This is a genomic window from Streptomyces celluloflavus, from assembly GCA_000720995.1.
Lineage (GTDB): Bacteria > Actinomycetota > Actinomycetes > Streptomycetales > Streptomycetaceae > Streptomyces > Streptomyces celluloflavus.
In genome coordinates this window covers 55,757-112,768 of sequence record JOEL01000004.1, presented here as the reverse complement: position 1 = coordinate 112,768, position 57,012 = coordinate 55,757, and the positions used below count along the sequence as shown (strand labels likewise).

At 71.6% G+C, this 57,012-nt stretch carries 48 protein-coding genes, 2 pseudogenes and 1 riboswitch (2 of these 51 only partly in view); of the genes and pseudogenes, 22 read left to right on the top strand and 28 right to left on the bottom strand.

Annotated features, from left to right (window positions below; all coding sequences use genetic code 11):
* Positions 1–1,380, bottom strand: partial view of an endonuclease/exonuclease/phosphatase family protein gene (locus IH09_RS05610; RefSeq protein ID WP_052854617.1) — the 5' portion only. 480 nt of this gene lie to the left of the window's left edge; 1,380 of the gene's 1,860 nt are visible here — the first part of the coding sequence; the start codon lies at positions 1,378–1,380; the stop codon falls past the left edge of the window.
* A 239-nt stretch (positions 1,381–1,619) separates the two neighbouring features.
* Here IH09_RS05610 and IH09_RS05605 point away from each other — a divergent pair, with 239 nt between their 5' ends.
* Entirely contained in the window at positions 1,620–3,116 is a 1,497-nt protein-coding gene (locus IH09_RS05605) for a hypothetical protein (RefSeq protein WP_052854615.1), read from the top strand.
* A 141-nt stretch (positions 3,117–3,257) separates the two neighbouring features.
* Here the strand turns inward: IH09_RS05605 and IH09_RS05600 are convergent, their stop codons facing one another.
* Positions 3,258–4,172, bottom strand: a complete 915-nt coding sequence (locus IH09_RS05600) for a class I SAM-dependent methyltransferase (RefSeq protein WP_052854613.1) — start codon at positions 4,170–4,172, stop codon at positions 3,258–3,260.
* A gap of 132 nt (positions 4,173–4,304) precedes the next feature.
* Between IH09_RS05600 and IH09_RS05595 the strand changes: the two genes are divergently transcribed.
* Positions 4,305–5,321 carry an MsnO8 family LLM class oxidoreductase gene (locus IH09_RS05595; protein ID WP_052854611.1) on the top strand — a complete coding sequence of 339 codons (1,017 nt, stop codon included), beginning with the start codon at positions 4,305–4,307 and terminating at the stop codon, positions 5,319–5,321.
* Between the two features lie 175 nt (positions 5,322–5,496).
* On the opposite strand, the gene IH09_RS05590 is transcribed toward IH09_RS05595, so the two are convergent.
* From IH09_RS05590 to IH09_RS05580, 3 genes are all read right to left on the bottom strand, one after another.
* A complete protein-coding gene (locus IH09_RS05590; protein ID WP_052854609.1) occupies positions 5,497–6,738 on the bottom strand; it encodes a TerD family protein in 1,242 nt (413 codons plus the stop codon).
* Positions 6,739–6,884: 146 nt separating this feature from the next.
* On the bottom strand, positions 6,885–7,151 hold the full coding sequence (locus IH09_RS05585) for a GlsB/YeaQ/YmgE family stress response membrane protein (protein ID WP_052854607.1): 267 nt from the start codon (positions 7,149–7,151) through the stop codon (positions 6,885–6,887).
* A gap of 359 nt (positions 7,152–7,510) precedes the next feature.
* Complete coding sequence (locus IH09_RS05580) at positions 7,511–8,320, bottom strand: NAD-dependent epimerase/dehydratase family protein (protein ID WP_052854606.1); 810 nt, start codon at positions 8,318–8,320, stop codon at positions 7,511–7,513.
* Between the two features lie 236 nt (positions 8,321–8,556).
* Here IH09_RS05580 and IH09_RS05575 point away from each other — a divergent pair, with 236 nt between their 5' ends.
* From IH09_RS05575 to IH09_RS05565, 3 genes are all read left to right on the top strand, one after another.
* Positions 8,557–9,507: a 5-dehydro-4-deoxyglucarate dehydratase gene (locus IH09_RS05575; protein WP_318279394.1), complete on the top strand. Its 951-nt coding sequence runs from the start codon at positions 8,557–8,559 to the stop codon at positions 9,505–9,507.
* A complete protein-coding gene (locus tag IH09_RS05570) occupies positions 9,507–10,715 on the top strand; it encodes an alpha-galactosidase (protein ID WP_052854602.1) in 1,209 nt (402 codons plus the stop codon). The genes IH09_RS05575 and IH09_RS05570 overlap by 1 nt, the downstream gene beginning before the upstream one ends.
* 232 nt (positions 10,716–10,947) lie before the next feature.
* Positions 10,948–11,853 (top strand): DUF7916 family protein, encoded by a 906-nt coding sequence (locus tag IH09_RS05565; RefSeq protein WP_052854600.1) that lies wholly within the window; start codon positions 10,948–10,950, stop codon positions 11,851–11,853.
* Positions 11,854–11,952: 99 nt separating this feature from the next.
* On the opposite strand, the gene IH09_RS05560 is transcribed toward IH09_RS05565, so the two are convergent.
* On the bottom strand, positions 11,953–12,723 hold the full coding sequence (locus tag IH09_RS05560; protein WP_052854598.1) for an IclR family transcriptional regulator: 771 nt from the start codon (positions 12,721–12,723) through the stop codon (positions 11,953–11,955).
* 95 nt (positions 12,724–12,818) lie between these two features.
* On the opposite strand from IH09_RS05560, the gene IH09_RS05555 reads away from it, so the two are divergent.
* Positions 12,819–14,402 (top strand): aldehyde dehydrogenase (NADP(+)), encoded by a 1,584-nt coding sequence (locus tag IH09_RS05555; RefSeq protein ID WP_110952087.1) that lies wholly within the window; start codon positions 12,819–12,821, stop codon positions 14,400–14,402.
* A gap of 11 nt (positions 14,403–14,413) precedes the next feature.
* Positions 14,414–14,923, top strand: coding sequence for a GNAT family N-acetyltransferase (locus tag IH09_RS05550; RefSeq protein ID WP_094795481.1), 510 nt, complete (start codon positions 14,414–14,416; stop codon positions 14,921–14,923).
* 139 nt (positions 14,924–15,062) lie between these two features.
* Here IH09_RS05550 and IH09_RS05545 read toward each other — a convergent pair whose 3' ends face one another.
* Together IH09_RS05545 and IH09_RS05540 are read right to left on the bottom strand one after the other, a co-directional pair.
* Positions 15,063–15,410 carry a hypothetical protein gene (locus IH09_RS05545; protein ID WP_052854594.1) on the bottom strand — a complete coding sequence of 116 codons (348 nt, stop codon included), beginning with the start codon at positions 15,408–15,410 and terminating at the stop codon, positions 15,063–15,065.
* Positions 15,411–15,437: 27 nt separating this feature from the next.
* Positions 15,438–16,346: a radical SAM protein gene (locus tag IH09_RS05540; RefSeq protein ID WP_094795482.1), complete on the bottom strand. Its 909-nt coding sequence runs from the start codon at positions 16,344–16,346 to the stop codon at positions 15,438–15,440.
* Between the two features lie 537 nt (positions 16,347–16,883).
* Between IH09_RS05540 and IH09_RS05535 the strand changes: the two genes are divergently transcribed.
* On the top strand, positions 16,884–17,990 hold the full coding sequence (locus tag IH09_RS05535; RefSeq protein WP_094795483.1) for a helix-turn-helix domain-containing protein: 1,107 nt from the start codon (positions 16,884–16,886) through the stop codon (positions 17,988–17,990).
* A 713-nt stretch (positions 17,991–18,703) separates the two neighbouring features.
* Here the strand turns inward: IH09_RS05535 and IH09_RS05530 are convergent.
* Together IH09_RS05530 and IH09_RS05525 are read right to left on the bottom strand one after the other, a co-directional pair.
* Entirely contained in the window at positions 18,704–19,534 is an 831-nt protein-coding gene (locus IH09_RS05530; protein ID WP_052854588.1) for a protein kinase domain-containing protein, read from the bottom strand.
* A gap of 169 nt (positions 19,535–19,703) precedes the next feature.
* Positions 19,704–20,138 (bottom strand): annotated as a pseudogene (locus IH09_RS05525) (hypothetical protein); the annotation flags it as partial.
* Positions 20,139–21,246: 1,108 nt separating this feature from the next.
* Between IH09_RS05525 and IH09_RS05520 the strand changes: the two are divergent.
* Both IH09_RS05520 and IH09_RS05515 read left to right on the top strand, forming a co-directional pair.
* Positions 21,247–22,062, top strand: coding sequence for a helix-turn-helix domain-containing protein (locus tag IH09_RS05520; RefSeq protein ID WP_110952086.1), 816 nt, complete (start codon positions 21,247–21,249; stop codon positions 22,060–22,062).
* Positions 22,059–22,274, top strand: a complete 216-nt coding sequence (locus IH09_RS05515) for a DUF397 domain-containing protein (RefSeq protein WP_052854586.1) — start codon at positions 22,059–22,061, stop codon at positions 22,272–22,274. Before IH09_RS05520 ends, IH09_RS05515 begins: the two co-directional genes overlap by 4 nt.
* A gap of 138 nt (positions 22,275–22,412) precedes the next feature.
* Here IH09_RS05515 and IH09_RS05510 read toward each other — a convergent pair whose 3' ends face one another.
* The 4 genes from IH09_RS05510 to IH09_RS36635 all read right to left on the bottom strand — a co-directional run bounded on the left by IH09_RS05510 (position 22,413) and on the right by IH09_RS36635 (position 27,630).
* Positions 22,413–22,910 (bottom strand): phage terminase small subunit P27 family, encoded by a 498-nt coding sequence (locus IH09_RS05510; protein ID WP_110952085.1) that lies wholly within the window; start codon positions 22,908–22,910, stop codon positions 22,413–22,415.
* Positions 22,911–23,470: 560 nt separating this feature from the next.
* Positions 23,471–24,391 carry a phage major capsid protein gene (locus IH09_RS05505; protein ID WP_275126371.1) on the bottom strand — a complete coding sequence of 307 codons (921 nt, stop codon included), beginning with the start codon at positions 24,389–24,391 and terminating at the stop codon, positions 23,471–23,473.
* A complete protein-coding gene (locus IH09_RS05500) occupies positions 24,358–24,801 on the bottom strand; it encodes a hypothetical protein (protein ID WP_052854580.1) in 444 nt (147 codons plus the stop codon). Before IH09_RS05500 ends, IH09_RS05505 begins: the two co-directional genes overlap by 34 nt.
* A gap of 1,119 nt (positions 24,802–25,920) precedes the next feature.
* Positions 25,921–27,630, bottom strand: a complete 1,710-nt coding sequence (locus tag IH09_RS36635; protein WP_190233210.1) for a recombinase family protein — start codon at positions 27,628–27,630, stop codon at positions 25,921–25,923.
* Between the two features lie 290 nt (positions 27,631–27,920).
* Between IH09_RS36635 and IH09_RS05495 the strand changes: the two genes are divergently transcribed.
* The 3 genes from IH09_RS05495 to IH09_RS05485 all read left to right on the top strand — a co-directional run bounded on the left by IH09_RS05495 (position 27,921) and on the right by IH09_RS05485 (position 32,111).
* The gene (locus IH09_RS05495; RefSeq protein ID WP_052854578.1) at positions 27,921–28,616 is read left to right on the top strand and encodes a DsbA family oxidoreductase; all 696 of its coding nucleotides are present in this window, start codon (positions 27,921–27,923) and stop codon (positions 28,614–28,616) included.
* Between the two features lie 130 nt (positions 28,617–28,746).
* Positions 28,747–29,838 (top strand): aminotransferase class V-fold PLP-dependent enzyme, encoded by a 1,092-nt coding sequence (locus IH09_RS05490; RefSeq protein WP_094795694.1) that lies wholly within the window; start codon positions 28,747–28,749, stop codon positions 29,836–29,838.
* Between the two features lie 365 nt (positions 29,839–30,203).
* Entirely contained in the window at positions 30,204–32,111 is a 1,908-nt protein-coding gene (locus tag IH09_RS05485; RefSeq protein WP_052854573.1) for an SMI1/KNR4 family protein, read from the top strand.
* Positions 32,112–32,308: 197 nt separating this feature from the next.
* On the opposite strand, the gene IH09_RS05480 is transcribed toward IH09_RS05485, so the two are convergent.
* From IH09_RS05480 to ectA, 5 genes are all read right to left on the bottom strand, one after another.
* A complete protein-coding gene (locus IH09_RS05480; RefSeq protein ID WP_052854570.1) occupies positions 32,309–33,628 on the bottom strand; it encodes an alpha/beta fold hydrolase in 1,320 nt (439 codons plus the stop codon).
* 172 nt (positions 33,629–33,800) lie between these two features.
* A complete protein-coding gene (thpD, locus tag IH09_RS05475; RefSeq protein WP_052854567.1) occupies positions 33,801–34,700 on the bottom strand; it encodes an ectoine hydroxylase in 900 nt (299 codons plus the stop codon).
* 91 nt (positions 34,701–34,791) lie between these two features.
* On the bottom strand, positions 34,792–35,196 hold the full coding sequence (locus IH09_RS05470) for an ectoine synthase (RefSeq protein WP_052854565.1): 405 nt from the start codon (positions 35,194–35,196) through the stop codon (positions 34,792–34,794).
* A 102-nt stretch (positions 35,197–35,298) separates the two neighbouring features.
* On the bottom strand, positions 35,299–36,567 hold the full coding sequence (gene ectB / locus IH09_RS05465; RefSeq protein ID WP_052854563.1) for a diaminobutyrate--2-oxoglutarate transaminase: 1,269 nt from the start codon (positions 36,565–36,567) through the stop codon (positions 35,299–35,301).
* 151 nt (positions 36,568–36,718) lie between these two features.
* Positions 36,719–37,285, bottom strand: a complete 567-nt coding sequence (gene ectA, locus IH09_RS05460) for a diaminobutyrate acetyltransferase (RefSeq protein WP_190233209.1) — start codon at positions 37,283–37,285, stop codon at positions 36,719–36,721.
* Positions 37,286–37,828: 543 nt separating this feature from the next.
* On the opposite strand from ectA, the gene IH09_RS05455 reads away from it, so the two are divergent.
* Positions 37,829–38,920 carry an amidohydrolase family protein gene (locus tag IH09_RS05455; RefSeq protein ID WP_172451327.1) on the top strand — a complete coding sequence of 364 codons (1,092 nt, stop codon included), beginning with the start codon at positions 37,829–37,831 and terminating at the stop codon, positions 38,918–38,920.
* Positions 38,921–39,084: 164 nt separating this feature from the next.
* Here the strand turns inward: IH09_RS05455 and IH09_RS05450 are convergent, their stop codons facing one another.
* Together IH09_RS05450 and IH09_RS05445 are read right to left on the bottom strand one after the other, a co-directional pair.
* Positions 39,085–40,101, bottom strand: a complete 1,017-nt coding sequence (locus IH09_RS05450; RefSeq protein ID WP_052854559.1) for a bile acid:sodium symporter family protein — start codon at positions 40,099–40,101, stop codon at positions 39,085–39,087.
* Positions 40,102–40,168: 67 nt separating this feature from the next.
* A complete protein-coding gene (locus IH09_RS05445) occupies positions 40,169–40,549 on the bottom strand; it encodes an ArsR/SmtB family transcription factor (protein ID WP_094795488.1) in 381 nt (126 codons plus the stop codon).
* Between the two features lie 240 nt (positions 40,550–40,789).
* Between IH09_RS05445 and IH09_RS05440 the strand changes: the two genes are divergently transcribed.
* From IH09_RS05440 to IH09_RS05430, 3 genes are all read left to right on the top strand, one after another.
* Complete coding sequence (locus IH09_RS05440; RefSeq protein ID WP_110952082.1) at positions 40,790–41,215, top strand: hypothetical protein; 426 nt, start codon at positions 40,790–40,792, stop codon at positions 41,213–41,215.
* Positions 41,216–41,263: 48 nt separating this feature from the next.
* Positions 41,264–42,010, top strand: a complete 747-nt coding sequence (locus IH09_RS05435) for an SDR family NAD(P)-dependent oxidoreductase (protein WP_052854557.1) — start codon at positions 41,264–41,266, stop codon at positions 42,008–42,010.
* A gap of 284 nt (positions 42,011–42,294) precedes the next feature.
* Complete coding sequence (locus IH09_RS05430; RefSeq protein ID WP_240151080.1) at positions 42,295–43,335, top strand: SCO1860 family LAETG-anchored protein; 1,041 nt, start codon at positions 42,295–42,297, stop codon at positions 43,333–43,335.
* A gap of 203 nt (positions 43,336–43,538) precedes the next feature.
* Here the strand turns inward: IH09_RS05430 and IH09_RS40555 are convergent.
* Positions 43,539–43,973 (bottom strand): annotated as a pseudogene (locus tag IH09_RS40555) (protein-L-isoaspartate(D-aspartate) O-methyltransferase); the annotation flags it as partial.
* 695 nt (positions 43,974–44,668) lie between these two features.
* Between IH09_RS40555 and IH09_RS05425 the strand changes: the two are divergent.
* Together IH09_RS05425 and IH09_RS05420 are read left to right on the top strand one after the other, a co-directional pair.
* Complete coding sequence (locus IH09_RS05425) at positions 44,669–45,505, top strand: helix-turn-helix domain-containing protein (protein ID WP_052854556.1); 837 nt, start codon at positions 44,669–44,671, stop codon at positions 45,503–45,505.
* The gene (locus tag IH09_RS05420) at positions 45,502–45,708 is read left to right on the top strand and encodes a DUF397 domain-containing protein (RefSeq protein ID WP_052854555.1); all 207 of its coding nucleotides are present in this window, start codon (positions 45,502–45,504) and stop codon (positions 45,706–45,708) included. The genes IH09_RS05425 and IH09_RS05420 overlap by 4 nt, the downstream gene beginning before the upstream one ends.
* Before the next feature lie 114 nt (positions 45,709–45,822).
* Here the strand turns inward: IH09_RS05420 and cobC are convergent, their stop codons facing one another.
* Positions 45,823–47,463 carry an Rv2231c family pyridoxal phosphate-dependent protein CobC gene (gene cobC, locus IH09_RS05415; RefSeq protein ID WP_110952080.1) on the bottom strand — a complete coding sequence of 547 codons (1,641 nt, stop codon included), beginning with the start codon at positions 47,461–47,463 and terminating at the stop codon, positions 45,823–45,825.
* Between the two features lie 195 nt (positions 47,464–47,658).
* Between cobC and IH09_RS05410 the strand changes: the two genes are divergently transcribed.
* Positions 47,659–48,384, top strand: a complete 726-nt coding sequence (locus IH09_RS05410) for a ZIP family metal transporter (RefSeq protein WP_052854554.1) — start codon at positions 47,659–47,661, stop codon at positions 48,382–48,384.
* A gap of 80 nt (positions 48,385–48,464) precedes the next feature.
* Here IH09_RS05410 and IH09_RS05405 read toward each other — a convergent pair whose 3' ends face one another.
* The 5 genes from IH09_RS05405 to IH09_RS05385 are packed head-to-tail and all read right to left on the bottom strand — an operon-like array spanning position 48,465 to position 55,547.
* On the bottom strand, positions 48,465–49,901 hold the full coding sequence (locus IH09_RS05405) for a cobyrinate a,c-diamide synthase (protein ID WP_052854553.1): 1,437 nt from the start codon (positions 49,899–49,901) through the stop codon (positions 48,465–48,467).
* Positions 49,902–49,908: 7 nt separating this feature from the next.
* The gene (cobO, locus tag IH09_RS05400; RefSeq protein WP_052854552.1) at positions 49,909–50,505 is read right to left on the bottom strand and encodes a cob(I)yrinic acid a,c-diamide adenosyltransferase; all 597 of its coding nucleotides are present in this window, start codon (positions 50,503–50,505) and stop codon (positions 49,909–49,911) included.
* Positions 50,505–52,703, bottom strand: coding sequence for a putative cobaltochelatase (locus IH09_RS05395; protein WP_110952079.1), 2,199 nt, complete (start codon positions 52,701–52,703; stop codon positions 50,505–50,507). The genes cobO and IH09_RS05395 overlap by 1 nt, the downstream gene beginning before the upstream one ends.
* Entirely contained in the window at positions 52,703–54,496 is a 1,794-nt protein-coding gene (locus IH09_RS05390) for a cobyric acid synthase (protein WP_318279392.1), read from the bottom strand. Before IH09_RS05390 ends, IH09_RS05395 begins: the two co-directional genes overlap by 1 nt.
* Before the next feature lie 10 nt (positions 54,497–54,506).
* Positions 54,507–55,547 (bottom strand): cobalamin biosynthesis protein, encoded by a 1,041-nt coding sequence (locus tag IH09_RS05385; RefSeq protein ID WP_052854551.1) that lies wholly within the window; start codon positions 55,545–55,547, stop codon positions 54,507–54,509.
* Positions 55,548–55,677: 130 nt separating this feature from the next.
* A riboswitch (cobalamin riboswitch) is annotated at positions 55,678–55,831 on the bottom strand.
* Between the two features lie 205 nt (positions 55,832–56,036).
* On the opposite strand from IH09_RS05385, the gene IH09_RS05380 reads away from it, so the two are divergent.
* Together IH09_RS05380 and IH09_RS05375 are read left to right on the top strand one after the other, a co-directional pair.
* A complete protein-coding gene (locus tag IH09_RS05380) occupies positions 56,037–56,489 on the top strand; it encodes a hypothetical protein (protein WP_052854550.1) in 453 nt (150 codons plus the stop codon).
* 5 nt (positions 56,490–56,494) lie between these two features.
* Positions 56,495–57,012 carry the start of a vWA domain-containing protein gene (locus IH09_RS05375; protein ID WP_052854549.1) on the top strand. It continues 2,158 nt past the right edge of the window, so only the first 518 of its 2,676 coding nucleotides appear in the window; it begins with the start codon at positions 56,495–56,497; the stop codon falls past the right edge of the window.

Here is a 57,012-nt window from a genome sequence, read left to right as displayed (position 1 = left end):
GCTGTCGCGCCACGCCGGATCATCGGGCGCGATCCGGCCCGGGGACGCGGAGAGGGTGGCCTTGCCGTGGTCGGCGAGCACCCGCACCGGCGTGGTGGCGTCGCCGCCCGCGATGTCCTTGAACGCGACCCGCTCCGGGTTGAAGAGGAACGCGACCCGGATGTTGCCGCCCGGCTGGCCGCCGTCCTGGCCGTCCACCGGGTCGATCTGCCGCCACTCGTACGCCGGGCCGCCGGCCGCCTTGACGGCGTCGGTGAGCTTCCTGAGGGTGACCCCGGCGGTGACGACGCCGTCATCCGTGGGGCCGTCGTCGTCCTGGACCTCCTCCAGGGCCACCACATCGGGGGCCGCCAGCCGCCGCACCAGCGCCGACGCCAGCCGGTCGAACTTGGCCTGCGGGGTCTTGGGGGAGAGGTTCTCGACGTTGTACGTGGCCACCGCCAGCTCGTCGGCCCGCTGCTTGCGGGTGGTCTCGGGGGCCGGGCCGCGGCCGGTGACGGTGCCCAGCTGGGTGGCCTGAATCGTGTAGCCGCCGTAGTTGTCGTAGTCCAGCGGCCCGGTGGTGGTGCCGGTCAGCCGCTGGCCGACATCTGCCACCGGGAACGGCTGCGGGTCGGTGGTGCCGGACCCCGCGGCCGGCGGGGTCAGCGACGTCACCTTGATCCGGCCCGGGTTGGGGTCCCCGTACGAGCTGTAGAGCGTGCCGCCGCGGGCCGTGCGGTGATGGTCCGGCTGTGCGGTGACCCACAGTTCGCGGTGGGTGTTGGTCGGGCCGACGACCGGGGCGTCGGTGACCGAGACGCGCATACCCTCCAGGGACTCGAAGCGGTCCAGCGCGTACGAGCGGGGGCGCAGCGGCAGCGACTCGATGCTCCCGCCGCCCGCCGAGGGGGCGTAACGGGCCGGTATCGAGGCCGCGTTGAGCTTGACGGGGGCCGGCAGCGGGAGGCCGGAGGCCAGCACGTCCCAGTCGGCGCCGGTGAGCTCGGTGACGGACTGGAGGCCGGCGTCCTTGCCGCCCGGGTAGTACTCGGTGACCTTCCCGGTGACCGTGACCGAGTCCCCGACCGCGACGTCCGGCGTCTCCTTGCCGGTGAAGACGAAGATGGCCTCGCTGGTCGCCGGGTCGTCGTCCGGGTGCGGGTCCTGCACCCAGAAGCCGCGCGCCGAGCCGGACGCCCGGATCGCGGTGACGATGCCGGGCACCCCCGTGACGCGCTCCCCGGCGAGCGGGGAGATACGGGTGGTGCCCTGGATGTCATGGATGCGGACGCCCGAAGCGGCGGCGGGCTGCGGGGCGCCGAGCAGTCCGGTGGCGAGAGCGGCGCAGGTCACCGCGGTGACGGCGACGGGGCTGCGGAGCGGACGACGGGACGGCATGAATGCCTCCGGGGGAGAGGGCGGGGCGAGGAGCGGACGGGAGGTCTGCGGAAAGAGCCGTGCGCGGCGCGGAATGGCGCTTTCTACGCGCGTCAATCTCTTGTGTGGCCACGGGAGTTGTCAAGGTGCGCCGGGCGACCGGAGAGGGGCGGGCGGGTGAACCGCCCGGGACGCGGAGAATTCCGTCTACGCTTGGGCGTCGCACGAGTCCGTAGTCCGTTCGAGGAGCTGAGCCCCAGATGTCCGCAGACCGTCCGACCCTGCCGCCGGTGCGGCTGCACTCCGAAGCGGAGCTGGCCCGGGACGCGCTCGCCGCGCCGCTGATGGCACGGGCCGCGAAGCTCGCCCGCTGGGCCGAGCACGGCGTCCCGGTCGGCGTCGGCGGCGAGATCCTCCAGGAATCGCTGGGCGCCGCCACCGAGCACCTCGGCCTGGCCGCCGACGAGGACGGCCCCGGGTACGCCGCCGAGGCGTGGCAGCTGGCGGTGGACACCGGCCTGGTGGAGATCGAGGAGAGCGCCGACGCGGACGCCACGGCGGACGCCGGACCCCTGGACGACGCCTCGGTCGGCACCGCCACCCCCGGCGAGGAGCTCGCCCTGCTCACCTCCGGCTCCCCGCGGGACATCCTCGACATCTGGCTCGGCGGCATGGAGACCGTGCTCGCCGACGCGGTCGCCCCCGACCTCTCCGACATCGCCGACCAGCTCGCCGACGGCGGCGAACTGGACCTGGACGCGATCGACTGGAACCCGGAGGAGGAGGCCGAGCTGCTGGACGGCATCCTCGGCAACCTCTACCTGCTCACGGCCCTGAACGAGAGCCCCGACCAGGACGTTCCGCTGCCCGCGCTGGCCGCGTCGATGATCGTGCCGGACGATATGGACGAGCCCACCGACGACATCCTCGAAGAGGTCTCCGAGGCGATGATGCGCCTGGACGACCAGTTCCGGCTGCTGGAGCCGATCGGCCTGGTCGCCTATACCCCCGTCGACGAGGCGCTCATCGAGGAGCTGGACGAGGACGGCGAGACGGTACGCGCCGCCGAGCCGCTGGACGGCGAGGACGTCTCCCGCTACGGCCTGGTCCGCCTCACCCCGCTCGGCATCTACGCGGTACGCGCCCGGATGCAGGACGCGGGCGTGTACGCCCCGGCCGTCGGCGACCTCGCGGACAAGGGCGCCGACGTCCTCCTGGAGGCGCTGCCCGACTACCCCGAGGCGCTCGCCCAGGCCGAGTCCGAGCAGTGGCTGGCGGCCCGTACGCCCGTGGACGCCGCCCGGGACCTGCTCGCGGCCGCCCGGGGCGACGACGCGCACGCCCCGCTGCGCCGGCTCGCCGCCCAGCAGGCGCTGTCCCTGGTCGCCCGGGACGCCGAGCCCGCGCTGCGCGAGGTGCTGGACGACCGGCAGCTCGGCGGTCTGGCCCGGGTCTGGCTCGCCGAGCGCGCCGTGCCCGGTATCCCCGAGCCCTCCCAGGACATGATCTTCTGGCTGACGGTGGACACCATCGCGGCACAGCTGGACACCGAGGACGAGGAGGCGACGGCCGAGCTGCACGAGCTGGTACGGAGCCTCACGGACCAGCACAGCGGGTTCTTCGAGACCGCCTGGCGGGTGGACCACCCGGCCACCGCCGACGTCCTGGAGGCCATGGGCCGGCTGCACCCGGACAAGAAGGCCGCCAAGGAGGCCCGTAAGGCCGCCTTCAAGGCGCGCTCCCGGCAGGCGAGCTGATCGCGGGCCGCCCGGCGCGGCCGACGGCGGGGTGACACCCGGCGCGGGAGCGGCAGGGCAGCGCGGTCCGGCGGGCGGTGCGGGCAGATGGCGCGCACCGCCCGCCGCGCTGTGCCGAGGCGGCGGGCGCGGCGGCCGGGATCACCGGCCGCGGGCGGCGCCGGCCGTGATGACGTAGTAGTCCAGCAGACCCGATGTGTACGCCGTCAGAAACCGGCGTGGCCACTCGTCGCGGAACCGCGGCTGCTGGGCCATATAGCGGTCGTAGCCCGCCCAGACGCCGTCCCCGATCGCCGTCACCCGGACGTCCCGCAGTCCGGCCCCGGTGAGCGTCGCGGCGGCGTCGTCGATCACATGCGGGACGTCCAGACCGTCGGCATACGTGGGCAGCAGCTCGGGCAGGGCGCGGGCGGCGGCACGGTCGCGGGCGAAGAACGTCGTCAGCGTCAGCCGGCCGTCCGGGCGCAGCAGCCGCGCCGCCTCCCGGGCGAAACCGGCCAGTTCGCGGAAGTGCTGGGCGGCCTCGACCGAGTAGAGGAAGTCGGTGCCGCCGTCCGGCAGCGGGACGCGGTCGGCCGTACCGCGGACGAAGTCCAGCCGGACCGGGGCGGGGCCGGGGGACGGCGTGCGGCCGTCGGGCGCCGGTTCGCCGGTTGGCGGCCCGAGCAGCGCCGCGTTGGCATGCCGGGCGCGGGCGATCTGGTCCGGGTGGGCGTCCAGGCCGGTGACCGACCCGAAGTCGAACTCGCGCAGCGCCAGCGCACAGCCCAGCCCCCGGCCGCAGCCGACCTCCAGCGCGGTGCGCCCCGCCGGGCGGTCGAAGGTGCCGAGTACCAGACGGTAGAGATCCTGCTCGCTGCGGACGCGGTCGGCCTCGGTCAGCGGCCGGTCCGCCGTCCCGGGCAGCCCCGCCCAGTAGCCGAAGTTGATGAAGCCGCCGGCGAACACGGGGACGGTGCTGAGGTCGGACTCGCCGTACGCCTCCGCGACGGGTGGGGGGAGGTCCGGGGGGTCCTGGTGGCCGGGGGCGCCGGCCGGGGACGGTCGCTGCGTCATCACACGCTCCTCGTGCGTGCCGTGGGGCGGCCTGCCGCGGGGTGTCCGGCGGCGGGTGCCCGCGGTGGGGTGGCCCGGTGGACGGGCGGGGGACGGGTGGAATCCTGGGCGCGCGCGGACGTTGAAGCTGAGGTGAGCTCGACGATACGGACGACACGATTCTCGATCCTGGACCGCTCCCGCACCAGAGCGGGGCATCCGGAGGGGGCCGCGCTGCGCGACACGGTGGCCCTGGCCCGGCGCGCGGAACAGCTCGGCTACCACCGCTTCTGGGTGTCCGAGCACCACAGCGTGCCCGGCGTCGCCGGCTCCGCGCCCACCGTGCTCGCCGCGGCGGTGGCCGCGGCGACGTCCACGATCCGGGTCGGCACCGGTGGGGTGATGCTGCCCAACCACCGGCCGCTGGTGGTCGCAGAGCAGTTCGGGGTGCTGGAGTCGCTCTTCCCCGGCCGGATCGACATGGGGCTCGGCCGGTCGGTGGGGTTCACCGACGGTATCCGCCGGGCACTGGGCACCGAGAAGGACGCCGTCGGGGACTTCGGCGACCGGCTCACCGAGCTGCTGGGCTACTTCACGGGCACGCAGACGGCCCATCCGCAGGTGCACGCCCGGCCCGCCGAGGGGCTGCGGGTGCCCGCCTTCGTCCTGGCCACCGGCGCGGGCGCGCAGCTCGCCGCGGCGGCGGGGCTGGCCCTGGTCATCGGTGATCTGCGCGGCCGGGACCGGATGCTCGACGCGATCGACGGCTACCGCGCGGCGTTCCGGCCCTCGGCGTTCCGGGACCGGCCGTATGTCGTCGTCTCCGGGACGGTCGCGGTGGCCGGGACGACCGAGGAGGCGCGGCGGCTGCTGGTGCCGGAGGCCCGGTCGCTGGCGTACTCCCGTACCCACGGGGTCTTCCCGGCGCTGCGGCCCGCCGGGGCGGGGGAGGAGATGTCCGCCCGGGAGCGGGGGTTCTACGAGGAGGCGCTGCGCGGCCATGTCCACGGCACGGAGGACGAGGTGGGCGCGGCCCTCGACGCCCTGATCGCACGCAGCGGGGCGGACGAGGTGCTGGTGACCACCAGTACCTACGACCGGGCGGCGCTGGTGGAGTCGTACGAGCGGCTGGCCCGGGTGGTGGGGCTCGGGGCGGACGGGGGCCGCTGAGCGCCGTGCCCGCTGCGGGGGAAGCCTGATCGGAGGGCGGGCCGCCGCTGTCCCGGGGCCTCTGCCCCGGTCGTCCGGTGCCGCCCCGGCTCCGGCGGTACGCCCCCTCCCGGGCCGTGCGGGTGACCGCGGGCCGGCGGGGGAGGAGCGGCGGAGCCGGTGGGCGGCGGCCGGTTCAGAGCGCCTGGGCCGCCGGCTTGATCATGCCGCGGACCGTGCGCGAGTCGACGAATTCGCCCATGGCCGTCATCTCCCACTCGCCGGAGAACTGCCGGATGAGCTTGGCCATCATCACGCCCGTGCGCTTCTCCGAGCCGGTGAGGTCGAAGCGGACCAGCTCTTCGCCGGTCCGGGCGTCCGTCAGCCGGCAGTACGCCTTGGCGACCTCGGAGAACTTCTGGCCGGAGAAGGAGTTCACCGTGAAGACCAGTCCGGTCACCTCCGGCGGCAGTCCGCCGAGGTGAACGGTGATGACCTCGTCGTCGCCCGCGCCGTCGCCGGTGAGGTTGTCACCGGAGTGCTGGATGGCGCCGTTGAGGATCGACAGCTTGCCGAAGAAGCAGTTGTCGACCTTCTTGCGGTCCGGGCCGTAGGCGATGACGGAGGCGTCCAGGTCGATGCTCTTGCCGCGGTACGCGGGCTCCCAGCCGAGGCCCATCTTGACGGAGGTGAGCAGCGGCTGACCGTTCTTGACCAGCGACACCGTCTGGTTCTTCTGGAGGCTGACCCGGCCCTTGTCCAGATTGATCCGGCCGGCGCCCGGCGCGGGCGGGGCGGGCGGGGCCGGGGATGCGGCGGGCTGCGGCGGGGCGATCGGCGCGGGGGCTCCGGTGGGCGGTCCCCACTGGTCCGCGGGCGCCGCGGCGGGGGGTGCCGGAGGGGCCTGCGGTGCGGCGGGTGCGGGCGCCGCGGCAGGTGCGGCGGGCTCTTCGACGCTGACACCGAAGTCCGTGGCGATACCGGCGAGGCCGTCGGCGTACCCCTGCCCGACGGCGCGGACCTTCCAGACGCCGTTGCGGCGGTAGAGCTCGACGACCACCAGCGCGGTCTCCGCGCCGAGCCGCGGCGGGGTGAAGGAGGCGAGGACGCCGCCGCTGTCGGCGTCGCGGACCGTGCCGGTCGGTTCGGTGCCGGCGAACGTCGCACCGGCCGCGTCCAGGCTCGCGGTGACGACGACCTTCTCGATACCGGCGGGGACCGCGGCGGTGTCCACCGTGATGGTGTCGCCCCCGTCGCCGGCCGCGGCGGTGTGCGTCACCCCGGGGCCGTGGGGCTGGTTGTAGAAGACGAAGTCGTCGTCGGAGCGCACCTTGCCGTCGGCGGTGAGCAGCAGTCCCGACACGTCCAGCCGCACGGGGGCGGTGACATCCACCGCCACCCGCGCGGCGGTGAGCGGGAGGTTCGAGCCAGGAGTCATAGCGGTCATGTCAGCAGTAACGCGCGGTTCGCCTTTGCGGTTCCATTACCCGCGCCCCTCAGCGTGTCCCTTGTCGCGTTCCTGATACGCGTTCTTGACCCGGGTCCCTGCCCGGACAAGGGGACCGTCCTGCGTGGCCGCCGCGGTCAGCGGCGGGAGTTGCCGAACAGCAGCCGGTAGGCGATCAACAGGACCAGGGCCCCGGCGACCGCGGCGATCCACATCGACGGATCGTAGAAGTCCCGGGGGATCGGGCGGTGCAGGATCTTGGTGGAGAGCCAGCCGCCGATGAACGAACCGACGATGCCGATGAGTGTGGTGCCGACGATCCCGCCCGGGTCGCGCCCGGGCAGCAGGACCTTGGCGATGATGCCCGCGATCAGGCCCAGTACGAGCCAGCTGACGATGCCCATGATGCGTTTCCTCGTTCCCGCGTGGTGATGCGCTCCGCCGTACCGCGCCGTGCGCCGTTGCCGCGCGGTCCCGCGGCGGAACTGTGTTCCCAGACAAGGACGCGAGGGAGCGGTGGCAAGTTCCGTGCGGTGGCGGATCGGGCATGCGAGCGAGCGGCGATCCCCCGCCGCGTGGCCGTCCGCCCGCGGCGGGGGTGGCCCGGGTGACCGGACCTGGTCCGGGTACGGAGACCGGGCGGGCCGTGCCGGGCGGCCCGGGAGGTGTACCGCACCCCGGCCGCCGCCGGGCAGGCCACGGACGGCCTGTGACGGGCGGGCGGCGAGGGGCGGGGGAGCGCGGGGCGGGCGGCGGCCCCCGGTCAGTACGGCCAGCGGGGCGGATCGGTGCAGAACGCGCCCCCGAGGTGGGCGTGTTCGGGGTTGTCCGGGTCGAGTTCGCCCTGGGCGGCGATGAGTTCGGCGGCGTACGGCTCGGAGTCGTCCTGAGGTGTGTAGCCGAGCGCGCGGGCGGTCGTCAGGTCCCACCACAGACGGGTGTTGGCGGACGAGGCGTAGGCGACGGTATGGCCGACTCCCTCGGCGGTGAGCGCCGCGTGCAGCAGCCGTGCGCAGTCCGCCGGGCTCATCCAGATCGACAGCATCCGGACGGTCGTCGGCCGGGGGAAGCAGGAGCCGATGCGCAGCGAGACGGTCTCGATGCCGTGCAGGTCCCAGTAGAGCGAGGCGAGATCCTCGCCGAACCCCTTGGAGAGGCCGTAATAGGTGTCGGGGCGGCGCGGTGTGCCGATACCGATCGCGCCGGAGCCGTCCGCGGGGCGCGGGGTGAAGCCGACGGCGTGGTTGGAGGAGGCGAAGACGATCCGGCGTACGCCTTCTTCGCGCGCCGCCTCGTAGAGGTGGTAAGTGCCCTCGATGTTGGCCCGCAGGATCTGCTCGAACGGCGCTTCCAGGGAGATGCCCGCGAAATGGATGATCGCGTCGACGCCGCGTACCGCCTCGCGCACCGCCGCCCGGTCCGCCAGATCGGCGGTGATCGCCTCCGGTTCCCCGTCGACGGGCCGCTGGTCGAAGAGGCGCAGCCGGTATCCGTAGGGCGGCAACAGCTCGCGCATCAGGGTGCCGAGCCCGCCGGCGGCGCCGGTGAGCAGGACGGTGCGGGGTGCGGTCATGGGCGGGTACTCCTCGGGCTGAGCTGCGAGGCCGTATGCGCGGACGGCATTCAGAGATGTGGACACGGTAGGGAGCGGTATCGCGGCCGGTCAAGACAGTGGACGGACTCGTCAAATCCGCTTGCGGGGCGGTCGTTTCGGACCCTTGACCGGCGCGGGAGGGCTGTTCTAGCGTGGCCGCGTTCAGAGATATGGACACTGATCAGAGACATGCACATGCATGCCAGGGAGAGCCCGTGACCTCAGACTCGCCGCTCGCCGCTCGCCTCGACGGACTGCTGTTCTTCCCCGTGACCGCGTACACACCGGACGGCGCCGTGGACCTGGCGGCCTTCCGCGCCCATGTGCGCGGCGGCATCGACGCGGGCGCGGCCGCCGTGTTCGCCTGCTGCGGCACCGGCGAATTCCACGCGCTCACCCCCGAGGAGTTCGCCGACTGCGTCGCCGCCGCCGTCGAGGAGACCGCGGGCCGGGTCCCGGTGATCGCCGGCGCGGGGTACGGCACCGCGCTCGCCCTCCGGTTCGCCCGCCTCGCCCATGAAGCGGGCGCCGACGGGCTGCTCGCCATGCCGCCCTACCTCGTCGCCGCCGGCCAGCGAGGACTGCTGCGGCACTACACCGCACTCGCCGCCGCCACCCCCCTCCCCGTCATCGTCTACCAGCGCGACAACGCCGTCTTCACACCGGCCACCGTCGTCGCGCTGGCCAGGACCCCGGGCATCATCGGCCTCAAGGACGGGCTGGGCGACCTCGACCTGCTCCAGCGCATCATCAGCGCCGTCCGCACCGAGGCCGCCGACGCGGACTTCCTCTACTTCAACGGCCTGCCCACCGCCGAACTCACCGGCCCCGCCTACTTCGGCCTGGGCGTCCGCCGCTACTCCTCCGCCGTCTTCGCCTTCGCCCCCGAGATCGCCCTCGCCTTCCACCGGGCGCTGACCACCGGCGACCAGGACACCGTCGCCCGGCTGCTGGACGGCTTCTACCGGCCGCTGGTCGAACTGCGCAACCGGGGCCGCGGCTATGCCGTATCGCTGGTCAAGGCGGGGGTGCGGCTGCGCGGCACGGACGTCGGCGAGGTCCGGCCGCCGCTGAGCGAACCGGACCCGGCGCATGTCGAGGAGCTCGCCGCGCTGATCGACCGCGGACTCGCGCTGGTCGCGGGCGCACCGGGGCCCCGCGCCTGATGCGTACCGCCGCCTTCCTCTATCCGTGGGACGTCGTCGGCGACCCGGACGCCGCCCGGCGCATCGCCGGTCTCGGCGTGCAGCAGGTCACGCTGGCCTCGTCCTACCACTCGACCCGCGCCCTCACCCCCCGCCACCCCCGCCACCGCATCGTCACCGCCCGGCACGCCGCCGTCCTCTACCCGCCGGACCCCACCCGCTGGGCGGGCCGGGCGCTGCGGCCGTACCCGCAGGACTGGGTGCCCGGTGCGGACCCCTTCGGCGAGGCCGCGCGGGCGCTGGCCGACGCCGGTCTGGAGGTGCACACCTGGGTCGTGCTGGCCCACAACTCCCGTATGGGCGCGGAGCATCCGGCCACCGCCGTCCACAACGCCTACGGTGACCCGTACCCCTGGGCGCCGTGCATCGCCCGCCCCGAGGTGCGCGACTACCTCGTCACCCTCGCCGCCGAGGCGGCCGTGCGGCCCGGCGCCCGCGGCGCCGAGCTGGAGTCCTGCGGCTGGTACGGACTGGCCCATCCGCACGCCCACGACAAGACCGGCCAGCTGCCGCTCTCCGGCGCCGCGCAGTATTTGATGTCGCTCTGCTTCTGCCCGGTCTGCTCGGCCGGGTACACCGGACTCGGCGTGCCCGCGGCGGAGTTGCGGGGCGCGGTGGTACGGGCCCTGGAACCGGTGTGGGCGGGCGCCCCGGCCGCGCCGGCCGACCGGGCGGGCGAGCGGGCGGAGATCGGGGCGCTGCTCGGCGCCGACCTCGCCGGGGTGGCGCACGCCTGGCGCGAGGGGGCCGCGCGCACCCTTCAGCGCGCGGCCGTACGCGCCGTACGGGACGCCGCCGCGGGGGAGTTCCGGGTGCTGCTGCACGCCGACCCCGCCGCGCACCGCTGCGGCGCCAACGCCGGTGTGGACCCGGCGGACGTCCTCGCGCACGCCGACGGTGTGGTCGTCCCGTGCACCGGCGACGACGCGGTCCGTGCGGACGCGCTCGGGCCGTTCGCGGACCGGCCGGCCGGCACCACCGTCGCCGCCAACCTCACCGTCGTCTCCGGGATGGGCGGCCGCCCCGGCGCCCTCGCCGCCGACGCCGCGCACGCCGTCTCGCTGGGCGCCGGTGAACTGCGGCTCTACCACGCGGGGCTGGCGAGCGACCGCGACCTGGCGGCCGTACGGACCGCCCTTGGCGTCCTCGTCGAGCGCTCCGGGGGCTGACGGCCGCCCGCCGCGCACCCGGCGGCCGTCCCCGGAAACGACCCGGCCGTCCGCCCCCGCGCGCGGTGCCCGTAGGCCTGTCGGTGGTGCGCAGCCGGCCGCCGCCGGTTCACGATGGGGCGGACAGGACCACGGAGGCCGGCACCGGCATCGGCACCGAGCGCGCCGGCCACGTCCGGAGTGCCGGTACCGGCCGGCGCGCCGGTACGGACAAGAGCTGGGAAGGTACGCCATGACAGAGCGCATCCTCGACCTCGACCGCGAGGAACTGGCCCGCCTGCGCGGCCGGGAGCTGACCGCGGCGGTGGCCGCCGCCGAGGGCCGCACGATGATCGCCGAGGTGTTCGCCGAGCGCGCCGCGCTCTCCCCGCACACCGACGGCCGCGGGGTGCACAACATCGAGCTGGTCGCCGCCTTCGGCGCGGACATCGTCGTGCTCAACCTCATCGAACGGGCCTGGGACGGCGAACGGCTGCGGCTGCCGGGGCTGGGCACCTTCACCAGCTTCACCGACCTCGCCGCGTACGTCGGCCGGCCGATCGGCGTCAACCTCGAACCGGGCGACGTACCGGAGATCCGCCGAGCCCGCCCCGAGCACGCCAAACGGCTGATCGGCATGGGGGCCGCGCTGCTCTGCCTGACGGCCAACCCCGGTACCGGCGGCAGCTATGAGGGCCTGGCCCGCGTCACCGACGAACTGCGCGCGGGGCTGGGCGACGATGTGGCGCTGTGGTCGGGCAAGATGCACCACGCGGGCCATCCGGAGCGGCTGACCGCGCGGCGGCTGACCGCCCTGGTGGAGGCCGGCGCCGACGGCGTCGTCCTGCCGCTGCCCGGCACCATGCCCGGCGTCACCAGGGAACTGGCCGCCGAGGCGGTCGCCGCGGTGCAGGACGCGGGCGCCGTCGTGATGGGCACGATCGGCACCAGCCAGGAGGGCGCGCACGCCGACGTGGTGCCCCAACTCGCCCTGAACGCCAAGGAGATCGGCGTGGACGCGCACCATTTCGGGGACGCCTACCTGCCCGGTCTCTGCGACCCGGAGCTGCTCTACGCCTACTCCGTCGCGATCCGCGGCCGGCGCCACACCTGGAACCGGATGGCGCTCGGCGGCCGCGGTACGCGCGTCCCGGTGTGACGGCATCCGGGGGCGCCCCCGGCCCGCATCCCGTCCGACGCCGGTCCGCATCTACCGCGGGTCGCCGCGGTGCGGACCGGCCGATGGCCCGGCCGTGCCTCAGAGCCGCCGGGTGGCCAGCGTCAGCCGGTCGCGGGCGTCGAACAGCGCGTCCTTGATCAGCTGCTCGTGCGCCGGGGTCAGCCGGGCCACCGGTACCGAGCAGCTGATCGCGTCCCGCGCCGGGGTGCGGTACGGAATCGCCACGCCGAAGCAGCGCAGGCCCAGCGTGTTCTCCTCGCGGTCCACCGCGTAGCCCTGCTCGCGCACCGTGTGCAGCTCCTCGATCAGCTGCTCGCGGTCGGTGCGGGTGTGCTCGGTCAGGGCCGGGAGGGTGGCCGGCAGCATGGCCCGGACCTGGTCGTCGGTGTACGTGGCGAGCAGCGCCTTGCCCAGCGACGTCGAGTGCGCGGGCAGCCGGCGGCCGACCCGGGTGAACGGCCGCAGATAGTGCTGCGACTGACGGGTGGCGAGATAGACGACATTGACGCCGTCCAGCCGCGCGAGGTGGATGGTCTCCGTGGTGTCGTCCGAGAGCCGGTCCAGCGTCGGCCGGGCCGCGGCCACCACCTCGTCACCGTCGATGTACGAGGTGCCGACCAGCAGGGCGCGGACGCCTATGCCGTAACGGGTGCCGGTGGCGTCGGTCTCGACCCAGCCCAGGTCGACGAGGGTGCGCAGCAGCATGTAGAGACTGGACTTGGGGTAACCGACGGCCTCCTGGACGGAGGCCAGGCTGTGCATACCGGGGCGGCCCGCGAAGTACTCCAGCAACTCCACCGTCCGTACCGCGGACTTGACCTGCGATCCACCGGTATCGGCAGCTGACATCGGCCTTGACCCCTCTGTTCGGACAGCCATAGAGTCCCAGAGGCCCGGATATTCACCATGTGGGACGGCGTTCAGCATATAGAACGCCACCCGGGATGCGGCAAGAGTTCGCTCAGGAGGAACGCACGGTGGCAACAGCGGCAGCAGCACCAGTCTGGAGCGTCGACCCCCGCAACGGGAAGCGCCGTGAACAGGTCGCGGTGGAGGCCATGGCGGCGGAGGTGGACGCCGCGGTGCGCGCCGCGCACGCCGCCCGCGCCCCGCTCGCCGACCGGGGCCTGCGCGCCGCCTTCCTGCACCGCGCGGCCGACCTGCTCGACGAGGCGGGCGAGCAGGTCATCGAGGCCGCCGACGCCGAGACCGCGCTCGGCCCCGGCCGGCTCACCGGCGAACTGGCCCGCACCACCTACCAGCTGCGGGCCTTCGCGGACATCGTGGCGGAGGGCGAGTTCCTCGGCGTACTGATCGACCACGCCGACCCCGCCCTCACCCCGCCCCGCCCCGACCTGCGCCGCTACAAGATCCCGCTGGGCGTCGTCGCGGTCTACGCCGCCAGCAACTTCCCGCTCGCCTTCTCCGTACCCGGCGGTGACACCGCCAGCGCGCTGGCGGCCGGCTGCCCGGTCGTCGTCAAGGCGCACCCCGACCACCCCGCCACCTCCGAACTGTGCGCCGCCCTGCTGCGCCGCGCCGCCGCCGACACCGGGCTGCCCGAGGGCGTGCTGGGGCTGGTGCACGGCTTCCGGTCCGGCCTCGATCTGGTGGGCCACCCGCTGATCACCGCCGCCGGATTCACCGGCTCGGTGCGCGGCGGCCGCGCCCTCTACGACGCCGCCGCGGCCCGCCCGCACCCCATCCCCTTCCACGGCGAACTGGGCAGCCTCAACCCCGTCGTGATCACCGAGGCGGCGGCCGGCGAGCGCGCGGAGCAGATCGGCGCCGGACTGGCCGGATCGATGACCCTCGGCGTCGGCCAGTTCTGCGTCAAGCCCGGCCTCGTCCTGGCGCCCGAGGGCGAGAGGGGCGACCGGCTGCTGACGTCGCTCACCGCCGCGGTCAGCGACACCGAGGCGGGTGTGCTGCTGGACCGCCGGATGCGGGACGCCTTCCTCGACGGCGTCCGCACCCGCGCCCAACTCCCCGGCGTCCAGGCACCGGTGACCCCCGGTGCGGGCGGCGAGCACACCGTCAGCGCGGGGTTCCTCACCGTCCCCGCCGCCCGCCTCGCCACCGAAGGGCCGCACGACATCCTCCTGGAGGAGTGCTTCGGCCCGGTGACCGTCCTGGCCCGCTACGCCGACGAGGCCGAGATCACCGCCGTCCTCGCCCGGCTCCCCGGCAACCTCACCGCGACGCTGCACCTCGGCGAGGCGGAGAGCGCCGGCAGCGACGACGAGGGCCGTGGCGCCCGGCTGCTCGCCGGTCTCACCCCGCTCGCCGGCCGCGTCGTCGTCAACAACTGGCCCACCGGCGTCGCGGTCGCGCCCGCCCAGCACCACGGCGGCCCCTACCCGGCCACCACCTCCACCGCCACCTCCGTCGGCGCCACCGCCATCGAACGCTGGCTGCGCCCGGTCGCCTACCAGGACACCCCGCCCGCGCTGCTGCCGCCCGAACTGCGCGAGGAGAACCCGCTCGGCCTGCCGCGCCGGGTCAACGGCCGCCCCGCGGGCGCGTAGGAGGCCGGCCCGTGCACCGGGACCCCGACGCACCCGCCCCCCGGATACGCGCCGCGACCGCCGCGGATCTGGCGGCCATCGTCACCCTGCACACCCGCGCCCGCGCCGCGTACGCCCGCGCCCGGGTGCCCGACGCGCCCTTCGACACCCCGGCCGAACACGCCCGCGGCCACACCCTCTGGGACCGTGTCCTGGACCGCGAGGACACCCCCGTACTCTGCGCCGAACGCGACGGCACCGTCATCGGCGCCGCCGCGTACCGCCGCCGCGCCGACCCGGACACCGTCACCCTGCACCAACTGCATGTCGACCCCGCCCACTGGGGAACGGGCGTCGGCCGCGCCCTGCACACCGCCTGCCTGCACGCCTGGCGCACGGCCGGCTGCTCCCGGGCCGCCCTGGACGTCCTCTGGCACAACCGCCGCGCCCGCACCTTTTACGCTCGGCTCGGCTGGCAGCCGGATCCGGCCCGCCGGCCTGCGCCCGATGCGACTCATCTGGCGTTGATGCTCACTTTGTGACCGTTTGGCGCGTGCTGCTGTCGCCCGCCGCGTGCCGGTCCGCTGTCGCAGGGCGGGGCGGGCTACCGAGGTAGGCGGGAATGGCAACGGAGCGCCGGCCGCACGTCACAGAGGCAGCGCACGGACGGGGCCGCTCCGGTCAGCGCGTCGGGTGCACCGAGGGGGCCTGGGCTCGTAGCTCCGCCAGTCGCCGTCGGTACAGCGGTCCGGCGACGTGAGCCGCCCGTGCCTCGGACGGGGCCGCATCCTCGATGAGGTGGTGCGCAACGGCCTTGAGATGCGCCGACCACGCCAAGACGTGCTGCTGAGCACTCCGTCCGCATTCCTGCGGCTCATCAGGAAGGCAGAGTGGCAGCGGCGGACCGATCTTGTTTGCCGCGTGCCGGATGTACCCGGCGATGACGGCCCACTGCTCTTCGGTCCGCTGTGCTGCGTCGGCGGTGCCTTCTGCTACCCACCGGCCGAAGTCGTCCCCGTGATCGTCCATTGGCGCGCTCCTGCGGATCTCAGAGTGTCAAACGGGTGCGCCGATCGTAGCCGTGGTCGCCACACCGCCCGCCTCCCTCGGGTCGCAATGACCCACCGACGGGACACACGGCCCGCACGGCCCGCACATGGGGAGGAACTGCGGAGGCGTGCACGACTGTGCGCCCTCCCCGTGCACCGCCGAAATCCCGGCTGATACCTCGGCCATCCGCGTCCCGCCCCAGATGTCGGCGAGCGGCGTGTCCAGCACGTTGCCGAGGGTCAGGGAACGCCCGAGCACGCACGGCCACACCTCCCCGGCCGGACCGATCGCGCACTTCTCGTGGGCGCAGTGCCCGCACAGGTCTCCGAGGGCCGGCGACGCGCCCTTGCTCGCCCGCCCGAATGCCCGCGTCCGGTCGCCGCTGACTTGTCCCACACCGAGGGCGGCAAGGTCCCTTGCCGCCTCTTGGACGCGTTGACCCTCCCGTACCGCAACGACACCGCCACGCAGCGGGATATCCAGGCTGAGCGCCTTTTCCACGTTCGCCCGGGTTCGTCGGTGAGACCCCCGGAGCCTGGTCACCCGGTCGTGTTCCTGCGCGCTGTCGGAGTAGTACGACGTTGCGAGTTTGACCTCGCAGTCCGTGAAGGTCTCCCACAGCTCATCCCGAATGTGGGTCATGTTGGAGAACACCTCGATGGAGAGCCCCGTTCCGTGGGCGTGCGTGATCAGTTCACGCAGGTGCGGGTACAGCGTCGGCTCCCCGCCGATGAACTGCACATCAAGCGCGCCCACGTCCGCGAGTTGCTCGATGACGAGCTTCCAGTCCTGCACGGTCATGTCCCCGTGCGTTCCCTTGGGAGACGAGTCCGCATAGCAGTGGTCGCAGAACTCGTTACAGAGTCCCGTCACCTCCAACCATGCAAATTTCAGTCGGTTTTGGGCAGTGCTCATCGTGAGACTCCTTACGACTGGTGGTTTGAGGTTCCCCGCCCTTGCCGGGATTCCGAATTGCATGGGGAACGAGATCCGGCTACGTCCGGCAGGGGCGGAGTTCATGGGTGGCCGGCTGCGGCCCTCTCCGTTGGTGTCACCGTCGGCGTAGGTCCTTGTTGCAGCCGTGGGTTTCCGGACCTTGGCACTCAGTCCTTCAGCGGGCAGTCCTGGCGGGGTGCGTAGTCAGGACAACGCGGGCTTTCGCACTGGCACTTTGGCCACCCGAGCCCGTCGCCGGGGGCGACGTCCGCCCCTTCCGTTCCGGGATCGGATTTACGTACCAGGAGCATGTCGCCGACCCCGTGCGCTCCAGATGGACGGGAGAGGAACCGCCGGGCTTCGCTGCTGGTCATGGCTTGTCCTCTTCGCCGACGTTATGTCCCGGTGATGGTCCCGCCCGCAAAGGGAGCGGATTAGTGGCATCCGTAGGGGCAAGTGGTCTTCTGGGAGCCGCACTTGGCTGTCCAGTGGCAGGGATAGGGGCAAGATGGATCCATGGCCGTAGGGGAACTGATCAAAGACCTTCGCATGGCACGCAGCTGGTCGCAGGGACGGCTGGCGTCGGAGATCAACGATGCCTTTGGAACAAACCTTGACCGGGAGTACGTCAGCCGGTGGGAGCGTTCGAAGGTGACACCGGGGCCGTATTACCTCCGATGCCTCTCGGCTGTCCTCGACGTACCCCTAGCCGTTCTGGAAGGTGAAGTGAAGCGCCGTACGTTCATCAGCGATGTTGCAGCGACCGCCATAGCCCCTGTGGTGGCCTCTGACCTGCTCGGCGTGGGGTTCTCTGCCCGCCTTGCCGGCGGGCCTTCTGTGGATGACTGGGAGGGCAAGCTGGCTACGTACGGAACCGAGTACATGAGTCTCGGCGCTGCCGACATTCAGCGTCGGGTATCCGGTGAGCTGGTCGTGGTCCAGCAGCAGTTGGAGAACCCTCGGCTGTGGTCCGTGGCGTCCCGGCTCATGACCTTGTACGCGAAGACGTTTCCCGGATCGGACGGGGCCAAGGCGGTCAGCTGGTACCGGCTCGCGGCTGAGGCCGTCGACCGATCCGGTGACGATCAGGCCCGCGTATGGGTACGGGGCCGCGCGGCCATCGCCCTCGGGTACGAGGGGGCCTCACTCGGCGTCGCCGACGTGCTGGCCGATCAGGCAATGGCCATCAGCGACAAGCCGTCGCTGGGGCTCCTCAACGCGATATACGGCAAGGCGCATGCCGCCGCATTGCGAGGAGACCGGGTGACGGCTCTCCAGCTCGCAGAGCGGGGGCAACGGGTGTTCGACAAGGTGGGTTCCTATGAGCAGACCAGCGACTACGCCGTGCCATGGTGGCGGCTGAATGTCTTCCGCTCGCTACTGCTCGCCAGGCTCGGGGATGAACGGAGAGCCGTCGAGGCGCAGGAAGCCGCGCGGCGGGAACTGCCCGTGACACTTCCCCGCTTCGCGACTCATCTTGAGATGCACCGTGGGTTGATGCTGGCCCGGTCAGGAGACAGGGGCGGGGGCGTCGCGTACGCACGCGCGGCGATGGAGGAGCTACCTCCGGAAAAGCACTCGTTGACGCTTCGGTTGCTGATGGAGGAGGTAGAGGCGTCCTAGTGCGACGAAAGGGCCCCGTACCCATCCGGCGAAGCGCCGCACGTGCGGCCCGAACTGCACCTGCTGCTGCCAGCAGGGCGGCTCTTGTCAGTGCGGTGGTGGTGTAGCTGGCGGAACACCGAGCGTCGTTCCGCCTCGGACGGTTCATCCACCGTCCGAGGCAGTGTCATGCGGCAGCCCCGAACTCTGCAGCGGTCTTGAGGCCGTGGCACCCGCGGCACAGCACCAGAGCGTTCCCGTCCACGCAGTCCATGCCTTCCACGACTCAGGCGACTCGCGGCCCCCGGATCCGGGTGAGTGCAGTGTGATCAGGCCATCGCGTTCCGTGGTCGTCGGTCCGTCGAAGAGGACCACCTCCTGAGTCTGCGGTGTTGTGCGTTCATTCCTCCGTTTACACAGGTCAGGCGTGGTATGGCCCCGTCAGCCCACAAGCGCCACCGGTGCCGCACGGGCAAGGCCCGCTTCAGAGCCGGGCCTGCCGTGCCCGCGCCGTGATGTGGCCGGAATAGAGCGGTCTCCCGCGTGGTTGCACAGGGGCACATTCACCCCGAGGAAAGTCAGCTCATGCGCGTCGAAATCTGGTCGGACATCGCTTGCCCGTGAACCAACGGAGCCATAGGTTACCGCGAGGCCCTGACCAGCGTCTATGCGGCCCGTCCGGGACAGTACAGAGCCCCGCCCGGATGGGGTCCAGGCGGGGCCGCTTCGGGGGCTCAGCGGGCGTGGCCCAGCTCTTCGCAGATCTCCGCGCCGGTCGGCCGGTCGGCCGGGTCGCGACTCATCATCTGCTCAATGATCTTGCCGAGGGTGCCCGGTACGTTGATGGGCCGGTGTGGCTTGTCCACGATGGCTTGTCGCTGGTCTTTCCGGTCGGCGTCGTCCGGGTAGGAGACGTGCCTCCACCCGGTGGCGGAGATGAACCAGGATGCACCCAGCGCGTAAACGTCGGCTTCCTTCGTCGGCACTGCGGTGCCGCTCTCCAGGATGCTCCGCGAGATCTCCGGCGCTTCGTAGTGGACTAGGCAGCCTCGATATCGGAAGTCGTAGATCTTCGGGACTTCTCCGCCCTGTGCTAGCGCCAAGTCGATCAGGAAGGTTCCGGTAGGCCCGATGACGAAGTGATTGGGCTGCACGTCGCCGTGTACCCAACCGCCTTCATGTAGATGGGTGAGCGCAACGGCGCATGAACGCGCTTCGTCAAGGTTGGGCGTTGAGGGCTCTGCCGCCTGCCGGTGGGGCTCCCACAGGTTGTAGAGGGATTCGCCGTCGCGCCATGGCTGCGCGCTCCACGTGCCCTCTTCCCACTCTCCGAACTGAACCTCATCAGGGATTAGTTGGCGAAGGATGACGGCCTCTCGGGCGGGGGCCCATGCTGTCCATCCGTGCGCTTGGGTGGGGTAGCCGAGCTTGACAGCGAAACGGCCGGCGCGACTCTGTACATCCCAGACGGTGGAGCCGCGCCGGTTGACGACGAGTCGCTTGCTCAGCGGCGTTACGGCGCTTTGAACGTGGGTGGGGAGGTCATATGGCCCTTGTCCGGACATCGTTGAATCCTCTCATCGGAAGGGGCCGATCCCCCGTTTGAGAGGATCGGCCCCACAGGTCGGGTGAGACTACTGGCGGTTAGCTGTTGTAGTCGCGGCCGTCGTCGCTGTCGCCGGTCGGGGGGTTGCCGCCCCCGCCGTCGTCTTCGTCCTTGCCACCGCCGAAGGCTCCGTACGGGCGTCCGCAGTCCGCGTCGCACTGAGCGGCGTTTTCCCCGTTCACGGTCCACAGTTCATCGATGACCATGAAGCGCGCGGCCTTCATGGCGTGTGCCGAAGCTGTCACTGCTTCGAGGGTGCGCCCTCCACCGCCTGGCCGGGGGTTGTGGTGCAGGAACCGGCCCGCGTGTTCCTGGCAGAACTCCGCGTATTCCTTGGTGTGCAGAATGAGCGCGTGAACGCCGAAGTCCACGTCATCCGACGGGACCATGCCCACCGTGGCCGTTGCGGCCGTGGCGACGAATGCAACCGCCTGGTCGGCGATGCGCTCCGCCCGCTCCGTGGGCTGCCCGTTGTGGGTGACCACGAAGTGAACCAAGCTGTCGAACAGTTCCGGGCTAACCAGCCCCCGGCCCGTGCTTAGGTCGTTCGCTACTACTGTCATGCGTGCTTCTCTCTTCTGAGTGGTGCACTGCATTTGCTGACCCGTTCGGTTGCCGCTGCCCTTGGAGACAGCCGGACGAATCCGTTTCAGGCGCAGGGAACGCGCCTATTCCTAGGTCGGTATCGCCACGTCCCTATCGTCGCGCACGGCTCAGCCTCCTTCTGCTGGTTCGGTCGGGTGGGCCCGCCCCAATCTGCAAGGGCCGCTCATAGATCGGGACGGGGGTGGTGCCCGCCCCTGCCCGGGGTGACCTTCGTCCGTGGGGGACGGATTGAGGCTTCTCATCCGGACAGGGGCGGAGTCTCATAGGCGGCCGGATACGGCCAGGGCGATCACGCCGAAGCAGGACAGGAAGACCACAGAAACGAACGCGGGCCATCCAAACCGGCCGATCACCCGCACCGTCCGCGTCGGAGGCTTCGGCGGTGCGGCGTGGCGGCGGGGGCCGGGCGGTACGCAGACCACGCCCGATTCCGTGTCCAGCGCCCCGCCGTACGGCGTCCACCAGCCCTCGGGACTGCCCTCGTACGGAGTGCCCGCGAAAGGATCAGTGGGAGGCTGGGGCGGTTCTGTGGCGGACCCCTGCACCGTCACAGCAGCCGCCCCAGGGGACCGAGACGACGCCGGCTCTCACAGTCCTCACGAACACGCGCCCGCAGCCTCGCAAGGGCGGGACTGTCCGTGGCGTAAACCGGCGTGCTGCACGTCAGCCCGTCCCGGACCGTGTCCGCGCGGTAGGGACAGTCAGGCCGGGGGCAGTCGCACGGCGGCCACGTCAAGGCGTCCGGGCTCATGTCGTCCCCCGCCGGTCCGTGGCGCGCTGGTGGGGGTGCTGATCAACCATCTCGTTGAAGCTCTGAACTCCCCGCTCGTCGCCCCGCGTCCACGCGGCGGCCCGGCCCTGTACGGCCGCGTAGCAGATGCGGCAGCCGTCCACGGGGGCAGGCCCGACTAACGGCCGTCTGTTCGGTAGTTCGGTCGCCATAGCTGTGCCTTTCGTGTCTCGCGGCCCCGTTGCGCCTGACCTCCCAAGAGTCGGCACTTGGGCGTACGCTGACCAGGTCTAAATCCATGCCAACGGACTCGGCATATCCGGGAGTTGAAACAGATGGTCGAAGGAGTCAGCCAGGAGAGTGGCGCCAAGGACGGGGCTTCGTACTTCGGCGAAGAGGTCAAGGCGCTCAGGAAGTCCATGGGCCTTTCACAAGGCGAGTTCGCCACCGAACTCCGCTACAACCAAGGGCAGGTGTCCAAGGTCGAGAACGGCAGCGTGATGGCATCCGAGTCATTCGCCAAAGCCATGGACCGCGTCGCCGGTACGCCTGGGGTCTACCTTCGGCTGCGGAACAAGCTGGCCCGGCGGGGCATTCCGGATTGGTTCGCGCCGTACGTTGCGTTGGAGAAGAAGGCGGCGGTGGTGAAGATGTTCCACCCCACGCTTCTTCCGGGGCTTGTGCAGATCCATCCGTACGCCGAAGAAGTGTTGCGGGCCGGTCGGCCAACGAACTTCGCAGACCTGATCCGCGTGCGAATGGAGCGGCAGGAGATCTTGACGCGTGACGAAGATCCGGCGCGGCTCTGGTTGATCCTCAACGAGTCCGCCCTACGGAACCCGGTGGGTAGCGCAGAGATCATGCGCGCTCAGCTCCACCACATCCACGAGCTTGCCGAGACACCCAGGCATCGCGTCCAGATCATCCCCGGGAGCAAGGTCAACAATTTGGTAGTCAGCCCCTTTGGGTTGCTCACCCTCACGGATGGGCCGGACGTAGCGCACGTGGACGGCTTCCCGCGCGGCTTCGTGCTGTCCGAACCTGCCGACGTTGCCCAAGCCCAGGATGCCTATGATCTGTTGGTGGCCATGGCCGCGCCGCCGGACGAGACGGCGGAGCTGATCAACTGCATTGTTAAGGACTGCTCATGACCAATGCCGACTTCCCCGACTGGACCAGCTCCAGCTACAGCCAGAGCAACGGCGGTGAGTGCATCGAGTGGGCACCGGCCACTGCCGCCGCAACGGGCATCGTCCCCGTCCGTGACTCCAAGGATCCGCACGGCCCCGTGCTCGCGATCGCCCCGGCCGCCTGGTCCGCGTTTGTCTCTGCTGTCCAGTGCGACAGGCTTACCACTGTGTAAGCCCAGCGAGACAGAGGGGCTCCCGCGCACTTCTCCCACTGGGTGACGGGGCTAGCCGTCGCTGGAACGCAGAAAGCCCCCACGCCCGCAGTCCCGGAATCTCGGGGAGACGGGCGCGGGGGTTCTGTGGTGAGGCGGTCAGTCCCACACGTCCGAGCCGTCATCCTCGGGCTCCGGCGCTGTGATCGCTGTTCGGGCGCTCGGCGAGAGACCCAACTCCCGGATGTATCGCGCGAGTTGGCTGCGATACTGCCCCGCGATGGTCGCGGCTCCGTTCTTCACCGTCCCGCGCTCGGCGGTCACGATCAATCCGCGCTCGGACAGGTCTCGCTCGGCCTGGTCGATGCGGGCGACGCACACGCACAGGTCTTTCACAGTGGTGTGGTCCACTTCGCCGATCCCGGCGGCGACTTCCAGAATGGGGACGATGCGCCGCCATTCCTCGGACGCGACTTCCCGGCATCGGATGTTCGCTGGTTCAACAGCAGGATCGGGCGAGGGCGGGAAAACTCCCGTCCAGTCTGGTTCGGTGAGGATCGCGCGGGGCACGATCACGCCCTCTTTGATGGCTGCCTTTGAAGGGTTCCCTTCGCGTGCCTGCTGAACGGCTGACTTGGGCCTGTATCTGTCGGCCATGCAACCTCACTTCCTTGTATGGGGTGCCGGTCGCGGGTACCAAAAACACCCGCAGCTCCGGCGAGAGTCTTTTGCCTCCCGCCCGCGCCCCTTTTCAGGAGGAGAGGAGCGCCCGCCTGGTCCGCTAATCAGAATGGTGGTGCTTTCGGTGCCTTTTCGGCCGCCCATCCTCCTGGTTGATGCTTTGCTGTCTCTCTGCTGTGGCAGCGTGCACACAATGCGCGCAGACACTTGAACGAATCAGGATCGCTCACACCTTGAGATATGAGGTCCCGTCGGCTGTGCGGAAAATGGTCAGCTACTTTCGCCTCGCGACCGCACAGCACACACCACGGATTGACGTATAGGAATGCGCTGCGGATACGTGGCCAGAGAGGACCGTACGAACTGCCTCCACGTGTTACGCGTTGCCTGTTCGCTTGCTTCTCATGTGCAGCACAGCGCCCGCCATTGGTGAGTTCGGGACATCCAGGGACAGAGCACGGGGTGCGGGGCTTACGGGGCATAGGGGGTCTCCCAACAGGGCCGGGGGCTCATCGCTAACCCCCGGCCCGTCCTGGCTACTTGGCAGCGTTCTGAATACGGACGTGCGCGGCTTCAATGGGGAAGCCGAAGCCGACACGCATAGTGCCTTTAACAGCCACACGGTCACTGGTGAAGTAAACGGACTTATCAACATCCAGCCGAGTACCACTGCGCACGATCGTCAGCAGATCATCACGACTGACGCCGTACACAATGTCCGGCTGAACAAAGGGCGTCACATATACCGGGCGCCCGAGGACCTGCCGCCGCCCCGCCATCGTCATATCCGTATTGAGGAGACTGCGGTTCGAGTTGGCCTGATCCTTGAGCTTGGCGATATCGAGTGCAGTCGCAGCGGTCATTACCCATGCCGTGATATTTCCGCCGGCTGCTTCTGAGATGGAAACAGCCTCTTCGAACGGATCGAGATTCGCGTAGACAACCGGGGCGTCCACCTTGGAAATCCCCTTGAGCGAACCGAGCCCGGCGGGGTTCGGGTCGGTCAGCGCATTCAGGAATGCGTTATCAACGCTGTTCGATATCTGCCGGGCAATGGAGCGGCCAACCTGTTCCCCAGCGGACGGGGAACTGTCCTCCGCCATTTCCCGGCTGATGACTGTCAGACCGGCGAACTTGGAAGGCTTGATCTTGTTCTCGTCGAACTTCACATCAGAGGGTGTGATCTCGGCTCCTTCGGCGACGGCACCCACTGTCACGTCCCCTGCGAGGATCGGAATGCGGTAGACGGAACTTGCCGTGTTGACCACCGTGCCGAGCTTCATGGCCAGGGACAGTTCCTTGACGGGCTTTTCGACCAGCGCTCCGTACTCGTCGGGCAGGATGCCCTGCGTGCCGGGCGTGTTGGTGTAAATGGACATGTTTTCTCTTCTCTTCGGTGTGTCGGACTGGTCGGTTCGGCGTGTTAGCCCTGATGTCCGCGCAGTGCGGTGTTCCAGTCGGGCGTGTCGCTATTGGTGCTGCTGCGCGGCCCGCCGCCCACATCACCCCAACCGGTCGGGCGGACGGCAAGGTTGGGGCGGGACTTCAGCAGCGCATCGATCGCGGCGGTGACTCTTTCGGCGTCAACGTCACCGTTCTCGCCGAGCAGATCGGCAACCTGATGCTTTCCGAGGTCGAAAAGGTCAGAGGGAACGTCGAGGCGCTGCCGGGCCTGGTGCTCGATCTCGCGCAACACCATCGTGTCGATGCGCTTCTGTGCCGCCTCCAAACGGCTGTGCGCCTCCTCTAGGGCCTGATGGTGATCGTCGGGGGTGATCTGCTCGTCTTCGGCCGCGGGGCTCTCAGCGGGCGTGGCGGCAGTTTTGTTGTGCTCGTCCTGGTCGTGAATGTTCTCGGTGGTGTCCATGAGTCGTGGCCACCCCGCTGGCTGGTCGGGGTGGCGTCTCCTTTCGGAAGTGGTTTCGGGCATGAAAAAGCCCCCTGTGACATATCGGGGGCGGAACTGGTACTGCTATGCGGCCTGTTGGGCTACGCGCTTCCGGTAGTCAGCCTGCTTGCAGCGCCGCGAGCAGAACCTTCTAGGACGGCCTCTGCCGATCCATCCGGCAGGCTTGGAGCAATGAGCGCACCGGGCCTCTTTACGGGCCTCCTGGGTGAGCCAGGCGGCTTCCTCCAAGTCGTCCTGCATGGCCTGGCATTCGGTCCCTGCTTCGTCCGCGTAGTTGCAGAACTTCTGTCGGTGGTGCAGCGGCTCGAAAAGTTCCCCGCACAGCGCGCACGGCTTCATGGGGACGTGAGCCGGCCGGTTGCGGGCACGATGTGCTGCCTGACGGCAGGCGGGGGAGCAGTAGCGCTCCTGTCGGCCTGTCAGGTACTCACCGCAGCGTTCGCAGCGGTCGAGTTGGTCAGCGGCGGAGTAGTAGCCCATGCGGTCACCTCCTCCGACGAAGACGAATGATGATGACGTGTCACGGTGCCTCCTTCTTTCTTAGTTTTCTTATTTCTTTCTGTTTTTTGTTACGCGTCAAAAAAATTAGTAACTCGTCACTCTTCACCTCGTTCCTCTCGCTGCCTGGCGCTGCGGGCGGCCCGGTCCCGGCAGGATCGGGAGCAGAACCGAGGAGGGCGTCCACGGCCCGCGTAGGGCACGGAGTGCGGGCAGTTGGGCCCCGCACACCGAGGGGCCCCGGACAGTGCTTCAGCGGCCCGCAGGCAGGCGCCTATGAGTTGGTGTGTCCTCGGGGCCTGTTCGTCACCGCCGCAGACGAGTGCCCATGCTGCGGATTCTGCTTCTTTGAGCATGTTCACCAGGGCTATGTAGTGCGGGTTATTCATGTTCCCTCTCCGTTGTTTCACGTCGAAACGCTCGCAGAAATCGGCGGATGTGCCTTCCGTGATCGGGGCATCACGTCGTTAGTGCTGGGCGTGTACTCGTATATGTGCTGCATTAATGCGGTCCTGCATTTCTGGGCATGGAGAAGCCCCGGTAGCGTTAAGCTTTCCGGGGCTTCCACGGCGTTGTGGGCTACGCAGCTAGATGAGCGCGCCTCTTCTCCTCGACGTGGGCGAATGCTTTGTCTAGGGGTGACTCGTCAGTGTTCTTTTCTATCCAGTCGATTTTCATGCGCCTTTCGAGCGGTGTGCGATCACCACGCCCCTTTGGTGGACTCAGCACGATCTTTCTCATTGCTGCCCGGAGTAGTGCCCGCTGGCCACTAGGTCCCGCGTTTTGCCAAAGCAGGGCCAAAGGCTCCGGGTGAACCAGTGTGGTCAGGTCGGCACTCTTCGAAAGTTCCTTCAGTTCGGATTTCATGGCGGTTATCTGATCCGCAAGCTCGCGGCGCAGGGAGTCGTAGAGGGTTTCGTCCATTCCGCCGCCGATGAAGAATTCTTTCTGCAACTTGAGTTCTCGTGACGCTGCGCTTTCGAGTGCGGCCGTTACTTCCTGCTTACGCTTTTCCTTGGCGGGGTCCTTGTAGTCGAGCCACTTACGTGCGATTGCGTGGATGACGTCAGACTCCGGCGAGAGGCTGAGTATGTGGTGTTCCCACATACCTGCTATCTCCTTATCGATCCTGGCGCGGTCGGTTGACATTCCTTGGCATGACGACACGCCTTGACGCTGTCGAGCTTGGCAACGGTAGTTGATCCCGCCATTTTCCATTGGGCCTTTACAGCGTCCGCACCGGAGAATATCCGTGAGGATGGTTACGATCTCGCGCTTTCCCCGTGAGCGGTCGCCAATGGTCGTGCCCGGATGGGCGCGATCGGCAAGGATGCGTGCGATCTTCACGTGCTCTGAGAACGAAATGACACCCTCACCCAGAGAGATTGGGTGTCCCTTCTTGTCGAGTAGTGGCGTGCCGCCACGGTGGTACTTGTCGAGTTCGTTTCCGTGCTCGTCTCGCATCTTTTCCCGGTTGGCGACCAAGCCGGCCCATGTCACGGAATGCGACAGGCTGATGATCCCTGTGTCTGTCCATTTGCGCCCGTGGCGCGTACGCAGTCCCTCGCTATTGAGCTTGTTGGCTATCCAGGCTGGGGTCATGCGGTTCAGCAGGTAGACAGCAATGCGACGCGCCGTCGGGTACTCCTTTGGATTACGGGCGAGTTTGCCGGAACCTTTCGGTGAATAGAGGCCGTACGGCGCTACCCCACCTGTCCACTTACCCTCTGCCTTGTTCGCGGTGATGCTCAGCTGTGCGAACTGTGAGATATCTGCGACTTGCTCCCGCGCTTGCTCAGAAAGAATCGCAAGGATCATCCGTGACTTTGACGAATCAATCCGCTCGGCCGTGACGCAGATCCGTGCCTTTCGCGTGTCGAACTCATCCAGCAGTAGTCCAACCTGCCCCATTCCTCGGCGGGAAAGGCGACTGGTCTTGAAGACATAAAGCGTTTTGGAGAGCCCTGTCATCACTGCACCTGTGGCCTTTTCGAACTCCTCGCGCCGCACGCTCGCCTTGCTCGCGCTGCGCTGTTCGAACCACAGATGGCGAATTCTTATGTTTTCGCTGCGGGCGTGGCCACACATTTCCCGAACTTGCTGCCGCAGGGAGGTGAGGGTGTCCTTCTTCTTGCTACGACGTAGGTACATCTCTGCCAAGTCGAAGGGGTCACCAGTAGCAGGCTCCCAGAGCCTCAATTCCTGCAACTCGTCATCTTCGAATCCGAGCGAGCGCAGCGTGGTGAGATCGTCGCGTTCCATGGCCATCCGTTCGCCGAAGGTGACCACCTCCTGATTCTGCGGCGTCGTGTGGGTTGCCCCTGGTAGGGACCGGGGGTGGTAGGGACCGGGGGATTCCCCCCTGGTCATGGAGGGAGGGCGGAGGTTTCCCGCCCCACTGAGTCGTGGAGAGCGGGAAGTTCCTTCCTCTACTCCCTGTAGGGAGCGGAGGTCGCTCCCGGACTCATGTGGGGGAGCGGACCTTGCCCCGGACCTATGTGGGGAGCGGACCTTGCCCCCTACTCTTTTGTAAGGACCAAGACATTCCCGTGCACACGTTTCCGCAGGTCAGACGTGGTATGGCTCCGTTAGTCCACGGGTGCCCCTGGTGCTACATAGGCAAGGCCCGCTTCGAAGCGGGGCTGGCCGCGTTCGCGCACCGTGATGCGGTCGAGGTGGTGCACCGCTCGTTCGAGCTGGACGCGGACGCGCCGGCCGCCACCGACATACCGATTCTGGACATGCTCGCCACGAAGTACGGCGTGACCCGTGAGCAGGCCGAGGCCATGGAGGCCAAGGTTGCCGAGGCGGCGGCCGGTGAGGGGCTCGGCTACCGCTCCGACCGGATCCACGGCAACACCTTCGACCTGCACCGGCTGCTGCACCTGGCCAAGGAGCACGGCGTGCAGGACGCGCTGCTCCAAGCCTTCTACCGGGCCAACTTCGCCGAGGCCCGGCCGCTGGGCGACGCCGCCGTTCTCGGTGAGATCGCCACCGGCGCGGGACTGCCCGCCGACGCCGTCGCGCGGGTGCTGGCCGACCCGGACGCGTACGCGGACGCGGTACGGGCCGACGAGCGCGAGGCCGCGCAGCTGGGCGCGGGCGGGGTGCCGTTCTTCGTCATCGACCGGCGCTACGGCATCTCCGGCGGCCAGCCCGCCGACGTCTTCCGCCAGGCGCTGGAGCGCGCCCACGCGGAGGGCGTCGTCCAGATCCTGCCGACCGGCGACGCCGAGGTCTGCGGGGACGACGGCTGCGCCGTACCCGGGAAGTGACCGTGCCCGGGAAGTGACCGCGGGCCGGCCCGCCCGCATCCGCTCCGACCGGAGCGGATGCGGAAGGCTTGCGGGCCGGCCGGGCGGAGATGTCATGGACGGGGCACCGCGCGTCGAGCAGAGTGGGGGCATGCAGCGACGCGCGCCACTGGGCGGGGCGGAATTCGCGCCCGAGACGACCTATCTGAACTCCGCTTCCAGCGGACTGCTCCCGATGCGCACCAGGACCGCACTGCACGCGGCGGTCGACGAGTCCGCCTCCTACGGCACCATGGGCCGCGACTACTTCGGCCCGGCCGCGGCCTCCCGGGCCGCCTTCGCCCGGCTGCTGGACATCCCCGCGGAGCGCGTCGCCGTCGGCAGCTCCGTCGCGGTGCAGTCCGCGTTCGTCGCCGGCACGCTCCCGCCGGGCGCCGAAGTGCTGGTTCCCGAGGGCGATTTCAGCTCTCTGGTCAATCCGTTCGCCGCGCACCCCGGCGTCCAGCTGCGTACCGTGCCGCTGGCGGAGCTCGCCGGGGCGGTCCGGCCGGACACCGCGCTCGTCGCCTTCAGCGCAGTGCAGTCGCTGGACGGTGCGATCGCGGACCTGGCGGCGGTCCGGGCCGCGGCGCGGGCGCACGGCGCGCGCACCTACCTCGACATCACCCAGGCCGCGGGCTGGCTGCCGCTGCGCGCGGACGACTTCGACTTCGTCGTCTGCGGGGCCTTCAAATGGCTGCTGTGCCCGCGCGGCACCACCTTCATGGCGTTCGGCGGGAACGGGACCGGCGGCGGCCACGGGGACCGGGACGCCGCCGGGGCGTGGCCGGCCGCGCTGCACGCGGGCTGGGTGGCGGGCGAGGAGCCGGGTGAGTCCAGCTACGGTCCGGTCCTGCGGCCGGCCACCACCGCCCGGCGCTTCGACGAGCCGCACGCCCACTACTCCTACCTCGGCGCCGCGCAGTCCCTGGCGCTCTTCGAGGAACTCGGCGTCACCACCGTCCACGCCCACAACACCGCGCTGGCCGACCACTACCGCGCCGGCCTCACCGCCCGCGGTCTCACCCCGCGCCCGGCGCCCGGCTCGGCGATCGTCTCCACCCCCGGGCTCGCGGACGCGGAGCGACGGCTGACCGAGGCGGGCGTACGGATCTCGGTGCGCGGCGGACTGCTCCGGGCGTCGTTCCATCTCTACAACTCCACCGCGGACGTGGAGCGGCTGCTGGCACTGCTCGACGGCTGACTTCCGTGCGGCGTCCGGTGGGGCGGGCTCTCCTCGCCCCACTGGACGGCTGCCCCAAGGGAGTCGGCCGGCGCGGACTGCGCCGGGAATCCCCGCCCCGGTGTGTCGTGCATCTGAAGGCTGCGCTGCTGGGTGCGGGTGACCAGCGGGACGAACTGTGAGTCTTCACGGCGTGCGGCGAGATGGTGTAGACCCCACCTTCCGTTTTCCTTGCCAGGGGCCGCACCACTTGTGGCCTTTGGCCCGACCGTTCAGGTGTCGTGGGGCGCGAGAACGTCGTCGGGTCGGCCTGAGAAGTATCGGCGGCAGCCCATGCCGCCAGGCATCACAGGGCAGTGTCAGTGGTGGGTGGCAGCATCGGACGCATGACGAATGCGACACCGTACGACTGGCGGCCGTTCCTGCTCAGATGGAGTGAGGAGTGGTCAGATTCCCTGCCCGATGACGAGTCGCGGAGTGCGGAGGATGAAGCCGCCCGGCGGGATCGGTGGTTGGGGTTCCCGCCCGCATCCGAGGAGCGGATCGCAGCGATGGAGGAGCGCCTCGGCCGACGAATGCCTCCGTCGTACCGGGAGTTCCTCAAGGTCAGCGACGGGTGGCGGCACGCCGGCGGGTTCGTCTGGCTGTTGGCGGGGAGCACGGACGCGCGCTGGCACAACAACGAGTCCGAGCTCGCGGAAATTTTCGAGGAGCACCTGGACGACGACGCCGGACCCGACGAGCGGCGGGATGCGGATATCTGGCGGCGCGGGCTCCAGCTCGACGTCGAGTCCGACATCACCCACGTCCTCTTGGATCCCGAGGACGTGGACGAGGATGGTGAGTGGGCCGTGTACATATGGGCGAGCTGGCGGGCCGAACCACCCGAGCGGTACGCGAACTTCGTCGAGTTCATGCGGGACATGCACCGGGAGTTCCACAGCCTGAGGGCACGCTCGGCCGACGGGGAGCCGGAGTTCGCCAACGACACGACGCGAGAGCTGGACGCCCTGGTGGAGCAGTCCCGGCTGGAGGTGCTGCGCGGCAATTGGGAACGGGCCGGGCACGCGTTGGACGAGGCGAAGGGGTACGGCAGACCGCGGGCCGCCGGGTTGGGTGACCAGATACGCCGCCTGCTCGGACAGACCTACGCGGTGTACTTCGAGGGCGTGGTGACCGACCCGCGGTACGCGCCCGAGCTGCTGCCGGCGCTGGTCGCCGAGCACGCGGCGAACTCGTACAGGGACGACTCCACGCTGATGTTCAGCCTGCGGGGAGCTGGTGACGACGTGGTGTCGCTGGCCTACGCGACGCTGGAGCAGATACGCAACGGCACGTACCGGTACACGGCGGCCGGACCGTTCGGGGAAGCGGTCGAACGGGCACGGGAGCTGGCTCGGTGGGGCAACACCGACGGGGCATGGCGAACGCTGATGGACGCTCTGCCGGTATGGCAGCCGCTGGGCCCCGACCACCTGGCGCCGCTGGGATGGGTGGCCGACCCCGTGCTCGGACCCCTGCTGACCCCGGAACGGGGCCGCGAACTGCTGTCCACCCCCAGAGGCGGGCAGACGGGCGAGGCACCGAGCCCGCCGGCCGGCCTCGACCCGGACAATCTGGCGTGGCTCGCGGACCCGGACCCTCACGGCAACCTCACGTCCTACCGGTTCGTCCTGGTCGAAGGTGTGAAGCCGGAGGATCTTCCCGGACGCCTCGCGGACGGTGACGAGGCAACGATGGACGATCCCATGACTCCCGATGAAGCGCGCCACCGATTGCTCCGCGGAAAGAGGGAGTTCTCGTCCTACGACGACAAGGCCCTCATGGCGGTCGGCCGGGCCGGCACTTGTTGGAGCTTCGCCTTCGACAGCGACCCTGCGCATTTCGACCCGCGGCGGTTCGTCTCCCCGGCCGCGGCCGCCAGCGCGGGCACCCGCGCGGTGGTCGTGTGGAGCGGCCTGAGGACCTGGCGCGGGGAACCGTTCTTCCACCTTTCCGTGGCTCAGGACGGTGTCGAGCAGTACGCCTTCACGTATGCGGACGGAGAGATACGCCGGACCGGGGAGATACCACGGGCACTGGACCCGGACCGGTTCTTCGGCTCCCGGGAGGAGGGCACCGAGGCGGAACGGCCGCTACTGGAGGCCGTGACCGGCGAGTTCGGTGTCCACCTGCCGCGCCACGCGATCACGCACGGACGGCTGCACACGTTCACCACCCGCTCATGGACGCGGCCGTCGGGAAACGGGGAGGCGTACACCGTGGTCACCATGAACTGGGATGCCGAGCGCTGACCGGCAAAGCCCCGTGCCGAGCGGGAACGGAGAAGCCGGATACGCAGAACCCGAGAACGAAGAATCCGACTGAAGCCCGGCGCTTGCGGCGAGCCCCGACGAGTCCCGACAAGCGGGCAGCCGCCCGGACCGGCCCCCGGGCGGGGCGCGACCGGCGCCCCGCCCCACCCCCGCACCTCAGACGCCCCCGCGCCCCCTCACAGCTCCCCGCGTACCGTTCTGATCAGCCGGTCGAGTACCGCGCCGTCGCTCACGCGGAGTCCGTCGTGCTCCCACTCGTTGGTCACCCACGTCCGCAGTCCGCGGATGCGCTCCGCGGTTCGCAGGGAGTGGGTGGTGTCGACGTACATATCGTCGAAGTAGACCGCGGCGGCGGCCGGTACCTCGTTGGCGGCCAGTCGTTCGGTGTCGTACAGGTCGGGCCAGTCCGTCCGCTCGGCCAGCGCCTGTGCGGTCTCCTTCAGGGGGCGCAGCGCCGGGTCGGTGTCGAAGAGCCAGGGGTACATCATCTCGCCGGTGAAATACAGCGGTCCGTCGCCGGCCAGCGCGGTGTCCACATCGAAGGCGGCGTCCGTTTCGAGGCCGTCCCGCACCCGTTGCGCCGCCCAGCCGGTCGGGCCCGGGTCCACCGACCGCTGTCCGTAGATCGTCTCGTGCAGCAGCGCGAAGAGCGGGGTGGTGGCGTGCGAGAGATGTCCCTGGACGGCGTGCAGGAACGCGTCGGCGAGTTCGGGGCCCGCGGGGCCGGTCACCCATGCCTCGTTGATCAGGTGGTGCAGGGTGGGCGAGCCGTTGCCGCTGCCCAGCATCAGGCCCAGCGCCTGGAACGCCTCGGCCGTCAGCAGTCCGCCGCCCGGCAGCCGTACCTCGTGGGCGCGCAGATGTGCCGCGATCCGGCGGACGGCCGGTACGTCCTCGGGGAAGCGGGCGTAGTGCGCGGCGTTCTTCCGGGCGACCCGCGGGTACGCCGCCCGGTAGACGTCCGCCGCGCTCGCGTCCGTCCCCGGCAGCCCGCCCGTCACATACGCCTCGCGCAGCCCCTCGGGCGCCTGCGAGAGATAGGTGACGGTGCAGAAACCGCCGAAGCTCTGGCCCAGCACGCTCCACGGGGTGTCGTCGCCGGCCAGCCGGCGGCGGAACGTCTCGGCGTCCCGCACGATCGCGTCGGCGCGGAAGTGCGCCAGATACGCGGCCTGTTCGCCGGGGCCGCCGCGCAGCGGGAGTGTCTGCCGGTTGGCGGGCGTCGAGCGGCCGGTGCCGCGCTGGTCCAGCAGCAGGACGCGGTAGTCGTCCAGCACCCGGGACAGCCAGGATTCGCGCCCGAGCGGCCGCGGCGCCGGGCAGCCGGGGCCGCCCTGCAAGTACACCAGCCACGGCAGTTCCGCCCGTTCGCGCCCGGCGGCCACCACCTCGCGGCCGTACACCTCGATCCGCTCACCGCCCGGTTCGTCGTGGTCCAGGGGCACTTCCAGTACGTGGTCGGTCAGCACGACCCCGGGCAGCCGCTGCACACTCATGACGTCTCTCCTCGCCTTCGCTCCACCGCGCGGCACACCGGCCGCCCGGCCCGGTGCCCACCGCGGCGGGTCCGGACCCCTGGTCAGGCGTCAGGCTAACGACGCGGACCGCCGCCCCGGGCCTCGGGGCGGCGGTCCGTACCGTCGACCTGGTGCGGCAGCGGCGAGCGGGCTACCGCACCGGCGTGAAGTCGCGGGCGCCGATGTACTCCGGGCGCCGGATCGGCGCCGCGAACGGCTCCACCGCGGTGTTCTCCACGCTGTTGAAGACGAGGAACACATTGCTGCGCGGGTACGGCGTGATGTTGTCGCCGGAACCGTGCATGGCGTTGCAGTCGAACCAGGTCGCCGAGCCGGCCCGGCCGGTGAACAGGCGGATGCCGTGCCGGTCCGCCATCTTCGTCAGCGTCTCGTCCGACGGGATGCCCGCGTCCTGCATCTGGAGGGATCTCTTGTAGTTGTCCTTCGGCGTCTCGCCCGCGCACCCCACGAAGTCGTGGTGGGAACCGGGCATGATCATCAGGCCGCCGTTGGTGTCGAGGTTCTCGGTCAGCGCGATGGAGACGGACACGGTGCGCATCCGCGCCAGACCGTCCTCCGCGTGCCAGGTCTCGAAGTCCGAGTGCCAGTAGAAACCGGAGGCGCCGAACCCGGGCTTCACATTGATCCGCGACTGGTGGATGTAGACGTCCGAGCCGAGGATCTGCCGGGCGCGGCCGGCCACCCGCGGATCGCGGACCAGCCCGGCGAACACCTCGCTGATCCGGTGCACTTCGAAGACGGACCGTACGCTCCCCGTCTTCGGCTCGATGATCGAACGCGGGTCGGCGCGCGTCGCCGGGTCCAGCACGAGCCGGTCCAGTTCGGCGCGGTAGACCGCGACTTCGTCCGCCGTCAGCAGGTCACCGACGGCGCAGAAGCCGTCGCGGGCGAAGTCGCTCAGCTCGGTCGGCCGGAAGGGGCCGGCCGAGCCGGGCGGTGACCACACCACCGGGTCCTCCCGCGGGGTGATCGTCTCGGTGGCCCCACGGGACGGGTAGCGGTCGGCGGTGCGCTCGGGTGCGGTGGTCATATGGGCCTTCCTCTCCTCTCGTACATGCTCTCGGCCAGGTATCCGGGGTGTGTCCTCCTCGGCCGCCGCACGGGGCGGGCGGCAATGCGCCTCAGACCGTTTCGGGTTCGGTGAGCAACGGGTAGACGCCGTTCTCGTCGTGGTCCTCGCGGCCGGTGACCGGGGGGTTGAAGACACAGACGCAGCGGAAGTCGGTCTTGGGCCGCATGGTGTGCTTCTCATGGCCGTTGAGCAGGTACATCGTGCCCGGCGAGATCCAGTGCTTCTCGCCGGTCTCGTCGTTGGTGAGCTCGGCCTCGCCCTCCACGCACAGGACGGCCTCGATGTGGTTCGCGTACCACATCGAGGTCTCGGTTCCCGCGTACAGGATGGTCTCGTGCAGCGAGAAGCCGACGCGCTCCTTGGCGAGCACGATGCGCTTGCTCTCCCAGGTGCCGGAGGCGGCCCTGACGTGGCGGTCGGTGCCTTCGATGTCCTTGAAGGATCGGACGATCACGGTGAGTCGGTGCCTTTCTGTGGAACGGCTGTACGGGACGGGTGCGGTGGGCGCGTGCGGTGAACGGGGCGGCCGGCCGGGGGTGCCGGGTGGCCGGGTCCGTCAGACGCAGTCGCGGACCGCGCGGGCGAGGGTGCGAAGGCCCTCGTCCAGTTCCTCGGGGGTGGTCGTCAGCGCGGGCAGCAGCTTGACGACCTCGCTCTCCGGGCCGGAGGTCTCGATGAGCAGACCCAGCTCGAAGGCGCGCTTGGCGATCGTGTTGGCGCGGCTCTTGTCCACGCACTCCAGGCCCCACACCAGTCCGCGGCCGCGGTACTCGGAGATGGCGTCCGGGTGCTCCTCGACGATGGCCTTCAGATGGGACTCGACGATCTCGCCGCGGGCGAGCGTCTGCTTCTCCATCTGGCCGTCGGCCCAGTACGCGTCCAGCGTGGCGGCGGCGGTGACGAAGGCCGGGTTGTTGCCGCGGAAGGTGCCGTTGTGCTCGCCCGGCTCCCATACGTCCAGCTCGGGCTTGAAGAGGGTGAGCGCGAGCGGCAGACCGTAGCCGCTGATGGACTTCGAGACGGTGACGATGTCCGGCACGATGCCCGCCTCCTCGAAGGAGAAGAACGCGCCGGTGCGGCCGCAGCCCATCTGGATGTCGTCCACGATCAGCAGCATGTCGCGGCGCTCGCACAGCGCGGCGAGGGCGCGCAGCCATTCGGCGCGGGCGACGTTGATGCCGCCCTCGCCCTGGACGGTCTCGACGATCACCGCGGCGGGCTGGTTCAGACCCGAACCCTGGTCCTCCAGCAGCCGCTCGAACCAGAGGAAGTCCGGGATCTGGCCGTCGAGGTAGTTGTCGAACGGCATCGGGGTGCCGTGCACCAGCGGGATACCGGCGCCGGCCCGTTTGAAGGCGTTGCCGGTGACGGCCAGCGAGCCCAGCGACATGCCGTGGAAGGCGTTGGTGAAGGACACGATCGACTCGCGGCCCTTGACCTTGCGGGCCAGTTTCAGCGCGGCCTCGACGGCGTTGGTGCCCGTCGGGCCCGGGAACATGACCTTGTAGGGCAGGTCGCGCGGCCGCAGGATGATGTTCTGGAAGGACTCCAGGAACGCCCGCTTGGCCGTGGTCGACATGTCCAGGCCGTGGGTGATGCCGTCCCGCTCGATGTAGTCGATCAGGGCGCGCTTGAGGACCGGGTTGTTGTGGCCGTAGTTGAGCGATCCGGCCCCGGCGAAGAAGTCGAGGTAGACGTGGCCGTCCTCGTCGAAAATCCGGCTGCCCTGCGCGCGGTCGAAGACGGTCGGCCAGCCGCGGCAGTAGCTGCGTACCTCCGACTCCACGGTCTCGAAGACGCTCAGATCGGGCTGGGTGATGGTCACAGCATGCTCCTGGGAGATGAAGTGGCGAACGGAGTGGAAGTCTGCGGGGCGGGCGGCCGGATGCGGCGCTCTCACGGGGCGCGCCCTTCCCGTGCGGCGGACGCGGGACCCGAACGGCCTACCCGGGGCGGCCGCGCGCCCGGTCCGGCCGTCAGTGCCCGGGGCCGGGCGGAAGGGCGAACGGCCCGATGAGGTGCAGCACCTCCGGCTCGTGGCCCTGCCCGGGGAAGAGCTCCGCGTCGAAGAGCACCTCGCGCCTGAGCGGTACGCCGTGGCGCTCGGCGAACGACGCGAACAGCCGGTTGGAGGCGTCGTTGTGGGGGGTGACGGTGGTCTCGACGCGGCGGACGCCCCAGTCGCGTACGGCGCGGGCGGTCAGTCCGTCCAGCAGCGCGGCCGCCAGCCCCCGGCCGCGGTGCGCGTCGTCGACGGCGACCTGCCACACGACGAGGGTCTCCGGGTGCTCGGGGCGGCGGTAGCCGGTGACGAAGGCGGCCGGTTCGCCCGCCGCGTCGCGTGCCACGACGGAGGTGGCGGCGAAGTCGCGACACCACAGCAGGTAGCTGTAGGAGGAGTTGAGGTCCAGGGTCCGGGAATCGCGGGCGATGCGCCAGATTGCGGCTCCGTCCGCCACCCGAGGGGTGTCGAACTTGAAGCCCTCAGGCAATTCCCTGAAATCGGTACGGGCGCCTGCATGGTCTGCTTGTGCGGCGGTCATGGAAATTAAATTTACCCAGGGAAAAAGGAAATTGCATCGCGGGCAGAGGTTACGCAAGTCGTGTTGCTGTGTTATCGCGCGGGTGCGCCCGAGCGCGCGTTGTGGCTGCAAGATGTACGGTTTTGACCAGGAGGTTCGGGGTGAAACGGGCGCGCTGTGGGGTCGGTCACAGGTCCGTAACACCCGGGGAAGCCATCCGAATTACGGTGCCGGAGGCTAGCGGAATCTTAGCGTTTGAGCTGCGGAAAAGCGGGCAGGAGAATACGGGGAGCTGCGCTTCTGAAGAATTGTGAATTTGCCTGCGGAAGGTGCCGTGGAAGCGCATCGCAAGGCGCTTCGGAAGGTCCCCCGAAAGGCGTGCGAGAAGTTGCGCGGAAAGGAATGGCGGGGAACGGGAGAGCAAAGCGGCGCCGACGCCCGGGCGGGGCGGGAAATCGGCCACGGAACGGGCCCGCGGAAATGCGCGGGAGCCCGCCGCGGAGCCCGCCGGACGGCCGGGTCCACCTCCGGTGGCGCGCCGCATAGGGTGCGTCCATGATGGCGATGAGTGACGGTGCGGTGCTGCACCTCAAGGGGAGGGTCCTCGTCGGCCCGGAGGATGTGCGCGACGAACTCTGGGTCGTCGGCGGCCGGGTGACGTACGACCGGCCGGTCGCGGCGCGGGAGGTCACGACCGTCCAGGGGTGGGTGCTGCCGGGCCTGGTGGACGCCCACTGCCATGTGGGGCTGGACGCCGACGGACCGGTGGACGACCCCACCAGCGAGAAGCAGGCGTTGACCGAACGCGACGCGGGCGCGCTGCTGCTGCGCGACGCCGGATCGCCCTCCGACACCCGCTGGATCGACGACCGTGAGGATCTGCCGCGGATCATCCGCGCGGGCCGGCACATCGCCCGCACCCGCCGCTACATCCGCAACTACGCCCATGAGATCGAGCCGGCGGACCTCGTCGCCTATGTCGCCCAGGAGGCCCGGCGGGGCGACGGCTGGGTCAAGCTCGTGGGGGACTGGATCGACCGCTCGACCGGCGACCTGGAGGCGTGCTGGCCGCGCGGCGCCGTCGCGGCGGCCATCGCCGAGGCGCACCGCCTCGGCGCCCGGGTGACCGCCCACTGCTTTGCCGAGGACACCCTCGCACCGCTCGTCGAGGCCGGTATCGACTGCATCGAGCACGCCACCGGCCTCACCGAGGAGACCATCCCGCTGTTCGCCGAGCGCGGTGTCGCCATCGTCCCCACGCTCGTCAACATCGCGACCTTCCCGCAGCTCGCGTCGGGCGGCGAGGCGAAGTTCCCGCGCTGGGCGGACCATATGCGACGGCTGCACGAGCGCCGCTACGACACCGTGCGGGCGGCATACGACGCGGGCGTGCCCGTCTTCGCCGGTACGGACGCGGGCGGCTCGCTCGCGCACGGTCTGGTCGCCCAGGAGGTCGCCGAGCTGCGGAAGGCCGGTCTGCCGGCCGTCGCCGCGCTCTCCGCGACGACCTGGGGCGCCCGGGACTGGCTGGGCCGGCCGGGCCTGACCGAGGGCGCCCCCGCCGACCTGGTGGTCTACGAGGCCGATCCGCGCCAGGACGTACGGGTGCTGGCCGCACCCCGCCGGGTGGTGCTGCGCGGGCGGGTGATCGGCTGAGGGGCCGGTGGCGGGGCGGGCCCGTGGCGGCTGGCCCGGTGGCGGTTCATCCAGTGGCCGGACCGGCGCGGCGCTCGGACCGGTGACCGCCGGTCCGGCCACCGGGCTTCGTCCTGCCGCGCCCCGCTCGCTCCGTCCCGCCCGCCCCGTGGCGACCCGCGGTGCTACCTGGTGCGGCGCTCGGTGCGGGCCATCCAGGCCGCGACCACCGCGCCCGAGACGTTGTGCCAGACGGAGAAGACCGCCGCGGGCAGCGCCGCCGCCGGACTGAAGTGCGCGGTGGCCAGCGACGCGGCCAGGCCGGAGTTCTGCATGCCGACCTCGAAGGCCATCGCCCGGCTCGCGGGGCGGCCCAGCCGGGCCAGCTTCCCCGCCCCGTAACCGAGCGCCAGCCCGAGCCCGTTGTGCAGCACCACCGCGAGCAGCACCAGCGCCGCCGCGTCCTTGATCAGCGCGGCGCTGCCCGCGACCACGGCCAGCACGATGGCCGCGATGGTCACGGCGGAGAGCCACGGCAGGGCGCCGAGCACCTTGTCCACGTAGCGGCCCGCGACGACCCGGACCAGCAGCCCGGCCGCGACCGGCAGCAGCACCGTCTTGAGGATGTCGGTCACCATGACCCCGGCGTCCACGTCCAGGAACTGCCCGGCGAGCAGCAGCGTCAGCGGGGGAGTGATGAGCGGGGCGAGCACCGTGGAGACGGTGGCGACGGAGACCGAGAGCGCGACATCGCCGCGGGCCAGGAACGTGACGACGTTGGACGCGGTGCCGCTGGGCGCGCAGCCGACGAGGATCACCCCCGCCGCGAGCTGCGGCGGCAGATGCAGCACGGTCGCGATCAGCCAGCCCAGCCCCGGCATGATCACGTAATGCGCGACCAGGCCCAGGCCCACCGCCCAGGGCCGCTTGGCGACCGCGGTGAAGTCCGGCAGGGTCAGCGTCAGCCCCATCGAGAACATCACCACGCCGAGCAGCCACGGCACCGCGGGCGCCCAGCCGGTGAAGTGCGCGGGCCACAGCAGCCCGATCGCGCCGGCGGCGATCACCAGCAGCGGGAAGACCGTTACCGCCCGGCGCGCCGCCCGGTCGGAGGCGGGCAGGTCGCCCGGGGGTGCGGGCCGCGCCGGTGTCGCGGGGCCGGTGGCCGGATCCGGTCTCTGGTTCGTCTGCTCGGTTGACACGGCGGCACCTTATCCGTCATGTCCGTGTACGAGACAACGGATTCCGGATCGTGGACACCGTCCGGCGTCAGCGCCGCGCCTCGGCGTCCGCCGCGGACGCCCGCAGCAGCGCGTCGAGCAGCCCGGGGAAGCGCTCTTCCAGGTCCGCCCGGCGCAGCGAGATATAGCGTTCCCGGCCGATCTTGCGGGTGTGTGTCCAGCCGGCGGTCCGCAGGATCCGGAAGTGGTACGAGCCGGTGGCCCGGGTGACCGGCAGTTCGATGTCGCCGCAGCCCGCCTCGCCGTCCGCGGCGAGCCGCCGGACGATCCGCTGGCGCAGCGGATCGCTGAACGCCTGGAGGAGGCCGCCGAGGCAGAGTTCGGCGGTGGCCGGCTGGTCGGCGTCGGCCGGCGGGGAGGACTCGGGCGGCACGGCGGCGAGGGCGGCCGGGCCGGTGACGGAGGGCATGTTTAGAAGACTCTCTAACTGAGTGGTAGTGTCCGCGGAGCGTCGATACTTCGACGTTCCTCTAATTGTTGTCCCGGCGCAACCGGCACCCGGTGCGCAACCGGAACCCCGCGCGGCCGGTGCCGCGGCGCCCGGTGCCGGCGCCCGGTCCGACGGTGTCCCGATACCCACCTCCTGGCACGTCCCGATGCCGTCCGGCATCTGCGGATATCCGCCGGCCTACTCTCCACGAGGTTGTACATGTCCCGTGCTTCCCATGCTCCCGCCCCCGTCCCCGCCGACACCCCGGCCCCGGGGGCAGGTACTCCAGCCTCGGGCGAGGCCCCGCTGCGCACGCTCTTCTGCATCGGCGTGACGCAGGAGTTCTTCAACGCGGACGACGCGACCCGCGCCGACGTGGCCGCCGCCATCACGCCCGCCTTCGACCGGCTCGCCGAGCGCTTCGGGGTACGGGTGCTCGGCACGCTGGACGACGATCAGCTGATGGTCGGCGCGGCCACCGGCTGGCCGTGGACCTCCTACATTCTCGCCGACGTCCCCGACCTGGCGACCGTCTCCGAGATCTGCGGCATCGTCCGCGCCACCGAGACCGGCACCGGGCGGCTCTGGCGCTATCTGCGCATCGAGGCCCGCGTCGGTCGCCCGCTGTTCTTCGGCACCGCCTGACCGGCCGCCGCCCCGCCCTCCGTCCACCACTCCCGAAGGACCCGCCTCATGCTCGACACCGGTCTCGCCGGCCGCACCGTACTGATCACCGGCAGTGCCCAGGGGCTCGGCGCCGCCCTCGTCCGCGCCTTCCACGCCGAGGGCGCGTACATCGCGGCGCTGGACATCGACGACGCGGCCAACCGCGCACTGGCCACCGGCCTCGACCCCGACGGGGAGCGCGTCCTGCCGGTCCGCGCCGATCTGCGCGATCCCGGTGCGATCGACGCCGCCTACGCGACCGTCCGCGCCTGGCGCCCGGTCGACGTCCTGGTCAACAACGCGGCCCGGCCGCTGGCCAAGACGCTGTGGGAGATCACACCCGAGGAGTGGGACGAGGTGTTCGCGGTCAATCTGCGCGCCGTCTTCCTCCTCACCCGGGCCGTCGCCGCGGATATGCGCGAGCGCGGTTTCGGCCGCATCGTCAACATGGCCTCCCTCGCCGGCCAGACGCCCCGGCCGACCGGTGCCGCGTACGGCACCTCCAAGGCCGGGCTGATCTCGCTGACCCGCGTCTTCGCCGCCGAACTGGCCGCGCACGGCGTCACGGTGAACGCCGTCGCCCCCGCGATGATCGATACGCCGATGGTCCGCTCCGTCGGCCCGGACGCCCTCGCGGAGCTCGTCGCGCAGGTGCCGCTCGGGCGGATCGCCACCCCCGAGGAGGTCGCCCGGGTCGCCGTCTTCCTCGCCTCTCAGGAGACGTTCGCCACCGGCGCCACCTACGACGTCAACGGCGGCACCCTGATGCGGTGACGGGGCGGGCGCGGTACCGGGTGGCAGGGTCTTACAGGGCCTTGTAGGGCGGTGCGGCTGGGACGTGGGTGATGTGCCGTGTCGCGGGATTCGAATATGGGCGCGGAAACCACCCTTTGGGATGAACTCACCTCACGTGGCTGCCCGTTCACCCTCAGTGCGTACAGGATGTGCGGGTCGAGGTCGTCGGCACGCGTGATGTCCCCCATTGGCGCGGCCGGCGGCTCCACTTCTCTTGTGGGGGTTCCACACACGTGTTCACCAGTTCCATCAGCTCCTTCGGCATGCCCGGACGCCGGACGGCCGGTCCCGCCGCCCTGCCGCCGGTCCGCCGTCCCGCCCGTCGGCTCGCCGCGGCCTTCGCCGCCACCGCGCTCGCGGCCGGCCCCGCCCTGCTGCTCGGCGCCGCGCCCGCACAGGCCACCGGCCACGACACGGTCGACGGCACGTCCGGCGCGGTCGTGCTCCGCACCGGCCTGGACATCGGGCTGCTCAACAAGTCGGTCCACGTCCCGCTGCACGTCGCCCTGAACGAGGTGCACGCACCGGCCTCCGCCGACAAGACCGCGCTCACCGTCAACCTGGACGGCATCGACGGCGGCAAGCCGTTCAGTGTGCTGCACGCCGACGCGGCCGCCGCGCGCGCCGTCGCCGACCGGCACAAGACCGAGGGGTACGCCCACGTGGTGCACGCCAAGGTCCAGCTCCCCGGCCTGGGCCTGCCCCTGGCCGAGGTCCAGCAGGTCACGGCCAAGGCGGTGTGCGAGGCGGGGCAGCAGCCGCGGGCCGAGTCGGAGGTGCTGGGCAGCGTCGTCGTCCTGGGCAAGAAGGTCACGCTCGCCGCGGGCGGCACGACCGACGTCAAGGTGCCCGGGGTCGGCGACGTACGGCTCGACCTGTCGAAGAAGAGCGTCACGTCCCACGGCGCCGCGGCCACCGCACTCGACCTCAATGTCGCCATCAACCCGCTGAAGCTCAATGTCGCGGAGATCAGCGGACGGGTGACCCTCGTCCAGGCCACCTGCACCGCACCGCACACCAAGGCGCCCGGGAACAACGGAACCGGTGGCACCTCCGGCGGGAGCGACGGCGGCACGTCCGGTGGCACCTCCGGGGGGAGCGACGCCGGGACGTCCGGCGGCAAGGGCACCCAGGTGAACACCCCGTCCGGCACCCGTCCGGGGACCCAGAACCTCGCCGAGACCGGCGCCGGTTCGACCACCCCGTATCTCGTCGGCGGCGCGGCCGTGCTGCTCGCCGCGGGCGCCGGAGCCGTCGGCTTCGCACGCCACCGCAGGAACGCCGCGCAGGGCGACCGCGGCTGACGGACCCGTACCCCGGACCGGCGCTGTGGGGGCGCCGGACACGGGTACGGCCCGCGGCACACCGGGCGGAACCGGAAACGGCCCGCCCGGTGCGCCGCACCCCTCGCCGGGGCCCTGCCGGAGCGTGGTCCGGTGGAGCCCCGGCGAGGTCCCTGATGACGCACCGTGGCCGGACGGGGCGTCGGGTCCACGTCCACGCTGGTCACGTTCTCGTCCCCGAAGCGGCGGGCGAACAGACCGGCGGAGTAGCCGGAGCCCGTCCCCACGTCCAACACCTTGTGGCCGGGCTTGACGTCGAGCCGATGCGCCATGGACACGATGAGCCCCGGCAGGGTGGACGACGACGTGGGATCACCCTTGCCGCGCTCGCCCGGGACGGCGTGGTCGGCGTGTGTGGGACCGACGCGGGTCACCAGCGTTTCGTCGGTGTACGCGGCGCGCAGCCGCTCGGGGGAGTCCTCGGCGAGGTCTACCAACTCCCATTCCCGGGCCGGGCTGTTGGGGATGCGCCGCCACCAGCGTGGGACCAGCAGGTGACGGGGGGTGCTGCGCACGGCGTCATGCCATGCGGGGGCGCCGGCGGTCACCTCGTCGGCGAGTGCTTCGGCTGCTCCGGTCCATGTGGGCGCTTCGGTCATGCGGGGAATGTGGACCACGCCCGACGCCTGATCCAGCGCCCCGCCGTACGGCGTCCACCACCCCTCGGGGCTGCCCTCGTACGGAGTGCCGGCGAAGGGATCGGCGGGAGGCTCGGGCGGTTCCGTGGTGGGCCCGTGTGCCGTCACAGCTTTCGCCCCAGGGGGCCGAGGCGGCGCCGGCTCTCGCAGTCCGCACGGACGCGCTCGCGCAGCTCGGCAAGGGCCGGGCTGTCGCGGTCAACCGCCCGATTCGGCGGTTCGCCGTAGCTCTCGGCGTCGCGGGTGTCACCTCGTGTCCACGCTGCGGCCCGGTCCCGAAGGGCTGCGTAGCAGATGCGGCAGCCGTCCACGGGGGCAGGCTCAACGCCCGAGGCGCGCACTGGCGGGGACTCGCGCTCATTCATCGGTCAGCAGCCTTCGTAGTCCGGCCTCAACACCCTTGAGTACGCCTCTGGTTGGTGTGGCGTAACCGGTACGAGGTACCCACTCCGGGGCCAGTCGCCAGAACCCGCCGGCATCGATCAACGCCCTCAACTGATCGTCCTCGGAGTCGAGTTGAGGTTCAGGGGGAGTGCGCCTCCGTGGCAAGATCTGCTCCTCTCCGTAGCGACACCGTTACCGGGGCGACTCAGAGTGGCCTACAGTCGGGGCCTATTCAACGTTTCAGAAAGGGCCGATACGTTGGGGATGATCCGTTGAACCGCAACGAGTTGAACCCGGACCGAAGCCCGCAGGCAGCCTTCGGGGTGCACCTGCGTAACTCGCGAGAGGCGCGCGGCTGGAAGCAAGCGGACTTGGCGACCCGGATGTCGTATTCCAGTTCGCATATTTCGTCGGTCGAAAACGGTAACAAGCATCCAACTTTGCGCTTCTCGCGCAGTGCCGATCAAGTCTTCGGCCTGGTCGGCACCGCAGACTCGTTCGAGCGGCGGTACCGCGAGATCCGGCACGGCAGCCTGTTGGAAGGCTTCCCGGAGTACGTGGGGTACGAGGGCCGGGCCATTGAGATCCGGGTGTACGACATCGGGATCATTCCGGGGCTGTTGCAGACGCCGGAGTACGCGCAGGTGCTGACGGAAAGCGCAGTGCAGCGGCGCACCATCACGCCCGAACAGGCCACTGAGCGTCTGTCGGTCCTGGCGGAGCGGCAAGCGGCACTGGAGCGAGAACTTCCCCCCACGGTGCTGGTGGTGATGGATGAAAGCTGCATCCGGCGATGGGTCGGCGGAACCGCCGTCATGGGCGCGCAGCTGGCGCGACTGGTCGAGCTCGCCGAGCAGCCGAACATCGTGCTTCAGGTCGCTCCGTTCGACATAGGGGAACGCCGAACGTTCAACCTGCCGGTCAACCTGCTCACCATGGCTGACCTCGCCATGGTCGCGTACGCGGAGTCCCAGGCCCAGGGGTATCTCGACCGCGAACGCGCGACCGTGCTCCCCATGTTGGCGGCCTACCATCAACTACAGGCCGAAGCGCTGTCCCAGGCGCAAACCGTGGCCATGGTCAACCAGCTACGAAAGGGCACACCGTGACGACCGGAACACTCCGTTGGGTCAAATCCTCGTACAGCGACAACGGCGGCACCTGCGTCGAGTGGTCACCGGCCACCGCCGCCGCAACAGGCGCCGTCCCCGTCCGTGACTCCAAGGATCCGCACGGCCCCGCGCTCGCGATCGCCCCGGCCGCCTGGTCCGCGTTCGTGGGCAGCGTCAAGGCGGGCGAACTGTCCGCGTAGCCGCCACTCGTCCCCTCCGGCTTCCCGGCGGAGGGGACGAGAGGGGCCCCGTCGTCCCCGCCCCGAAGGGCCGGGCTCCAGCAAGGCTGCGCGGCACCGCGGTCGGTGCGGTCCTCAGTCGGCCGGACCACCGCCCCGCCCGCTGCCGGACACCTCGGCCGCCCCGCCCGCCAGCACCCCCGCCAGCGCCGCCACGAAACGGTCCGTCGTGGTCCGGTCCCGTACCGCGAGGCGGAGCCAGTCGGGGCCCAGGCCGGGGAAGGTGTCGCCGCGGCGTACCGCGAAGCCGCGGGTGCGCAGCTCCTCCCGTACCGCTGTCGCGTGCGCCAGCCGGATCAGTACGAACGGGCCCTCGGCCGCCGGTACGGCGTGGATCCCCGTGAACTCGGCCAGCCGGGACAGCAGATGGGCCCGGTCCGCGGCGATCTGCCCGGCCGCCGAGGCTGCCTCCGCGAGCGCCGCGGGCGTGCAGCACGCCTCGGCCGCGGCCAGTGCGGGCGAGGAGACCGGCCACAGCGGCTGGGCCCGCGTCAGCTCGGCGACCGTACCGGGCGCGGCCAGCACATAGCCGATCCGCAGGCCCGCCAGGCCCCAGGTCTTGGTGAGGCTGCGGAGCACGATCAGCCCCGGCAGATCGGTGCGGCCGGCCAGCGAGGCCCGTTCGCCGGGTACCGCGTCCATGAACGCCTCGTCCACCACCAGCGTCCGGCCGGGCCGCGCCAGCTGGGCCAGGGCGGTGGCGGGGTGGAGGACGGAGGTGGGGTTGGTCGGATTGCCGACGATCACCAGATCCGCGTCCTCGGGCACCGCCGCCGGGTCCAGCCGGAAGCCGTCCCGTTCGTCGAGCAGCACCCGTTCCACGGTGTGCCCGGCGTCCCGCAGCGCCGCCTCCGGCTCGGTGAACTGCGGATGCACCACCACCGGGCGGCGGGCCGGCACGGCGCGCGCGATCAGCACGAACGCCTCCGCGGCCCCCGAGGTCAGCAGCACCCGGTCGACCGGCAGACCGTGCCGGTCCGCGACCGCCCGGCGCGCGGTCCGGCCGTCCGGATAGGCGGCGAGCCCGTCCAGCGAGGCGGCGATCACGGACTTCAGCCAGGCCGGGGGAGTGCCGGTGCGGACATTGACCGCCAGATCCGTGAGATCCGTCGGCGCGCCGTCGGCGCCGCGCACCTCCGCGTCACCGTGATGCCGCAGGTCGGGTTCGTGGGGGAGGCCGGTAGCGGCCGGGATGCTGTCGGTAGCGGGGGCTGGGAAGATCGTCCCGGTGCCGCCGGTGCCGCCGGTGCCGCCGGTGCCGCCGGTGCCCGCCGCCGCGAGGGCGCAGGTCGCCCGTGCGGCCCGGCCGGGCGGTGCCGACTTCCGTTTGCCGACGAGCAGTTCGGCGCCCGGACCGGCGGCCAGCAGCGCCGCCGCCTCGGCGACGCTCGGCGTGCCGACGGCGGCCCGCGCGGCGTCGGACGGCGCGGGTACCGGCACCGCGGCCAGTGCCTCGGCCGGGTAGGACCGCAACGGCACGCCCAGCCGCCGGGCCGCCCCGACCAGCCCCGGCTCGGCGGCCCTGGCCGCCACCGTCGCCAGCGCGGTCACCGCGCGGGACGCGTACCCGGCCCGCGCGAGCGTGGCCGCCACCAGGTCCAGCACCTCCGCCACCGGTACGCCGCGGCTCGCCCCGACACCGGCGACCAGCGACGGCGGCGGGGCGGTGGCGTCGGCGGTGGCCGGCGGCGGGCCGGCGGCGGGCTCTGCGGTCATCGGACGGGTCCTTTCGGCGGCGGGACGGGGCGGGGCGGCGGCGGTACGGGCGAGGGGCGCGGGCCCGGGACGGCCGGGGGCCGGACATGCGGGAGCGGCGGCGGGTCAGTAAGCAGGTGACACGGGCCGGTACGCGGGCGACCGGGGAGACCGGGGCCCGCGGACGGGACGGGTCCCCGGGAAAGGGGTGAGACCGTGCCGGTGGCCATCGCGCTGGGCGCGTTGGTGATGACGCTGTTCGGCGGCTGGGTCGCCCACCACGTCACCGACCGCCGGCACCTCATCCTGGGCCTGGCGGGCGGGCTGATGCTGGGCGTCGTCGGCCTCGATCTGCTGCCCGAGGCGCTGCACGCCGCGGGCGAGGAGGTCTTCGGCGTCCCGGTCGCACTGCTCTGCTTCGTGTCCGGCTTCCTCGCCGCGCACGCCCTGGAACGGCTGCTCGCGGTCCGCAAGGCCGCCCACGGTATGGACCCGCACGAGAGAGTCCCGCAGGTCGGGCTCACGGCGGCGGTCGCGATGATCGTGCACAGCGTCATGGACGGGTTCGCGATCGGCGTGGCCTACCAGGTCGGCGAGCAGATGGCGGTCGCCGTGGCGGTCGCCGTGATCGCGCACGACTTCGCGGACGGCTTCAACACGTACACCATCACCAGCCTCTACGGGAACGCCCGTCGCAAGGCACTGCTGATGCTGGGCGCGGACGCGGTGGCCCCGGTGGTGGGCGCGGCGTCCACCCTGCTGTTCACCCTTCCGGAGCACTGGCTCGGCATCTATCTGGGTTTCTTCGGCGGCGTCCTGCTCTACCTGGCGACCTCCGACATCCTCCCGGAGGCGCACCACGAACACCCCGCGCTGACCACCCTGGCCTGCACGATCGCGGGCGCGGGCTTCATCTGGCTGGTGGTCGCCGTCGCGAGCTGACCGGGCGGGCGGCCGGGCGGACCGGGCCGCGCGGGTCCGCGCCGGCGCCGCCGCGGACCCGGCGCCCTCGGGCGTCCGCCTCATCGCCCGCCGCCCACGGCCTCCGCCCGCGCGCCGCGCGCCGCGCTCGCGACCAGCCGGCGGGCCAGCGAGGGCTCGGCGGCCCAGTGCACATGCAGATACGAGGCGTGCACCCCGCCGCTGACGTAGCCCTCCACCCGGCGCTGCGGGTACGTCAGCCCCCACGCGGGGGACGGGCCCGCGCCCGGCTCCAGGACCGTGCGGTGGAACTCGTGGCCGCGCACCCGCGTCCCGGCCGCCGCCAGCACGTTGTCGGCCGTCGCCACCGCCTCCCGGTAGCCGAGGGTGAGCCGCTCGGTCATCCGGGCGTCGGCGGGCAGTACCCCGCACATCGGCTTCCCGTCGATCGACCGGGAGAGATAGAGCAGCCCGGCGCACTCGGCGGTGACCGGCGCCCCGGTGGCGGCCAGTTCGGCCACCGCCGCCCGCAGCGGCGCGTTCGCCGACAGTTCCGGCGCGTACACCTCGGGGAAGCCGCCGCCGATCACCAGCCCCCGGGTCCCGGCGGGCAGCCGTTCGTCCCGGAGCGGGTCGAAGGGCACCACCTCGGCGCCCGCGGCGGTCAGCAGTTCGGCGTGCTCCGCGTACGAGAAGGTGAACGCGGCGCCGCCCGCCACGGCGATCAGCGGCTTACCGGCACCCGCGGGGCCGGTGCTCCCGTCCGCCGCGCCCGACTCGTCCGCAGACGCGCCCGCCGCTTCCGCCGCCGGGTCCCACGCCTGTTCCGTCAGCTCCGGCACCGCGCGCGCCAGCGCCAGCAGCGCGTCGAGATCGCAGCCCGCGCGCACCCGCGCCGCCAGTGCGCGGACCGACTCCAGCGCCTCGGACCGCCGCTCGGCGACCGGCACCAGGCCCAGGTGCCGGGACGGCGTACGGGCCTGCTCGCCGCGGCGCAGCGCGCCCAGCACCGGCACCCCGGAGGAGTCCATCGCGTCCCGCAGCAGCTCCTCGTGGCGGTCCGAGCCGACCTTGTTGAGAATCACCCCGGCCAGCCGCACCTGCGGGTCCCAGGAGGCGAAGCCGTGCACCAGCGCGGCCACCGACCGGGACTGCGAGGACGCGTCCACGACCAGTACCACCGGCGCCCGCAGCAGCTTGGCGACCTGGGCGGTGGACGACAGCTCGCCCTGCCCCGAGGCGCCGTCGAACAGCCCCATCACGCCCTCGACGACCGCGAGATCCGCGCCCGCCGCACCGTGCAGGAAGAGCGGGGCGATCCGCCCGGGACCGCACAGATAGGCGTCCAGATTGCGGCCGGGGCGGCCGGTGGCCAGTGCGTGGTAGCCCGGGTCGATGTAGTCGGGCCCCACCTTGTGCGGCGACACCGACAGCCCGGCCTCGGCGAACGCCGCCATCAGACCGGTGGCCACCGTCGTCTTGCCCGCACCCGAGGAGGGCGCGGCGATCACCAGCCGGGGGATCGTGGTACCGCTCACGCCGTGCTCACCATTCGATGCCCCGCTGGCCCTTCTGACCGGCGTCCATCGGGTGCTTGACCTTGGACATGTCCGTCACCAGGTCCGCGAAGTCCAGCAGCGGCTGCGGGGCGTTGCGGCCGGTGATCACCACATGCTGCGTCCCGGGACGGTCGCGCAGCACCGACACCACCTCCTCGGGGTCCACCCAGCCCCAGTGCAGCGGATACGCGAACTCGTCCAGCACCAGCAGCTTGTACGTCTCCGCGGCGAGATCCCGCTTGACCTGCTCCCAGCCCTCGCGCGCCGCCTCCTCGCTGGAGGCGATGTCGCGCTGCACCCACGACCAGCCCTCGCCCATCTTGTGCCAGGCGACGCTGCCGCCCTCGCCGGTGGCGCCGAGCACCGTCAGCGCCCGCTCCTCACCGACCTTCCACTTCGCCGACTTCACGAACTGGAACACCCCGATCGGCCAGCCCTGGTTCCAGGCCCGCAGCGCCAGCCCGAAGGCGGCCGTGGACTTGCCCTTGCCGACGCCGGTGTGGACGAGGACCAGCGGCCGGTTGCGGCGCTGGCGGGTGGTGAGCCCGTCGTTCGGTACGACGGACGGCTGTCCCTGTGGCATTACGCGACCTTCCGAGAGCGTGGGGTGTGGCGGGAAGTCTGTGCGGACCGGCCGTCGGTCTCCGGCCGCGCGTGCTGCGCGCCGCGCCCGGCGCCGGTGCCCCGGACGTCCCGGACGAGGGCCGAGACGCTGTCCGCGCGCAGCTCGTCGAGGGCGACGGCGGTGCCCCGCAGATCGCGGGCCAGCTCGGCCGCGAGCCCCAGCCGGACCGGTCCCGACTCGCAGTCGACGACCACCGAGGCGACACCCTCGGACGCCAGCAGCCGGGCCGCCCGGGAGGCGCGCGCCAGCGGTCCGTCCGCCGTGCCCGCGCCCCGGCCGGTCGCCCGGCCGTCCGTCACGACGACCAGCAGCGGCCGCCGCGAGGCATCTCGCAGCCGTTCCACCCTCAGTACCTCATGGGCCTTCAGCAGCCCCGCCGACAGCGGCGTGCGGCCGCCCGTCGGCAGTGTGGCGAGCCGCGCCGCGCCCGCCTCGACCGACGACGTCGGGGGCAGCGCGAGTTCGGCGTCCCGCCCGCGGAAGGTGATCATGCCGATCTTGTCGCGCCGCTGATAGGCGTCCAGCAGCAGCGAGAGCACCGCGCCCTTGACCGCGCTCATCCGCTGCCGCGCCGCCATCGAACCGGACGCGTCCACGACGAAGAGGACGAGATTGCCCTCCCGCCCCTCGCGTACCGCCTCGCGCAGATCGTCGCGGCGCAGCACCAGCCCGGGGCCGCCGCGTCCGCGCGCCCGCTGATGCGGCGCCGCGGCTCGCACCGTCGCCGCCAGATGCAGTTTGCCCAGGGCCCCGCGGGGCCGCCGGGACCCGGTCGTCCGGCCGTGCGCGGTACGGGCCCGCGACCGGCGGCCGTCCGCGCCCTCGCCCAGGCCCGGCACGTCCAGCCGCCGGGTCGTGAACGGGTCGGCCGCCGCGACGGCCGCCTGCTCGCCACCGCCGCCGGCGACGGGCTGCCCGGCCGGCTCCTGCGCGGGGTCCGGGGCGCCGTCCGCGTCCGCCGGGCTTGTCGGCTCCGGGAGCTGCGGCGACTGCTGCTCGGGACCGGCCGGCGGCGCCTGGTCCTGCGGGCCCGGTCCGCCCTCGTCCCGCGGCGGCTGCCCGCCGGGTCCGTCCGGGCCGCCGTCCGGGCCCTCGGGGCCGCCGTCCGGACCGTCCGGCTCCGGGTCGTCGTCCCCGTCCGCGCCGTCCGACTCCGCCAGGATCTCGTCGAGCCGGTCCTCGTCCAGGCCGGGCGCGTCGAAGGGGTTGCGGCGCCGCCGGTGCGGCAGCGCCAGCAGCGCCGCCTGCCGCACGTCCTCGGTGAGCACCTCGGTACGCCCCGCCCAGGCGGCCAGCGCCGTCGCGGTGCGCGCCATCACGATGTCCGCGCGCATCCCGTCCACCTCGAACGCCGCGCAGGTCGCGGCGATCTGCCGCAGCGCCGCGTCCCCGAGCACCACGCCCGGCAGCAGCTCCCGGGCCGCCGCGATGCGCCCGCGCAAGTCCGTCTCCTCGGCCGCCCAGCGGGCCGTGAAGCCCGCCGGATCGGCGTCGTGGGCCAGCCGCCGCCGGACGACCTGCACCCGCTCGTCCGGTTCCCGGGAGGCCGCGACCTCGACCGTCAGCCCGAACCGGTCGAGCAACTGCGGCCGCAGCTCGCCCTCTTCGGGGTTCATCGTCCCGACGAGGAGGAAGCGCGCGGCGTGCCGTACGGAGACGCCCTCGCGCTCCACGTACGAGGCGCCCATGGCGGCGGCGTCCAGCAGGACGTCGACCAGATGGTCGTGGAGGAGATTGACCTCGTCGACGTAGAGGATGCCGCGGTGCGCGTCCGCGAGCAGCCCCGGCTCGAAGGCTTTCACGCCCTCGGCCAGCGCCCGTTCGATGTCCAGCGCGCCCACCAGCCGGTCCTCGGAGGCGCCGACCGGCAGTTCGACCATCCGCGTCGGCCGGTCCTCGGCGGCGCCCGCCTCATGGGGCCCGTCGGGGCAGGCCGGGTCGGGGGCGGCGGGGTCGCAGGCGAACCGGCAGCCGCTGACCACGGCGACATCGGGCATCAGGGTCGCGAGGCCGCGCACCATCGTCGATTTCGCGGTGCCCTTCTCCCCGCGGACGAGCACCCCGCCGATGGCCGGCGAGATCGCGTTGAGCAGCAGGCCCAGCCGCATATCGGCCATGCCGACAACCGCGGTGAACGGATAAGGGACCGACGCCATTAACGGATACCCCCTTCAAGGGAATTGCTGTGATCGGACGGTTCGCCGGCGGTGGCCGGTGCGACGGTGTCGCCGTGCGCCTCGTGCTCGCGCGGTGGTACCGGGGACGGCGGAGAGCTTGTGTCCGGCACCGGCTCCGCGGTGGCCGGACCGGCGAAGCGGGGCGCCCCCGGCGGGACGAACGGCAGCCCGGCCGGCACCCCCTCCTCGATCAGCCGCAGCAGCGCAGCCGTGTCCGCGTGCTCCTCGATCAGGTCGCCGAGGCGGTCCAGCTGCTCCTCGCGCAGGGCGCCGAAACTGGTGTCGGGGGCCGGTACGAAGGCCCGGCCGGCGTCCGCCGCGACCCGGCGCAGGAAGGCCCGCCGGAAGGCGTCGCTCTCCAGCGAACCGTGCCAGTGCGTGCCCCACACCGAGCCGACCCGGCAGCCGTCCAGCGCGCGCCCCTGACCGTCGGAGAGGAACGTCTCCCCGCCGTGCACCTCGGCCACCCCGTGGTGGATCTCGTACCCGGCCACGGGCTCGCCCAGCGCCCGGCCGGACGGCCGCGCCAGGGTCTTCTCGGCCGCGAAGCGCACCCGGACGGGCAGCAGTCCCAGGCCGGGGACCGCACCGGCCCGCGACTCGACCTCGTCGTCGATGTACTCGCCGAGCAGCTGGTAGCCGCCGCAGATGCCCAGCACCGGGCGGCCCTCGGCGGCCCGCCGGGCGAGCGCGTCCGCGAGCCCGCGCTCACGCAGCCACGCCAGTGCCCGGACGGTGCCGCGGGTGCCCGGCACCACCACCAGATCCGCGTCGGCCAGCTCCTCGGCCCGGTCCACGAACCGCACCACCACGCCCGGTTCGGCGGCCAGCGCGTCCACGTCGGTGAAGTTCGACATCAGCGGCACCGCCGCGACCGCGACGCGCAGTACGTCCGCGCCGTGCGGCGGCGCCACCACGCTCTCGCGCAGCGCGCCGCGCAGCGACACCCTCCCCCAGCCTCCGGCCGGGGGGACCCCCAGCCCGTCCTCCTCGTCGATGCCGAGACCGTGCGCGAACGGCAGCACCCCGAACGTCGGCCGCCCGGTGACGCCCCGCAGCATCTCCAGCCCCGGCGTCAGCAGCGACACATCGCCCCGGAACTTGTTGACGAGATAGCCCGCGATCAGCTCCTGGTCCTCCCGGGACAGCAGCGCCGTGGTGCCGAAGAAGGACGCGAACACCCCGCCGCGGTCGATGTCCCCGACCACGACGACCGGCAGCCGGCCGGCCCGTGCGATCCCCATGTTCACGATGTCGGTACGGCGCAGATTGATCTCGGCGGGGCTGCCGGCGCCCTCGCAGATCACCGCGTCGTGGGTGCGCCGCAGCTCCGCCAGGCAGTCGGTCACCGTGCCCAGCAGCTCCTCGCGGCGGCCCCCGTACAGCGCCGAACCGGCTGATGCGGGGCCGCCCCCGGTGTGGCCGAAGTACCCCTTGGCGCTCAGCTCGCCGACCGGCTTGCCCAGCAGCACGACCTGGCTGCTGCGGTCGCCGCCCGGTTTGAGCAGCACCGGGTTCATCAGCGCGGACGGCTCGACCCGGGCCGCCGCGGCCTGCATCGCCTGGGCCCGCCCGATCTCCGCGCCCTCGCGCGTCACGAACGAGTTCAGCGACATGTTCTGCGCCTTGAACGGCGCCACGCGCACACCCTGCCGCACCAGCCAGCGGCAGATACCCGCCGTGACCACGCTCTTGCCCGCGTCGGATGTCGTGCCGGCCACCAGCAGGCCGCCGCCGACGGTCCCGCCGGACGCCTTGAACCGCCCGTTCACCGGGACCTCCTCATCTGCCGGGCCGCCGGCCCGTCGTCATCATCCTGCTGCCCGCCGTACGCCGCGCCGCCGCCGAACGGGCCGCGCCGACCGCGAACCGGCCCGCGACCGTCACCGCCAGCGCCAGTACGTTCACCCGGCGGGAGAGCCGGACCGCCCGCTCGATATCGGGCACCTCGGCCTGCCGCGCCCCGCCGTTGAGCACCGCCCGGTGCTCGACCCGCCCGCCGTAGGTCAGCGTGCCGCCCAGCCGCACCCCCAGCGCACCCGCGAACGACGCCTCCACCGGGCCCGCGTTGGGGCTCGGGTGCGCGCCGCCGTCGGCCCGCCAGGCCCGCAGCGCACCGCGCCGGTCGGGGCCCGCGAGCACCGTCAGCGCCGCGGTCAGCCGGGCGCCCGGCCACCCCGCCACATCGTCGAGCCGGGCCGCGGCCCAGCCGAACCGCCGGTAGCGCGGCGACTTGTGGCCGACCATCGCGTCCAAAGTGTTCACCGCCCGGAACGCCACCAGGCCCGGTACGCCGCCCAGCGCGCCCCACACCAGGGCGCCCACCACCGCGTCCGAGGTGTTCTCCGCGACCGACTCCACCACCGCGCGCGCCATCTGCGGCCCGTCCAGCGCCTGCGGATCGCGGCCGCACAGATGCGGCAGCCGCTCCCGCGCCGCGGTCAGGTCGCCGGCCGCCAGCGCACCGCCGACGGCCCGCGCCTCCCGGCCCAGCGAGGTGCCGCCCAGGACCGCCCAGACGGCCGCCGCGGTGAGCGCGGTTGCCGCGGCCGTACGCGCGGGGCGAGAAGAAGGGAGGGCAGCGGCCGCGGGACCGCGTACCGCGCGCTGGAGGAGGGCGGCGCCGGCGGCCGCGCCGCCCGCGCACAGCACCGTATGGACCGCGCCGTACCCCCGGTGGTCGCGCCAGAGCCCGCGCTCGGCGGCGGCCGCGGCCCGGCCGAACGCGGCCACCGGATGGCCGCGCCGGGGGTCCGCCGCGATCAGGTCGCCGAGAAAGCCGAGGGCCGCGCCGCACGCGTAGGTGACGTGTTGGCCGCGCATCGGATCAGACCGCCGTCACGCCTCGAAGGGAGCGTGCCACGGCACGGAACGGGGGGCTCGAACGGGGGCCGGGCATGGCGGTATGTCCTCACTCAGGGTCCGCGCCCTGGTTCGACGTGACGGCGACCAGAGTCTCCTGGCTCCCGGATCGACGCTTCCCCCGGCCTTCCAGCCCGTGCCGCACGCGACCTGACGGACGTACGCGCGGCGGGCCGTGACCTTCTGCGGAGGAACGCTCCCCGGTGACAGTGGCGGGACCGCGCCGGATTCGCACCGGACTTCCTCTGCTGTCGCCGAATGGCTCCGGCAGTCCACCACGCCCCGGCATTACCGTCAACTCACCCTTGACCTGCGACGCTGCCCGCCGGCCGGCGCTGTGGCGCAGGCCACAGGGCGCCCGGCGGGGCATCGGACGGTTGCCCTGGACCTGATCCCGCGTCACTATCTGGTGCACGGTGGGCGACGACGCCGCCGGAAGGGGGCCGGGGGATGCCGGAGAGCGCCGGGCGCGAAGAGATCCGCCTCAGGATCCGGGGTACGGACAATCCGCAGCAGGACCTGGCGGACCTCACGGCGTGGCTGGAGCGCGAGCCCTGGCTGCGGCGCCGACAGCATCTGTGGGAGACCCGGCCGCCGCACGAAACGGAAGCTGACGACGGGGCCGGCGACGGCCCCCGGGACATGGCCGTGGGCGTCGACGACCTCATCCTGGTCGTCGTCGGCGCGGTCGCCGGGGAAATCACCAAGAGCCTGACCTTCGCCCTCCGGGAGTGGCTGCGGCGCCGCCGGGAAGAACGCGCCGCCGGTGAGGAGCCCGCCCTCTCCGTCGGCGATGACGGCGGCCTGCGGCCCGTCGGCGACGCGGGACCGCACGGCGCGGCCCCCGGGCACCCCGATCCCGGCAGCCCGGCACACGAGGGCGGCAGCACCGGCGAGGACTGACCCCGATGTCCGAATACGACGCACGGGGCAAACCGAACCGGGCGCTGCTGATCTGTGTCGACACCTACGAGCAGCTGACCGATCTCCCCGCGGTGCGGGACAACGCCGAGGAACTCAAGCGCGTCCTGAGCGCCCCCGCCACCGACCTCTTCACCGGCGACGAGATCGTCATCTGCCGGCCCCGGGAGCCCTGGGAGGCGGAACAGGCGCTGGACGCCGTCACCGGCCAGGCGCGCGGTCTGCTGCTGGTGTACTTCTCCGGCCACGGCCGGGTCGGCCCGGACGGCGGCGACCTCCAGCTGATGGTCGGCGCCTCGGCGACCCGGCAGCGCCACAAGACCCTCTCCTGGCAGGACCTGGTGCTGTCCTACCTCGACCAGGCACGGGCCGACCGGATCGTGATCGTCCTGGAGTGCTGCTACGCCGGCAACGCCGACGAGGCATTCCACTCCCGCCGCAAGCCCATGTCGCTGCTGATGGCCGCGCAGCCCAACCGCCGCATCTTCAGCGGCGAGGAGGAAGC

Coding starts and splice junctions, on each gene's coding strand:
- IH09_RS05515 (WP_052854586.1), top strand. CDS start 22,059: ATGACCAATGCCGACTTCCCCGACTGGACCAGCTCCAGCTACAGCCAG.
- IH09_RS05560 (WP_052854598.1), bottom strand. CDS start 12,723: ATGTCAGCTGCCGATACCGGTGGATCGCAGGTCAAGTCCGCGGTACGG.
- IH09_RS05485 (WP_052854573.1), top strand. CDS start 30,204: ATGACGAATGCGACACCGTACGACTGGCGGCCGTTCCTGCTCAGATGG.
- cobO (WP_052854552.1), bottom strand. CDS start 50,505: ATGCCACAGGGACAGCCGTCCGTCGTACCGAACGACGGGCTCACCACC.
- IH09_RS05605 (WP_052854615.1), top strand. CDS start 1,620: ATGTCCGCAGACCGTCCGACCCTGCCGCCGGTGCGGCTGCACTCCGAA.
- IH09_RS05455 (WP_172451327.1), top strand. CDS start 37,829: ATGAGTGACGGTGCGGTGCTGCACCTCAAGGGGAGGGTCCTCGTCGGC.
- IH09_RS05570 (WP_052854602.1), top strand. CDS start 9,507: ATGCGTACCGCCGCCTTCCTCTATCCGTGGGACGTCGTCGGCGACCCG.
- IH09_RS05440 (WP_110952082.1), top strand. CDS start 40,790: ATGTCCCGTGCTTCCCATGCTCCCGCCCCCGTCCCCGCCGACACCCCG.
- IH09_RS05520 (WP_110952086.1), top strand. CDS start 21,247: ATGGTCGAAGGAGTCAGCCAGGAGAGTGGCGCCAAGGACGGGGCTTCG.
- IH09_RS05445 (WP_094795488.1), bottom strand. CDS start 40,549: ATGCCCTCCGTCACCGGCCCGGCCGCCCTCGCCGCCGTGCCGCCCGAG.
- thpD (WP_052854567.1), bottom strand. CDS start 34,700: ATGACCACCGCACCCGAGCGCACCGCCGACCGCTACCCGTCCCGTGGG.
- IH09_RS05585 (WP_052854607.1), bottom strand. CDS start 7,151: ATGGGCATCGTCAGCTGGCTCGTACTGGGCCTGATCGCGGGCATCATC.
- IH09_RS05555 (WP_110952087.1), top strand. CDS start 12,819: ATGCGGCAAGAGTTCGCTCAGGAGGAACGCACGGTGGCAACAGCGGCA.
- IH09_RS05540 (WP_094795482.1), bottom strand. CDS start 16,346: ATGAGCACTGCCCAAAACCGACTGAAATTTGCATGGTTGGAGGTGACG.
- IH09_RS05545 (WP_052854594.1), bottom strand. CDS start 15,410: ATGGACGATCACGGGGACGACTTCGGCCGGTGGGTAGCAGAAGGCACC.
- IH09_RS05385 (WP_052854551.1), bottom strand. CDS start 55,547: ATGCGCGGCCAACACGTCACCTACGCGTGCGGCGCGGCCCTCGGCTTT.
- IH09_RS05480 (WP_052854570.1), bottom strand. CDS start 33,628: ATGAGTGTGCAGCGGCTGCCCGGGGTCGTGCTGACCGACCACGTACTG.
- IH09_RS05395 (WP_110952079.1), bottom strand. CDS start 52,703: ATGGCGTCGGTCCCTTATCCGTTCACCGCGGTTGTCGGCATGGCCGAT.
- cobC (WP_110952080.1), bottom strand. CDS start 47,463: ATGACCGCAGAGCCCGCCGCCGGCCCGCCGCCGGCCACCGCCGACGCC.
- IH09_RS05535 (WP_094795483.1), top strand. CDS start 16,884: ATGGCCGTAGGGGAACTGATCAAAGACCTTCGCATGGCACGCAGCTGG.
- IH09_RS05490 (WP_094795694.1), top strand. CDS start 28,747: ATGCAGCGACGCGCGCCACTGGGCGGGGCGGAATTCGCGCCCGAGACG.
- IH09_RS05500 (WP_052854580.1), bottom strand. CDS start 24,801: ATGGACACCACCGAGAACATTCACGACCAGGACGAGCACAACAAAACT.
- IH09_RS05590 (WP_052854609.1), bottom strand. CDS start 6,738: ATGACTCCTGGCTCGAACCTCCCGCTCACCGCCGCGCGGGTGGCGGTG.
- ectA (WP_190233209.1), bottom strand. CDS start 37,285: ATGACCGCCGCACAAGCAGACCATGCAGGCGCCCGTACCGATTTCAGG.
- IH09_RS05530 (WP_052854588.1), bottom strand. CDS start 19,534: ATGTCCGGACAAGGGCCATATGACCTCCCCACCCACGTTCAAAGCGCC.
- IH09_RS05510 (WP_110952085.1), bottom strand. CDS start 22,910: ATGGCCGACAGATACAGGCCCAAGTCAGCCGTTCAGCAGGCACGCGAA.
- IH09_RS05580 (WP_052854606.1), bottom strand. CDS start 8,320: ATGACCGCACCCCGCACCGTCCTGCTCACCGGCGCCGCCGGCGGGCTC.
- IH09_RS05430 (WP_240151080.1), top strand. CDS start 42,295: ATGCCCGGACGCCGGACGGCCGGTCCCGCCGCCCTGCCGCCGGTCCGC.
- IH09_RS05380 (WP_052854550.1), top strand. CDS start 56,037: ATGCCGGAGAGCGCCGGGCGCGAAGAGATCCGCCTCAGGATCCGGGGT.
- IH09_RS05495 (WP_052854578.1), top strand. CDS start 27,921: ATGGCTCCGTTAGTCCACGGGTGCCCCTGGTGCTACATAGGCAAGGCC.
- IH09_RS05565 (WP_052854600.1), top strand. CDS start 10,948: ATGACAGAGCGCATCCTCGACCTCGACCGCGAGGAACTGGCCCGCCTG.
- IH09_RS05435 (WP_052854557.1), top strand. CDS start 41,264: ATGCTCGACACCGGTCTCGCCGGCCGCACCGTACTGATCACCGGCAGT.
- IH09_RS05600 (WP_052854613.1), bottom strand. CDS start 4,172: ATGACGCAGCGACCGTCCCCGGCCGGCGCCCCCGGCCACCAGGACCCC.